The following is a 57671-nucleotide window of genomic DNA, read 5'->3' as shown; positions in this document are numbered from 1 at the left end:
TGCAGAAGATGACTGTAAAGCAGGATTTTTATTAGACGGCTTTCCTCGTACTATCCCACAAGCGGATGCCATGAAAGAAAATGGTGTTGCTGTCGATAGTGTTATTGAATTTGACGTACCGGATGAAGTTATTGTTGAGCGTATGGCTGGTCGTCGAGTTCATGCAGGCTCTGGTCGTGTATATCATGTGGTTTATAATCCGCCGAAAGAAGAAGGTAAGGATGATGAAACGGGTGAAGAATTATCTATCCGTCCAGATGATGAAGAAGCAACCGTTCGTAAACGTTTAGGTATTTATCACGAACAAACAAAACCTTTAGTAGATTATTATCAAGCTGAATCTTCATCAGGTGCTTGCTCATATTTGACTATTGATGGCACTCAGCCTGTTGATGAAGTAAGTGCTTTATTAGCGAAAAAATTAGGCTAACAACAATATATCCCACGCGATAGTTGCGGTAAAACTACGCCTATCAATTTGAAAAAAGCTTGCTTTGGCAAGCTTTTTTTATCGATGAAATTTAACGATTGTCAAAATTTTGAACTGCAGGATGAGAATGTTTCTCTATCTTAACCCAATAAAATAAAGTATGAATAACTAGGGTTAACGGGGGAGTTTACTCATAATTTCTCCTGATTTGGTCATTTAAAATTCCCTCATAAATATGTTACCAGTATGTTAATTTGCTTAATAGCATTGTAGTGACTATTCTTTTTTTAATAAAAATCATTTATTAGATACGCAAGTAACTTAAGCAAATGAATAAACTTTATTATAAAAATAACAGATCTTGGCTGGTTCTATTTTTATTGTTATCGCTTGATAGCAACTTTGTGATGGCAAATGCGACCTCGCCTGAAAAAATACTTTCGTTATTAAAATCTCAACAATCAGCTCAAGCATTTCAGCTAGCCACCGAGGCTGCGAGTGAACATGAAGGTGATCCTCAATTTGATTTAGCCTTCGCATTGGCGGCTCGAGCGGTGGGGGAGTTTAATCAAGCCGTTTACGCGTTTGAGCGGGTGTTGTTTGTAAAACCCAACTCAATAGATGCTAGATTAGGCTTGGCAATTAGCTATTACGATCTGAAAAACTTTCAAGGTGCAAAAACAGAGTTTTCTCTACTCTCTAAGCAGCAACTCTCTACTAAATTATTAACCATTGTGAATCAATATCTTGCGGCAATAGAAAAACGCACAGGTGAAACAAATGGCCATTGGCGTCATTGGTTAAGAGCAGGGTTTGGTACAGACAGTAATGCAAATAATGGTAGTTCAGATGAATTTATTACATTGCCATTGCTCGGCCAAATACGTTTATTTGAGAATAGTAGAGAAATAAGCAGTTCATTTTATAATATTCAAGGACAAACATTGTATGTAAAACCGATAGATCAACTAGCTAAATGGTATGCATCTGCCTCAATATTACATGTTGATTTTACCGAGCAATCAGCCCTTTCTAAAAGCTTTGCAAGTTTGTTTGCTGGCTATCAAACTCGAATAAAAAATTATGAGATAAATGCGAGTCTTTTTTATCGACCACTATGGTTAGATAGCGAAGACTTTCTGAATTACTATGGCGGAAAAATTGGTGTTAACCAGATAATATGGCAAGACAGTCGATTAGGCGTCGATTACTCACACGCTTTTGAAGATTATAATCAAGAAACCCTACTTAACAAACAGCAATCGTTAATTGAAGCTTGGCTAGAACAACCATTTTATAATGGCACTCATCGTTTTACCGCTCGATTTGCAAAAGAAAATGCCAAGCAATCAGTCAATGACTTTTCAAGTAGAGATTTTTGGGGAGTAGGGTACAGTCTGAAGCAAACGCTAACACCATTATGGCATTATAAAGCTTCTTTTGATTATTTAACGGGAGAATATAATGCACCAGACAAAGTGTTTAATATTGTCCGCGATGATAGCTTTATTCGCGCCGAATTAGAGTTGGGGTATCAATATAATACCCAATGGCGTTTGTTCTCTAAACTTAGTTATTTAAACAATAATAGTAATCTTTCGTTATATGAATTTAGCCGCTATAAATTTTGGATAGGTGGGCAATATGACTTTTAGTGTTGGAGTTAACTATGAATAAACTACTCGTTGTATTTACTACTTATGTATTCTTTTTACCTGTTTTACAGGCAAGTGAAAATGCGGGTAAAACCATTATGGCCAAAGGAACGGTGAATGCTGAAATGAAGCAAAACATCCGTGAATTAACCAGAAGATCGCCGATTTTTACTGAAGATTTAGTTAAAACAGCGATAAATAGTGCGACGCAACTTAGAATGATTGACGGTGGTTTATTATCTATTCAGCAACAAAGTCAATTAGCGATTAACCAATATGAATTTAATCAAGAAACTCATCATGGCAATGTTTCTATGTCATTGCTTAAAGGAGGTTTACGAACTATCACAGGGTCTTTAAACAAGGCTTCTGGTAATTACACCATGCAGACACCTGTGGCGAGTATTGGGGTTCGAGGAACACATTATGAAGCTGAGTTGCTTGACGGTGATTTATATTTAGCTACCTGGGAAGGCATCATTGATATCGATGTGCTTGCGGGCACCGAAAATCAACAATTTTCCTTGGGTCCAGAATTACCTCATAAATTTGCTATTGTCCGAGTTGACGGCAGTGTTGAGTTTTTATTAACCGTCCCTGCTGTATTTTCAGAAGGTCATAGTCATGATTTAGCCGAGAATACAGTAATGACCGTAAGGACAGATGATATTTTACCCACATCGGATAGTTTGTTCATTGGGGATGAAATTTATTATGCACCCGCATTAGAAAATAAAGGCGCACAAACTTTTTTTGGCAATGAACTTCAAGTTTCAACTTTAGGATTAGAGCCTGAAATAAGTCGCAGTGGTGAAATACTCTTCTCTGAGTTAGAACAATCCTCTGTTGTTAGCAGTAGTGGCGAAATTAGTGATCTTGCGATTTCAATGAATATTAATTTTGATACGGCTCGAGTGTCAAATGGTCAAATTTCATTCAATGATAATGGTGGTGAATGGTTTGCAGCGATGGACGGTATTATAGAACAAGGTGAATTAGATTTAAGTATCAACTTTGCATCTCATAATAATGCATTAGCGAGTGGTGAAATTAATGGTTATTTAATTAATCAAGGGCACGGGGTCTTAGGGAGCTTTACTTTGGCGGAGTTACTTAACCCTGAGGTTAATGCCGGTGGCAGTTTTCTTTTAAATAGTCATGAGTAAGCTGGTGAAAGAGGATTTTATTATGTTTCGTATAGCAACTATTTTACTGCTCTCTTTGATGTTAAATGCGTGTGGCGGTGCTAGTGACAACGACTCAAACAACCAGCAAGTGGGAACATTACGAGAAAAGGCGAGTAATATCGTCAATAAAGGGAGTTTTACAAACCCATTACCTGGTGAAGTTGTTCAAGGCAATTTATTAATCACTTATTCGGTAACTTCCACAGAAACTATTACAGAGGTTCAATTACGCTTTGGCAACAATACATCGGGTTTTGCACTGTGCCAAGGCGAGAGTGATTGTCAAACGAAACTAAGCGATACTGTTAGTGGTATTAACCCTCGAAACTATGGCGCAAATACAGGTTTACAGGAAGTCAGTTTATGGATATTTAATGCCAATGGGCAAAGTACGAAAGTCGCGACTATCGAGATCAATTGGCAACCTAAAATTATTTCAGGGCTTGATATTTATCGCAGCTCTGACGGTAGTACTATTCGGGTCGATTGGACAAAAAATGAAAACTTAAATCGATATAATGTTTATCTTGCTGCAACCAGCGGCGTTAATCTAAGTAACTTTAATGATTTAGCCGAAGGGCAAGCACGGTTAGCTGTTGTTCAAGGCCCGATTGAGTTTAGTAACTTATCAGAAGATGTTACTTATTATGTTTTAGTGACAGGCATTGACGGCTCAGGGGAAAGTGCTTTTAGTGAAGAACAACAGGTGGTTCCAAATGATACGCCGGTTGAGCCTCCTGTAGATCCTCCTGTCGAACCTCCAGTCGCAGTTGTTGATAGATATGATGCAATAGAAAATACCACACTTTTGATTGAAGCGAATCAAGGGGTATTATTAAATGATTATGATCCTCTGGATCAAACAATTCCTGTCGATGTTAATCTTGTGCAAGCACCTCAAAACGGCCAAGTTACCCTACAAACTTCAGGCGCATTTGAATATTCACCGAATGCTAACTTTTTAGGACGTGATAATTTTACTTATCAAATAGCGAACCATACGGGAGGTAGTGCACAAGCAAACGTTTCAATAGACGTTGCGGCATTGAAAGCTCCTATTTCTGGTCACTCAATAACAATTAATAGTCAATTAAGATATTCGGGATTAGGGGAAGAATTACCACAAGGCAGTAGTATTGGAACAGGACGTTATTCTTTGGGAAATTGTGTACAGCATATCGATACTATATGTACTGTTATCGGTGACTATGTAGAGAATAATACTGGTGGAACACAAGGCCAGTATGCATTTACCATGACATATGGTGGGGTCGGAGTATCACCTGTTTTAGCGCACTCTATTTCCGCTGGTAGTAATATTTTATCATTTACTGATGTTGGTGACGCTATTTTCCAATTAAGTCTATTTCCTGAAAGTGGAGGAGTCATTGTTGGTCAATTTCCTGAGCCTGTTTTTAGCGAATCCATCAATTTTGGCGCAACCATTAATAATGATGAAACTTGTCAAAATTTACCACCTGGACAAGCATGCACGATTGGCCAAACAGGATTAAATGCAGGAAGCGAATTAGTGGCGTCACTTAACCAACTGACATTTGATATTCCTAATTCATCGTTAGGCACAGGTGCGAATCAATTACCTTTAGCGTTTGATGATCAATACCAATTAACGACCAATACACCTTTAACTATTGCTCAACCGGGTGTGCTACTGAATGACCTAGATGATGATGTAGCTGTCGTGGGAGATCAGCTTAAGGTTTATAGTCAATTTAATCCAACAATGGGCGCATTAGTCGGCTTGGGATATGACGAATTTCGTCAGTTAACGTATTTATATCCGTCACAAGGGGCAGGTATTTATGTTTATGATCGCAGTGGCACGCAATTACGCGCATTAACTATTCCCGGAGAGCCTGCAGATGATTTTGATCTTGAGGTGGCTGCTGAAAGTTTAATGATAGCCAATACTCTTATCCCTCAAGGGGCTATTTTAGTTATCAATGGTGAAACTGATGTTGCTGAAATATACGCCTTAGATCCGGTCAGTGGTGTTGAGTTAGCTCAACTAACAACAGCCTTTGGCAACAGTCATGTGGTTGGTGGTACCTACAATACTAAAACGAACAGTTTATTTTTGTTACAAGATAGGGTACCAGCGTCTGGTAGTAATACCATTGCCGAAATTAATGCTCAAACAGGTGTTGTGATAAATACTTTTGAATTAAGTAATACGGAGCATTCGTTCAGTGTTCATTTTGGTGATATTTCATCTGATCCCCTTACCGGAAATTTATATGTGATCAGCAGCATCGAAAATGTTATTGCTGAATATAGTACGACAGGCGATTTTCTCCGTAATATTAATTTGCCACAAGGAGTGGCACAAGTGAGCGGCATTGAATTAAGTCATAACGGTAGCCAAGTTTGGCTTAGTGCAAATACGGGTGAAGTTTTTGAATTAACATTCGATAATAATGGCGAATTACCTAAATTTATTGCAGAGATAAAACAACAGCCCAGTCATGGCTCTGTCGTACTAAAAAGTGATGGCAGTTTTACTTACACACCTGAAAATAATTTTACCGGCCAAGATAGCTTTGTATATTTATGTCATGATCAAAATGGCGGGGTAAGCTCTGCAACTGTGGTATTAAATGTCAATTGAAACAAGCTAGAAGGTGCCGCAGATAAAACTTTATTCAACGTTAACTAAACATCATTTCTTAGCTGTAGCAACGCTTATTTTTTGCTTAACGGTTAGTTTGCAGTTTTTTAGCCCTGCTATTATTGCTCAGGTTGTTAATCGACTTGATGGTCTGGTTTATGATTTAAAAATTAAATTACTGGCCCCACAAACTACAAATTTAACCAATATTCAAATTGTTGATATTGACGAAGAAAGTATTGCACACTTTGGTCGTATGCCTTGGTCACGCGAAAAATTTGCTAAATTAACCCAAACCCTCACTGAACAAGGCGCCATTGTTATTGTTTACGATATTCTATTTTCTGAATCACAAGATAGCCCTGTAAAAGATATTACTCGTGTTTTACCGCAACTAAGTCAGAATGAGCAAATGCTTCTCAATGATTATTTTGATTATGATGGCGCTTTTGCTTTATCAATGGCAAACAATGACATAGTACTTGCCAATTTATTTCATTATCACAACAAAATTAAAGTAGGTGGCTTTGTAAAAAAAAGCCGGGTAATGAATGATGCTTCACAAAACAGGTTTGCTGATCAGAGTATTTCGCAAAAGAGTATTGATGCCGATAATATGGCTAAAAGAAGTCATTTAGTTAAAAGCACTAGTTCATCAGAGAATAGCAACACGCTACAAGAAAACTTTGTGACATTCACTGGTTATACAAATCCTATCACCCGTTTTTCAAAAGTAGCTGCAGGTCAGGGCTTTATGAATGCCATAACTGATTTTGATGGTGTTGTAAGGCGTACTCCCTTAGTTATTGAATATGAGCAACATTTATTTCCTTCTTTAGCGTTAGAAGCCTTTCGCGTTTATAGTTTAGTTGATCAGATAAACATCGAATGGGAGCAATCAAACAATGCCTACTTTGAAGGGGTAACCATAGGAAATGTCACTATACCTACTGATGACTCTGCACAGATATTGATCCCTTATCGTGGTCAAAAAAATCACTATACCTACACTTCTGCTGCCGATTTAATTCAAGGAAAAGTAACGGATAACCGTTTTGAACAAGCGGTAGTTTTTGTTGGTACTTCAGCCATTGGCTTAGCTGATTTACAAACTACGCCCGTGAGTGTGAATTATCCAGGAGTGGAAATTCATGCAACAGTATTCGATGCACTAATGTCCCCAAACAACATACCGTATCGGCCTGATTGGTGGAAAGGGGCAATATTTATTCAATTAATGATCATTAGTTTACTGTGTTTGCTGGTATTTCCTCATAAAGATGCCTTGTTCAGCGTTGTTTTCACCGTGCTGATTATAATTAGTGTTATTACGGTAAATTTATCCCTTTGGCGAATTTACAGGATAGATTTACCAATCGTAGTTTTACTATTACAAACCTTGATATTTGCAACTTATTTCATTGGTTATGGCTTTTTTAGCGAATCTAATCGACGAAAAGTGATTAAATCTATGTTTGCTCAATATGTTCCTGGTGCGCATATTGATAAATTGTTGTCCGACTCAACGGCCATTAATCTTGAAGGAGAAAGGAAAACATTATCGGTGATGTTTTGCGATATTAGAAACTTTACTTCGATCTCTGAATCTATGCCAGCGAATGAACTTAAGGATTGGCTAAATAGTGTTTTCTCTCCGCTAACCAATGAAATATTGCGAAAAGACGGCACTATTGATAAATATGTTGGCGATATGATCATGGCATTTTGGGGAGCCCCTATCACTGATGAACTCCATAGCCAGAAAAGCATTCATGCTGGACTTGAAATGTTATCGAACTTAACCAAGTTAAATGAGGAGTTTATTCAACAAGGCAAACCAAGTGTGAGTATTGGAATTGGTATCAATACCGGAGAGATGAATGTCGGTGATATGGGCTCTGACTTTAGAAGAAGTTACACGGTTATAGGAGATGCGGTTAATTTAGCTTCTCGTTTAGAGGGGTTAACAAAATTCTATGGAGTTGAGTTATTGGTTAGTGAATTTACTCAGCAACAAGCCCCAGACTTTAATTATTTACTGGTTGATAAAGTAAAGGTCGTTGGTAAAAGTACACCGATATTCATTTATACGGTGCTCAAGGATGAACAACAGGTAACATCAGACGATTTTAAATGTTTTTCTTTAGCGCAAAAATATTATTTTAATCAACAGTTTGAACTATCTGAACAGGCATTTAATCAGATTAACCCTGACTTTAATTTTTCCCCACTTGTCAGTATTTATTTAAAAAGAATCGAAGCGTATAAATGTGAACCACCGAATGAACATTGGGATGGAAGTTATCAACATATAAAGAAATAACTTCACATCTGCTCAAGTTAATAGTTAATACCTCATTCTAAACTAGCGCATTTTTCTGTCATTCTCGGCAATTATTTATTTTTCTTCACGTTAAATTCGTTATTATCTATAAAGGATCTATTGCTTTTCAATGGACATCATTTGTAGGACTTAGTTTAAAATGACTTTATCTATAACAGGGTTATACCTTTCATTATTGGGCTTACTTTATATCGTGCTAGCGGTTCGGATTATAAAACTTCGCTTTCGATTTCAAACCGGCATTGGTGACGGTGGCCATGAGCCTTTGGCACAAGCGATTAGAGTGCACGGCAATTTTGCCGAATATACGCCGATCGTTTGTTTATTACTGGCATGTGCTGAAATTAATGGTAGTGGGCAAATGTTACTACATGTTATCGGCGGTGCATTTTTCATTGGAAGAGTGTTACATAGCATTGGCATAACGCATTCAATTGGGCCAAGTAAATTTCGTACTCTAGGGATGTTGTCGAGTTTTATTTCAATTATTGTTTTAGCTATTGAAAATATTCGACTGTTTATGTTTGTGTAGCTACATTAATGGAAAATAAAAGACAGCTTACTTTTCAGCTAAGCTGTCTTTGTCATGGATATATGTGCAATACCGTCTTCTAAATACATTTCTGAGCACTTATTAAATCCGTGGCGATTATAAAATTGCTCTAGATGTTCTTGGGCAGATATTTTGACGCCTTGTTTCGGAAAAAACTCAGCGCATACATCTAATGACTTTTCGATCAATTGATGTGCAATGCCATTTCCTCTAGCTTGTTCGGCAATAATGACACGTCCTATTGCAGGATGCGTTTGATAACTAACACCTTTAGCTAAAACTCTGGAATAGGCGATCATTTCACCTTGATCGCTATATAAAAATATATGACGAGTTTCTGGATGTCGATCGAGATTGTCTAAATCAGGGTAAAAACAAGTTTGTTCTACAACAAAAACGTCAATACGTAATTTTAATACATCGTATAATTCATCTAAAGTGAGCTGTTTAAAGGTTTTGACTTGCCAATGGTGAGAGGTAGACATAATGAAACATGATCAAATAATAAAAAATTATTTCATCATGTTTTCTTCATTTTGTATAGATAAAAGCAAATGATTTATTACTAAGAAGCGGGTTGTAATACTTTAAGAGCACCTTGAAAGTGCTTTTTATTTATATAACCCAAAATTTCTTGTTTGTATTCAGTAATATTTAACTGTGGAAATTCATTATGAAAAGTAGTTTCAATTGCTTTAGGATCGAGAAATAAAATATAACCGAGTGGTAAATATTTAGGGTTAAAGTCTTGTTGATATACGATAGTTCTGATTTCAGAAGCACTATAAAAGTCGCGCTTGCCAAACCTTTTTTCTAAATAAGGAAGTAATTTTGTACCGTATTTTTTTAGGGACCAATATTTAAACATTGCTATTCCTTAGCGGTTAGTTAGTTCCATAAATTCTAGGGCGCATATATTACAATTATGTTAATAAAAGTTCAATAATTTTTGATGAAAATGTGACAAATTTAGGCAAGGCATGAAGCCGAGAATAAAAGGTTGAAAAGGAGCATGAATTATTATGTCGGGTTTATCAATGCACTATTTATTGAGAATATGGATTGTATTTTTATCAACAAAAAATCCCGCTTGTTGGTATGCGCGGCTAATGTGCTTTTCTTTTCTAAGTGCTTGTAAACCAATATTAATAGCCTTAATTGCCTCAGCGCCCAGCGGGTGCTTTTTGCTGATCACATAATGTCTACTATCCTTTAATTCAATCCCGATATTTTTAACCGGGACTAAATGAATTTTATTCATGGTAAAAGATTGATCTTTTGTGGAATGAAACGCCATTAGCATAAAATCAATCCAGCCTAAATTTACCATTCTTGCTTGGCTAAGCCATTCATCTTCATGGATCAAATCTTTTAATGGGAGTGCTTGTAAGGTTTTCCAGTCTGTAGCCCATCGGGGAGTAGAAACCGCTGTAAATTGAGCTAAATCTTCAAGTGACTTTATCTCGAGCACTGCTTTATTATTGGGGTTGGTATAGATCCCGGCAATATATTCACCTTTGTTTATTAGTGGCAGTGAAATATGGACATCGTTGACCAATTTTTTTGCATCTGATAACCAATATGAGTCAAAGCTTATTAGTAACTTTCCTTCTTCTAGTAACTTGGTATTTCTAAAGTTTAATTTTCCTGGAATGTATTCAAAAGTATGTTTAAAGCCGCCTATTTTCAGGGCTTGTTGCGCAATGATCATATCTACCACATCACGACGGATTGTTTTACCTGAAAAATTTTTAATTGATAAAATATCTCTGCCATCGACAAACTTCTCATAATCATAAAAAACATCATCACGAATAAAAATAGTCACTTTTTCTGCATGACTTTGAAAAGAAAAAACTAAACTTTGCAGCACAAAGCAGGGAATGAAAAAACAGAATTTTGAGGTAAGTTTTATTAACATAAAATAACTTAAAGTCGATTTGAGTAAAAAGAATGTATTAAATGTTTATTAAATCCCAAGCGGTAACTAGCAGTATAGCCTTGCAGAAAAATAAAGGCATCTTCTTTTATCTCGAAGATGCCTTTGTTGGGATATTTTGCCAAGCTCAAATGATAGGTTATTTTTGATGTCTTTTTTGTAAGACTTCCATAACTTCTGACATGTCTATATTTTGATCTTGTAGTAAAACCAGTGTGTGATAGAACAAGTCAGCGCATTCACCTAATAGATCTTCTTTGGTTTCAGCCACAGCTGCGAGCGCAACTTCAACACCTTCTTCACCGACTTTTTGTGCCATTTTTGTTGTTCCGCGAGAAAATAAATGTGCGGTATAGCTGTCTTCTGGCGCATCGTTTTTACGGCTTTTTATGACCTCTTCAAGTTGACTTAAAAAGTTTTGTTGGCTAAGTGACTGTTCTGGAAAACAAGACTCTGTGCCTAAATGACAACTTGGCCCAATTGGCTCACAAGCAATGAGTAAGCTGTCTTTATCGCAATCGGTTAATACTTGCTTTACGTTGAGAAAATGCCCAGACGTTTCACCTTTCACCCATAGCGCTTGTTTTGAGCGACTATAAAATGTGGCTTTTTCTGTGATTAACGTTTGTGATAATGAGGCTTGGTTCATATAACCTTGCATTAAAATTGCGCCGGTTTTGTGATGTTGAATTATGGCTGGGATCAGGTCGGCCATTTTTTCCCATGCTAATGTTTGAAGGTTTTCTTGGGTTACTAACATAGTCTAATTTCTACCTGATTTTGATTTAAAGTTTCTTTTAAAGTATCCATAGGAATAATACCTTTATGGAAGACACTTGCCGCTAGGGCTCCATCGACGTCAGCTTGTTTAAAAACATCAATAAAATGTTGGATTTCACCCGCACCACCTGAAGCGATTAAAGGCACGTTACAAACTTTACGTGCTTTCGTTAATTGCTCAAGGTCGTATCCTTGTCGAACGCCATCTTGATTCATACAATTTAACACAATTTCACCGGCACCACGCTGTTGAACTTCTTTGATCCAATCAAAGGTGGTCCACTTGGTTTGCTGTGTTTTATGTTCATCACCAGTAAATTGATAAACTTGATAAACGTTCGTTGCTTTATCATAAAAGCTATCGATACCGACCACTATACATTGTTGACCAAAAACATCTGCTAATCGAGATATCAAGGAAGGATCGCGAAGAGCAGGTGAGTTGATCGATATTTTATCCGCGCCCATCATCAATATTTCTTTAGCATCTTGCTCGGTTTTAATCCCCCCGGCAACACAAAAAGGAATATCAATCACTTCTGCAATTCTACTGACCCAACTTTTATCAACAACGCGTTCGTCTGAGCTGGCGGTAATATCATAGAAAACCAATTCATCAGCACCAGCTTCAGCATATTTTTGTGCAAGTGGCACTATATCGCCAATAATTTCATGGTTACGAAATTGCACACCTTTCACTACTTTTCCGTCTCTCACATCAAGACAGGGGATTATGCGTTTGGCCAACATGCGATTGCCTCCTCAAGGGTAAATTTACCTTCAAGTAAAGAGCGACCTAAAATTACGCCGCTAACTCCTGTAGGGATCAAAGCTTTAATATCGTCTAAACAGCCTATACCACCAGAAGCTTGCCATTGTATGTCAGGATATTTTTTACAAACTTCATGATATAACTCGACATTTGTGCCTGTTAATGTCCCGTCTTTACTGATATCAGTACAAAGCACATGTTTGATTCCTGCGTCTTGGTATTGCGCTAATAAGTCCTCTAAATTAACACCACTGTCTTCTATCCAGCCATGAGTCGGTAAGGTTTTATTTCCTTGTTCATCAATTTTTATATCAAGTGCTAAAACGATTTTTTCACTGCCATACGTTTTAAGCCATTCACTGACTAAGTCAGGTTGCTTTATGGCTAAGCTACCGATAACGACTCGATCTGCCCCTAAATCTAGTAGTTGTTTGACGTCGTCTTCACAACGAACACCACCGCCTACTTGAATGGTCATACTTGGATGTTTTACCACGGTTTTCAGGGTTTCAAGTTGACGTTTAGTACTATCTTTCGCACCATCTAAATCAACAAAGTGCATAACAGTAGCGCCAGATTTTGCATAAGCTTGTTGACGTTCTTGTACGGTATATTGGTAATTGGTTTTCTGTGCGTAATCACCTTGAAATAAACGAACAACTTCGCCGTTTATTAGATCAATTGCAGGGATCATCATAATGTTATATCTCTAAAAAATTTTTAATTATTTTACTGCCTAATTCACTTGATCGTTCAGGATGAAATTGGCAGCCAATAAAATTGTCTTTGGCAATAGCCGCGGAAAACTCTGAGCCATACTGACAACTTGCTACGGTATATTCACTTACTGGTGCGGCAAAACTATGAACAAAGTAAAAATAATCACCGACATTAATACCAGCAAAGACAGGGTGATCACTGACTGACGTTAACGTATTCCAACCCATATGAGGTAAACGTAATGATTGGGCATTAAGTGGCGTTACCTCTGTGGGAATTAACTTTAAGCACTCTACGGTTTCGCCATTACTATTTTCTGCCGATGAATTGGTCATCAATTGCATGCCTAAGCAAAAGCCTAAAACAGGTTGCGTTAATTGCTGTAACGTTTCAACTAAGCGTTTTTTAATGATATTGTCCATGGCGTGTTTTGCACTACCTACGCCGGGAAATATCACTTTATCTGCTTGTTTTATCAGTGTTGTATCGTCAGTGATCGTCGCTTGATAACCTAAACGTGCTACGGCAAATTTCACCGAGGATAGGTTGGCACAACCGGTATCAACAATAACGATCTTATGTTGTGTTATTGCAGTCTTCGCCATTAAAGCGTTCCTTTTGAGCTAGGTAAAACGTCGCCACTTACCGTGATTGCTTGACGCAAAGCGCGACCAAATACTTTAAACAAACTTTCAACTTGGTGATGACAATTACCTTCAGAGGTTGATAAATGTAGCGTTATTGCCATAGAGTCAGCCAATGAACGGAAAAAATGCGACACCATTTGCGTTGACATTTGACCGACGTTTTTATCGGTAAAATTTGCATCAAACTCAAGCCATGGACGACCTGACAAATCAATTGAGCATTCTGCTCGGCATTCATCCATAGGTAAAACAAAACCAAAACGACCAATACCACGTTTATCGCCTAATGCCTCTTTTAACGCTTGGCCAAGCGCTAGAGCGGTGTCTTCTACACTGTGGTGTTCGTCGATATGATAATCACCATCAACACTGATCTCCATTGAAAAACCACCGTGTGTCGCAATTTGTTCAAGCATATGGTCAAAAAATCCCAAACCAGTTTTGATATTCACTTGACCCACTTTATCTAAATTTACCGCAACATTGATGTCGGTTTCTTTTGTGGTTCTGACAATATTAGCGGTACGTGATTGAGTTAATAATTGTTCGGCAATGTCAGTCCAATTAAGCGAGTCGCGATTATATTTGATGCCTTGAATGCCCATATTGGCAGCCAATTGCATGTCGGTTTCTCGGTCGCCAATAACAAATGAATTGGCAAAATTCACTTTTCCTTGTTGTAAATAATCACTAACCAAACCTAATTTAGGTTTGCGGCAGCTACAGTTATCTTCATCAAAGTGAGGGCAAAGTAGTACTTCGTCAAATTGCACGCCTTGTGAAGTAAATATATCCATCATTTTGTTGTGAGGTAAATCAAAATCGGCTTGTGGATAGCTGTCTGTTCCTAAACCATCTTGGTTAGAAACCATCACTAAATGGAAGCCTTTTTTTTGTAATGATAACAAAACCGGTACTACGTTAGGTTCAAACACAAGTTTTTCTAGGCTATCGACTTGTTTATCTGTGATGGGCTCTTCAATTAAGGTACCGTCACGATCAATAAATAATATATTTTGGTTTTTAGCGTTCAGTGCCATGATTATTTCTCTTCTTTCAATTTGTTATTTATCGCCGTGGCGATAGTTTGCTTTAAAATGGATAACTCACGTTCACTGCCGATACTAATTCGTAAACAGTCGGCCAGTTGTAATTGCTTAGATTGATCGCGAATTAAAATACCTTGTTGCTCAAGGCAGCTAAAAATAAACGCTTTTGTTTCAGTATTGACTGTTTTAAATAACACAAAATTTGAATCGCTGGGATATACTTTATGACACCAAGCTTGCTCTTTTAACCACGTTGATAATTGCTCACGTAAAAGGTTGGTTTCTTGCACTCGATTACTGACTTGTTTTAGCCCTTGTGAAGTTAGCGCCGAACTGGCAATTTCAGCAACAGGTGCAGCAATAGGGTAAGGAGCAATGACTTTACTTAACATCTCAATAATATCGGCATTTGCTAAAGTAAAACCACAACGTAAGCCTGCTAATGCAAAAGCTTTTGAAAGGGTTCTTAACACCACTAATTGTGGGTACTGTTCAAGCCATTTGATAGCTGTGTTTTCAGGACTAAATTCAATATAAGCCTCATCAACAACTACGATGGCGCTGTCACCAAACATATCAAGCGCAGATTTAATTGAGCTTTCGGTTAGCAAATTTCCGGTTGGATTACCTGGTGAGCACAAAAAAACGACTTTGACTTTGCCTACTTGGGCTTTTAATGCGGTTAAATCAAGTTGCGATGTTTCAGCAATAAGAGGCACTTTAATAATATCAGCGCCATGATTTTCAGCACTAATAGCATACATTCCATAGGTGGGAGGGCAGATTAATATACTGTCCTGATAAGCTTTACAAAACGTTCTAATTAATAACTCAATACCTTCATCTGCGCCGCGAGTCGCTAAAATATTTTTGTTGTTTAGCCCTGTGTAGTCGCTGTAAGCGTTTATTAAATTGTCTGGTTGAAAATCAGGATAACGGTTAATACAGTCACTATTTACTTGATAACTTCCAGCTCCCGACGCTTCATTTGCATTCAGCCAGATTTTAGACGAGAACTCACTGCCACCGGCATACAAGCGACGTGCTGATTGATACGGCACCATATCAACAAGTTCTTCCCTGGCAAGTTTTTTCGCAATAGTCATCTTAAACTCCTTGCTCTTCAAGTCGAATAGTCACGGCACGTTTGTGACCATCTAAACCTTCTGCATCGGTAAGTTCAGTGATGCACTCGGCTAAATTAGATAAACCGGTTTTTGTGATTTCTTGCACAGTATATCGTCGAGAGAAATCGGCTAATGATAAACTTGAGATAACTTTTGAATAACCATAGGTAGGTAATACGTGGTTTGTGCCACTAGCATAATCGCCGGCAGACTCAGGGGTATAAGCGCCGACAAAAATGGAACCTGCATTTCTCAGTTTCCTGAGTAAAGCTTGAGCATTTTCAGTTTGAATAATTAAATGCTCTGGGCCATAAAGATTAGATACTTCAACCGCTTCAACTAAATCGGCAGTTAAAATTAAGCGACTTTGTGTTAATGCCTGTTCGGCTATCGAGCGACGAGATAAAATAGCCACTTGCGCGAGTAATTGACTTTGTACGGCTTCGATAAGCGTTGGACTGTCAGATAATAATATTACTTGGCTATCAGGGCCGTGCTCCGCTTGTGACAATAAATCTGCAGCAACAAAGGCAGGATTTGCCTTTTCATCAGCAATCACTAACACTTCAGAAGGGCCTGCTGGCATATCGATAGCAAAACCGTTTACTTGTTGAGAAAGTTGTTTTTTTGCTTCGGTAACGTATTTATTTCCTGGGCCAAAAATTTTATTAACCGCCTGAATAGTCTCAGTGCCAAACGCTAACGCAGCACAACCTTGCGCGCCACCAACGCTATATATTTCATCGATTTCACATAACTCAGCAGCTACAAGCACTTCGTTAGCTAAGTTTCCTTGCTGATCGGGTGGGCAAACTAAAACCGTACGAGGGCATTGGGCAAGTTGTGCTGGAACACCTAACATCAATACCGTTGACGGTAATGGTGCGCTGCCTGCTGGAATATATAAACCAACACTTTCAATGGCTTCTGTTTTTAAGGTACAACATACACCGGGCGTAGTTTCAACTGTAATATCTTTAGCGATTTGCGCTTGGTGAAATCGTCTAATTTGTTGATAAGCCGTTTTTATTGCTTGGTATCTTTTTGTCGATAACGCTTTTTTGGCGGCATCAATTTGTGCTTGGCTAACCGATAATTTAGTGAGCTTTACCCCATCAAATTTTTCAGTTAATTCAAAAAGTGCTTTATCACCATTGTTTCGTACATTCGATAATATATTTTCAACTTGTTGCGACAGTAATCGACTTTCGCTTATGGCAGGGCGAGCAAGGGCGGTTTGCTGTTCTTGCTTTGATAAGGCCTGCCAGTTGATCATTTCGTTTTTCATTATTTCCAGTTCCTAACTACTATCAATAGTGTGACTATTAGCCCATCATTTTTTCTATTGGCATAACTAAAATTGAGTTACAGCCAAGGGAGTTAAGTTTTTCCATGGTTTCCCAGAAAAATGTTTCCGTTGCCACAACGTGCACTGCAACTAAATCATCACGACCAGCAAGCGGTAAAATAGTTGGCGTTTCTTTGCCTGGCATTAAAGCACTCACTTCGACAATTTTATCTTTTGGCGCGTGTAGCATAATGTATTTACTTTCTTTTGCTTTCATAACTCCTTGAATACGAGGCAATAAAGTATCGAGAATATTTTGTTTCTCAGGTGAAAGCGATGTAGCTGTTTGGATCAATGACGCTTTTGATTTAAAGATTTCTTCTACTTCAACTAAACCGTTCGCTTCAAGAGTTGCGCCGGTAGAAACTAAGTCACAAATGCCGTCAGCTAGGCCAACCCGAGGCGCGACTTCTACCGAGCCTTTTAATAAACAAAAATCAATATTAATGCCATTGGCTTTGGCAAAACGGTTTAATAATTGTGGGTAGGTGGTGGCAAAGCGCAAACCATCTAAACTTTGTATACCTTGATAATTAAAACCTTCTGGCATCGCAATTGATAAGCGACATCCGCCAAAATTTAAACCAGAAGTGCGAATATATTGGTGTTTTTGCCCCATTAATTCTCGTTCTAACGCGGTTTCTTCTAACGTATTATCACCGACAATACCTAAGTCACAGACTCCGTCCATCACTAAACCTGGGATATCTGAACTACGTACTCGCATGATATCTATCGGTAAATTGGTGACATGAGCAAGTAAACGACGATCTGATACGTTAAGTTTTAAACCACATTTTTTCAATAAGGCTTGGGTATCATCGCTTAAGCGCCCTGACTTTTGCATCGCGATACGTAATCTTGGTTCAGTTGTCATGTTACTACTTCCTTTATTAATGCTAATTTGGTGAAAACCTGTTTTTAATCTTTCAAATCTATATGTGTATATACAATTTTCAAAGCCATAAAATGCGAAAACCCCCGAGAGAGTTTGACTCTTTCGGGGGTTTAGAAACTGATATTTTTACTAACTAATCCACTGAAAGGTCAATAGCCCCTCAGCGAATAAACCTGAGCAGCTAATCCGTATGATGGTGGTGATGATGGATGCTGTTTAGGTTCATAATATTTAACGCTCGTTTGTTGTCTTTGTATTGTATCGTTGACTGACGAATTAAGCTTGCTTCGTCTTGTCATTACTTTTAATTGCTTTTTACATTACTGGTAATTTTAATTTAGGGCAAGTGTTAAATGTGATTGTTTTATGAATTTATCGTCTAAGTGTAAGTTATTTATTATACTTGCCGATACAGAGTCAAAGTACAAAGGTTATTTGAGACAATCACTGACTAATTGGTAAGGTGAATTTAGTGGATATTTTTACAACCGTGCTGGCAAAAGTAAGGCCAAACCCGATAAAGCCGGAAAAGCTTAGGGTAAAAGCGTTAGACAAAGATGCGGAAACTCAGAAGTTAAAAGAAGATCATGATCATTTAGAAAATCATGACTTGTATTTTATTCAAGGAAAAAAACAACACGACTCGCAACAAAAAAATCGGCAAGCAAAGCAAGGTACCAAAGAACCTACTACTCATGTGCATTCTGACAATGCTGACATTAATGATGAAAATATTATTCCATCTGAATCAGTCATCACAGATAAGCGGGAAATTTTACATCCAAACAAACCTCATGACGACGATGAAGAAGATATCAAACACTTAGATATTTTTATCTGATCTGAACACTCCAACATCTATAAGTATTTTACTTTATCTCACCACTTAACTTTTACGTTAACAACTTTTATTTTAACAACTTTTATTTTAACAACTCAACCTTATACGAAAGGCTTAGTATTTTATGTTGATGTTACGTTTAATTACTGATATTAATAGCTTAATAATTAAACGATAATGGTGATGAGTTACTGTGGTTAACTATCAAACAAATGAAACAATGGATAATTTTTTCAACCAACTGAAAAAATATATTTTGAATATCTATGTTTCAACAAACTTTTTTTCGTCCAATACCTTTATCGCTAACCTGCTTAAATTCGTTGTTCTTATACTGGTAGTATCTTTAATTGCTTTCAAGTATCAACAACATCACCATGAACAATCGCTTACTGAACAGCTCGTTTTATCACCTAGAATTGATGATATTTATTTTCTAGATTTTCGTTTATTTAATGAAAGTTTAAGACCAAAAGAAAAATATAGAATTGCCAAGGTCTTTGATATCACCGGTGATATTATTACATTACGTTACGGTGATTTATTGTTTCCAAGTAAGCATAAAGCTGCAGATAGTATTCGTTTTGGGCAATTAAGATACAATGAATATTTTCAGCCCGAACGCATTAACTTTTCACATCAAGAAATACAAGCATTAAGAAGTGCTGGCGCTATTTATCTAGTTAAACGACCTTGGCAAAATAAAGTATTTGGTAACTTCATCAGTCCCGCAACGCCTCCTGAAAACTCAAGTACCTTTATATTGGGTAAAAAAGAATATTTGTCTGGTGTCGCTTATTTTGAAGATCCGTATGACGAACAAGGTTTACATAAAGCATTCCAATATTTTACCCAGTCGGCAACATTAGGACTCCCAAAAGGGCAAATTCGTTTAGCACAAATGTATCTTGAAGGGCTTGCAACAGATAAAAATTTAGACCTTGCTTTATATTGGTTGCAACAAGCGGCATTGCAAAGTAACAAAAGAGCAATTATTAAATATGGCATTGTTTGTCAACAAGTTGAAAGTTGTAACTTGGTTGATTTTTATCAATTTTTAATCGAAAGCGGGGTGAATTTAAAAGTTAGAGAAATGCCCGTTAAACTTTCCTCTTCATGAGATTTAAATGTATGGAGTCAGAGGTTATTCGATGCAACTTTTGTTGGAATCAGTATAATGACGACAAATATTTTATCGAATGAGTTAACCTCACGATATGTCTCTTGTAGCACACGCTTTTTCTCAATCTGGCTTATTGGCTAAAATTCTTAAGGGCTATTCACCTCGTCAAGCTCAAATAGATATGGCGGTGGAAGTTGATTTAGCGATTGAAAATAAAGCAAGTTTAATTGTGGAAGCAGGCACGGGCACAGGGAAAACATTCGCTTATTTGATCCCGTCATTACTGTCTGAAAAAAAAATAATTGTCTCTACGGGTACCAAGAACCTTCAAGAACAACTTTTTCATAAAGATATTCCCCTCATACGAAAAGCCATGGCAACTAACGCGCAAATTGCTTTATTAAAGGGGCGGGCTAACTATTTATGTATTTATCGACTGGAACTTTATGTCAAAGAACGCGGTCAACTTGATGCTGCAATGCTGGCTGATTTTGTTAATGTTCGAAAGTGGGCCAATTCAACCACCAGCGGCGATATTGGCGAATTGGTGAATGTGGCTGAAGATTCTGGGATTTTTCCTTATGTGACAAGTACTGTCGATAATTGTTTAGCGAAAGATTGTCCGCATTTTGATGATTGTTATTTAATTAATGCTCGAAAGAAAGCAATAGATGCCGATGTGGTTGTGGTAAATCACCATTTGTTTTTTGCTGATATGGCCTTAAAAGATACTGGGTTTGGTGAATTAATTCCTAAAGCTGACGTTGTTATTTTTGATGAAGCACACCAAATTCCTGATATTGCAAGTGAGTATTTTGGCGAAGCGTTTTCTACCCGTCAGATCTTAGATTTATGCTCTGATGTTATTCAGCAGTTTCATACGGAATTAACCGATGTGAAACAATTAGGAAAAGCGGCGGAAAAATGCCAAAAAACAGCCCAAGAATTTAGGTTGTTATTTAATCATGATCCCGAGCGTGGTAATTGGCGTGAAAAAATTAATCTGCCTCGATTTAATCAGGCTTTTAAGAATTTAAAAACCGATCTAGATTTTTTATATCAGGTCATTAAATTGTGTTTATCTCGAAATGAAGCGATTGATAATTGCTTCGAACGTGCAGTGAATATACTGTCAAAATATGAGATAATGGCTAATGTTGAGCAAAATGGTATGAGTTTTTGGTATGAAACTACTCGTCGTCATGTTGTGTTACATTTAACGCCATTAAGTGTCGCGGAAAAATTCAGTGATTATATTAAAGATTCAAATGCTGGTTGGGTATTTACCTCGGCAACACTTGCTGTTAATGGCGGATTTGAACATTTCTCAGACCAATTAGGGTTAACACAAGCGACTACATTACTCGTAGATAGCCCTTTTGATTATATCAATCAATCCCAGCTGATCGTGCCACGTTATTTACCTGCTGCCAATCACCCTCAACGCGCTCAAGCACTTGCTAATATTGCTATGCCGTTAATTGAAGCAAGTCAGGGAGCTTGTTTCTTTTTGTTCACAAGTTATCGAATGTTAAACCAAGTCGCGGAAATATTATCAGAGCACATTCAAAACCCTTTACTTGTGCAAGGGCAAATGAGCAAACGCAAAATTCTTGATGAGTTTATCGCCAGGGATTCTGCGGTATTATTAGCAACAGCCAGTTTTTGGGAAGGTGTTGATGTCAGAGGGGACAAGCTCACCTGTGTTATTATTGATAAGTTACCTTTTGCGTCTCCAGACGATCCTATGTTACAAGCTCGAAGTGAAGATGTTCGTCGTCAAGGCGGTGATCCCTTTAGTGAAATTCAGTTGCCTCAAGCGGTCATTGCATTAAAACAAGGAGTTGGAAGGTTAATTCGTGATGTTACCGACCAAGGTGTCATGGTAATATGTGACGATAGATTAGTAACTCGTCCATACGGGCAAGTCTTTTTAAAAAGCTTACCAGATATGAGACGAAGCAGAAATATTGAAAAAGCGAGTCATTTTTTAGCGACCCTTACCTCAAATAATTTAACCATTGAAAAAGAATAGTATGTCAAAATATATTGCGATAGATGCTTCTACAGAAGCTTGTTCAGTTGCCATAAACCTTGAAAATCATTTGCACAGCGAATTTGAATTATGCCCGCAATCACATAGTGTAGTTTTGTTACCTATGGTTGATCGTTTATTAAAGCAAGCAAAAATAGGATTAGCTGAACTTGATGGTTTAGTTTTTGGTCGGGGCCCTGGAAGTTTTACTGGTGTTCGTATTGGTGTAGGTGTTGCGCAAGGTTTGGCATTTTCTGCAGAATTACCAGTTGTCGGTGTGTCAACGCTACAAACAATGGCACAACAAGCGTATGAAAAGTATCAACAAACTGAAGTCATTGCGGTAATTGACGCGAGAATGTCTGAAGTTTACGCCGGTTTTTATCAATTAAATGAGCACGGTGTTATGACTCCTGTTGTTGACGAAAAAGTCTTACCTCCTGCAGATCTAGCTGAATATCTAAACGCACATACACAAAAATCTTATGGCGTGGGTTCAGGTTGGGATGCTTATCCAGCTGAGTTATCATCGTTAAAAACGAATCCAGACTCTCCAGAAATATTATTTCCCGATGCCAGCGCTATGCTAACTATTGCTAAACATGAGTTTCAAGCAGGGAATGGTGTTAGTGCGGAGTATGCACAACCTGTTTATGTTCGCGATACCGTGTCTTGGAAGAAATTACCGGGCAGAGAATAAAACCATTATTTTATGATTATATTTTGTTTTCTTTCGAAAATTTGATAAATTTAAGTTATGCAAATTAATAGTGCTAGTTCATTTACCCCACAATCCGCATTGAATATAGGCGGAGAACAACAATCTCGCGTCAATGAACAGCGTGATCGTTTAGTGGTGCAACAAGAGCAAGAAAAAGCACGTCAACAGAACACACAAAATACTCAGCAAAATAATGACAATGAACGTTTGGATATTGATCCAGCGGCTATTGAACTCGTTGAACAAAATCAACAGCTAAATGCCAATGTTGACAATAATGCTCAAAGTCGAAGTCAAGCGCCTGAGTCACAAAAAGCGGGCTATGATCAACCATCCCAACAAAATTTAACGGCAGTATCTGCATATCAGTCGATTGGTGGAATTGCACAGAGAGACAGCATTCAAGAAACGTTTGGTGTTGACTTATATGCGTAATGCACTGCGTTAATTCTACATTACTTCATGTCTGAAAAGTTACCATCAACTTCTTTTTTTAATCAATATCGCTTTTGGATTATTTTCCTTTCAGCGGCACTCTTGCTTGAAGTTCCTATTGTTTCTTTACCGTTAAAGTGGTTTGAAAGTTATTTTCATGAAGTAAGTCATGGTATTGCAGCATTAGTGACGGGTGGTAGTATTATCAACATACAATTGTTTCCAAATGGTGCTGGATTATGTACTACGCAAGGTGGAAATCGGTTGTTAATTAGCTTTTTTGGCTATGCAGGAGCCGTATTTTGGGGTGTTGCTATTTATTATTTTGCCGCCATGCATCAACGTATTGCGCAAATATTTAGTGCGGTAATACTGATATTATTGCTATCAACCATTATTTTTTGGATTAGAGATTTACTTAGTTTTGCTATTATGGCGGTTTTATTGGTGGTAATAGTGTTAAAGTTTAAGCTCGAAAATTTACAATATTTTCAAATACTATTGCAATTGATTGGCACAAGCGTTTTATTAAATAGTCTGAAAAGTCCGTGGTATTTGATTGATGGCCGTTCAATAGGTGATGGCGCTTCATTAGCTCAATTAACGGGAATACCCGAATTTGTTTGGGTTTGTATCTGGTTTACTCTCGGTGGTATTGGGGTGCTAAAATTAACGCAATTAAAACCTCGTTAAAAATAGTGTTCAGTAAAGTATGCAATCGTTTTGTTATTTAGTTCTTTTATTATTTATATTTTTTATTAATTAATACTAGACGCATTAAAATCAAAGGAATTTATTATGTTAAAGAAGCTGTTAGTTTTATTGTCGCTTACTATTTTTGTTTCTGGGTGTGTCCATATTCCTGAGTCATTGCGTGTGGAAGACAATGTTGCTTTAACGTCTTTTACCGATGTCAGGGATAATAATTCTGCTCATTTAGGCAATGATGCTCGTTGGGGTGGGGTTATCGCCAAAATTGAAAATAATGCTGAAAACACTATGCTTGAAGTGGTTCATTTTCAATTAAGTTCTTCAACTCGACCTTTACAAAAAGATCAAACACAAGGCCGCTTTAAAGTCTATTATCAAGGGTTTCTCGATCCGATTATTTATAAAGAAGGACGTAGCATTACCGCGATAGGTAAAGTTGCTAAAACTGAAGCCGGAAAAATTGGCGAACATGAATATGATTACCCTGTATTAAAGGCCAGCAAGATACATTTATGGAAAGAAATTAAGAAAATTGATGTGAAAATTACCCATCAACCTATGTGGTATACACCATCGCTTTGGTATAATCCTCGCCCACGCCATTATTCTCCTATCTTTTATCCAGTTAATAAAAATGTAAAAAAGGCAAGTTCAACGAAAAAAAGTAATTAATGACTAATCAATCGAAGCACAATCGATCCCCGTTCAATACAATCGAACATAATCAAGCTATCGAAGATATTCGATATTCAATGCCTGAAATTGAATTGCGCGGTTTAAAGAAAGGGCATAAGTGTCAACCTATTCTTTTATGTCTGCATGGCTGGTTAGATAACGCGGCTAGCTTTGTTCCGTTAATGACTGAGCTCAATGATTATCAAATCATTGCGATTGATTGGCCAGGGCATGGACACTCTGCCCATCGTAGTCAAGATGCCCATTATCATTTTATCGATTATGTTTATGACTTAGTGTTACTTTTTGAATTTAATCAATGGCAGTCGGTTGATATCGTTGCGCATTCTATGGGGGGCATGATAGCTTCCGCTTTTGCCGCGGCTTTTCCAGAAAAAGTAAAAAGCTTAACTTTAATTGATTCCATCGGTTTTATAAGTGCCAAGTCAGCAGAAACTACCCAACAATTACGTAAAGGTATGTTAAGTCGGTTAAAGCTGAAATCAAAAAGAAAACCACTTCATGGTGATCTTGAGTCAGCCATTACAGCACGTAGAAGTGTTTCTGATCTTAGTTATCAAGATGCAAAATTAATTGTTGAGCGAGGTTGTATCACGCTCGATAAAGGTATTACTTGGCGATCCGATAGTCGGCTAAGAAATACCTCGCCTTATCGATTAACTTTTTCTCAAGCAAAACAATTTATCCAAGATATTACCACGCCAGTACAACTTATATATGGTGATAAAGGAATTGAGCTAGTTGAACTAGGGTTGGAACATTTTGCCCCTTTATTTAAATGTTTTACAGCTCATAAATTAACCGGAGGTCACCATATTCATATGGAACAAGCTAAAAAAACAGCAGTCTTTATTGAGTCATTTATTGAAAATCAGGACGATCATTAGTTTTTTCTGACGAATGTTGAGAAAGCGTGGAAAAATTATAGACATTAGACCAGTATTCAAGTAAAACTTCATGATTCAAACAAGCGTTTAAAAATAATAAAGCCTAGACTCATTAAACATTACTATAATAAATTGTTAAGTGATTAAACTATACTGACAAAAATTCACTAATAAAAGTCTAGTGTTGAAGTTGCTAATACGAAGAGGAGATAGCAAGTGCAAAGTGCCGCTCATAAAATTTGGTTGGAAAAAAGTTACCCACCAGGAGTTCCACATGAAATAGATCCTGATAAGTATGCTTCTTTAGTTGAGTTGTTTAATAAGTATGTAGGTATTTACGCAAACCGTCCTGCTTTTATTAATATGGGTGCTGAAATAACTTTCGCAGAATTAGAGCAACAAGCCAAAGCCTTTGCCGCGTATTTACAACAAGAAATGGGGTTAAAAAAAGGCGATAAATTTGCCATTATGGTGCCTAATTGCTTGCAATATCCGATCGCGTTATTTGGCGCTTTATTAGCTGGGCTCACGGTAGTAAACGTGAACCCGCTTTATACAGCAAGAGAGTTAGAGCACCAATTAAAAGATTCAGGCACGAAAGCCATATTAATTATTGAAAACTTTGCTAATACCTTAGAGCAAGTGATTGATAAAACCCCTGTTGAGCATGTTATTTTAACCTCACTGGGTGATCGTTTAGGTATGGTAAAAGGTGCTATCGTCAATTTTGCTGTTAAATACGTGAAAAAAATGGTGCCTAGTTTTAAGCTTGCTGACACCGTTCGTTTTAATCACGTTTTAAGTAAAGGCTTGGCATTACCCTATACACCTGTATTGCTTACTGGAGATGATTTAGCATTTCTACAATACACGGGCGGTACGACAGGCGTTTCAAAAGGTGCTATGTTAACGCATCGTAATATGGTATCAAACCTTCAACAAGCGAAAGCCGCTATTAAGCCTCAATTAGAAGAGGGAAAAGAGCTTGTCGTAACGGCGCTTCCGCTTTATCACATCTTTGCATTAACCGCGAATTGCTTAACGTTTATTACCTTAGGTGGGACAAATTTACTTATTACCAATCCGCGAGATATGCCTGGTTTTGTCAAAGAACTCTCAAAATATCAATTTACGGCACTAACCGGTGTTAACACTTTGTTTAATGGTTTATTAAATACGCCAGGTTTTGCTGATTTAGACTTTAGTTATTTAAAAGTATCATTAGGCGGCGGCATGGCCGTTCAACGTCCTGTGGCTGAAAAATGGGAAGAAGTTACCAACACTCGATTATTGGAGGGTTACGGGTTAACAGAATGTGCGCCTTTAGTTACCTTATGTCCTTATAATCAAAAACACTATACGGGCACGATAGGTTTACCGGCTTCTTCGACAGATATTCGCATTGTTAAAGATGATGGTAGTGAGGCTGCTATTGATGAACCGGGAGAAATGTGGGTTAAAGGTCCGCAAGTGATGACTGGTTATTATAATCGCCCTGAAGCGACTGATGAAATATTAAAAGATGGCTGGCTGGCAACAGGTGATATTGCCACTATGGATGAAAATGGCTTTTTTAAAATCGTCGATCGTAAAAAAGATATGATCATTGTTTCTGGGTTTAATGTCTTTCCAAATGAAATTGAAGAAATTATTGTTTCTCACACAGGCGTATTAGAAGCCGCGGCCATCGGTGTTCCTCATGAAGTTTGCGGTGAAGAAATAAAAGTATTTGTTGTTTTAAAAGATAAGTCATTAACAAAAGAAGATATTATCGCGCATTGTCGTATTAATTTAACGAATTACAAAGTGCCAAAACAAGTAGAATTTAGAGATGAATTACCGAAAAGTAATGTTGGTAAAATTTTAAGAAGAGAACTTCGTTAGCGAGCCAATTACTTTTTCTCTGTGATAATGGAATAATAAAAAACCGACTTAATGTCGGTTTTTTCTTTTAAGTGTAAAAAACAATGTCATTACTGAGCATTCAGTACTTTGCCCGTCACGGATTTACTATCGTCTGACATCAAATATACATACAGTGGCATTATTTGCTCAGCTGTTGATAGCTTTTCTTGATTTTCTGCAGGGTAAGCTCTGGCTCGCATAGGCGTTGCAGTTGCGCCTGGGTTAATCGCATTTACTCTCAGTGTCGATTCATCATATTCATCAGCGATCACTTGCATTAAACCTTCGGTCGCAAATTTTGACACGCTATATGGTCCCCAAAATGCTCGTCCTTTGCTGCCAACGCCTGATGATGTAAACACTAAAGACGCGTTGTCAGCAAGCAATAAGGTAGGAATCAAAGCTTGTGCCATTAAATGTTGAGCCGTGACATTTACTCGTATTACGTCATGCCATATTTGTTCATGTATCTGACTATAAGGCGTAAGTTCACCTAACATTGAAGCATTAAATAAAGCGCCATCAAGTTTACCAAATTGATTCGCGATGGTTGATGCCATATCAATGTAGTTTTGTTTGGTCGCACCTTTTAAATCTAAAGGGATAATGGCTGGCTCAGCATAACCATTCTCAACGATTTCATCATAAATGCTTTCAAGCTTTTCAACAGTCTTTCCTAATAAAATTACAGTCGCGCCTAAGGTTGCGTAAGTTAGTGCGGCTTGTCGGCCAATGCCGCTACCGGCACCAGTTACTAAGATCGTTTTATTTTGTAAGCAATTTTCGGAAGGTGTGTAATTAAACATATGAAAAATAAATAGTAAAAATAGTGGGGGTATTCTACTCTTTGAGATAAACACTGACGAGTAAAATGTTGATGATATTCCTTAAAAAAGCGAACAATTTAGCAATTATTTAAAAAACCGCTAGCACTAAGTGAATTCTTGGGTTAAGTTTAACTGGTCTAACTAGTTGATGCTTGCTCAATATCATCACCTATAATAAATAAAAATAAAGACTAGTATCTGGGGAGAAATAATGAATAAACTAGTTCTAAGTCTCGCAATTGCCTCAACCCTTGGGTTATCGGCTTGTGATGATGAATCGGTTCAAGATGTAAAAAATGAAATTGCAGAAAATGGTTCTTCTGTTGTAATTCCAGGTCGTGTTATTTTTGACCCATCGCTAGGAATTGATGGCTTATCTGTACCCAATGATTTGATTTTTCAAGGCACGAAAGATGGAACATTAGAAATTCCTGTGGAAGATCCTACCGATGGCTCAGATCCTTTCGTTGCTGCTAGTGCACTAGATGGTTGGGCAACAGCACAACCGTTTGTTTTAGGTATTGATTTCCCTGAAGGTTCATCATTAGATCCAAGTTCTGCATTGAATTCCTCTTCGATAAGAGTGTTTGAAGCCATTATGGGCGGAGACAGCAATGATGCTGATTGTGCTGCGGTTCCTCGTGGTTTAGCGTGTAAAATAGTCAAAGAACTCATCTTCTCAGAAGATTTCATTACTCAAGCATCAGGTAATGATGTTGCTTTTGTCCCTTTAAAACCTTTAAAAGGTTCTACTACATACTTGATTGCAATGACAAACAGTTTGCAAGATTTAGAAGGTAATCCAGTTGCCGGTTCTACTTACTATGAATTAATGCGTCAAGATGCAGCCACGCAACCTTTGGGTGATGATGCTCAACGTGGCTTACAAGCAGTGATTAATAGTTATGAAGATGCCGTTATCAGTGCAGGTGTTGAAGATGATTCAATTATTTACACTATGGCAATGACGACACAATCAACTACTGACGTCTTATTTAGCTTAAAAAGTTTGATGGCGAATAACTTACAACAAGGTATTTTTCCATCAATAGGCATGGCGGATACTGGATTATCGGTTGCTGATGTTTTAGCGGGACAAATTCCGGCGGAAGCAGTACCTTTATATTCAGCAGCTAATTATATGAAAGGTAGTATTACCTTACCTTACTATTTAGGTGTTCCAACTGCTGAAAACCCGTTAGCACCAACCAATACGTGGTGGACAGGTCTTTGTGATTCAGGTGCGATGCTAGCAGGATTAGCAGCTCAAAACCCTGCTGCAATACCTGCAAGTCCAATCAGTGAAACTGACGCTATGTGTATGGCTATTTCTGCAGCAAGCGGTTTAGCAGCTCCAGGCTTACGTGATTTAGGAATTGATACTGAACGTAACTTAACCAAATATAATCCAGTACCAAAACAAACAGCTTCAATGGCCATTGATGTCCAAATGACAACGCCTGATTTAGCTTGGGTAAATCCAGTACGAGCAAGTTTCGGTATGGACCCTATCGCTGAACCTGCTGATGGTTGGCCTGTTGTTATTATGCAACACGGTATCACTTCAACCAAAGAAGCGATGTTATTAGCTACGGGTATGTTATCAATTAATGGTTTTGCTACGGCGGCTATTGATTATCCTCTTCATGGTACTAGAGGGTTTGATTTAACAGGTAATGGTCAAGATGATATTAGTGCTTCGTCTGTTAGTGCATTACACTATGTGAATTTAGCAAGTTTACTGACCATGAGAGATAATACACGTCAAAGTGCTTTTGATATTTTGGGTTTACGCTTAGGTCTTAACTTCTTTGGTGGTGCTGATGCTTCAGGAAATCCAATTAACATTAATAGCTCGAAAGTGCATTTCTTAGGGCATTCGTTAGGGGCTATTTACGGTATTAATGCGTTAGCGTTAGCGAATACGCCATTGACACCTCAAGTAGATGCGTTAACGAAAATCACCAGTAATGTGTTAGCGATGCCTGGTTTAATGTTGGCAAACTTCGGTGTGTCGTCTCCAGCGTTTTCATCGTTAGTTAAATCTAATTTAACCTATGCATCATCTGCTGATTTTAAAGCGTTTGTAGATGCACAATTTCCTGCAGGTTATACACAAGATCAACTTTCAGCAGTATATGAAGGCTTTTATGCTAGTTTAGATGATAGCCAAAAAGCAGCTTTAGAAGCTGGCTTTGCACAATTTACGTTAATTGCACAAACAGTGACTGGTTCGGGTGATCCTATTAACTATGTAGGCGCTTTAGCGGCGACTCAAACGCCAACGTTATTGTTTGAAGTTGTCGGTAATGGTATGGATAATTTGCCGGATCAAGTCGTGACTAACACGGCTCCTTATACACCACTTGGTGGAACTGAGCCGGCAATTGCTTTACTTGGCTTACCGAGTGTTTCTGAAACTGCTATGGGATCAGGTGCCGTAAGATTTATCAATGGTCATCATGGTTCTATTTTAGACCCAAGACCTAATGATGCGTCACCTGATGCAGAATTAAGTGGTCGTGCTACTCAAGAGATGCAATCTCAAATGGCAGGCTTCTATGCGACAGACGGTCAAATGATCATGGTAACGGATACCGAAGTCGTTCATTAAGGTTATCTTATTTTTGATTATTTGATCATGTTTATAAAGCCCTCTAGCAAGAGGGCTTTTTTTATGATATTTCATCCCCATTTAATAGTTATAAAAGAAACAGGTAGTCCCTTTACCTGTTAAATAATTACCCGTACTTTGGAGAGTCACTTTGGAATTTTTATATGAATATGGTTTGTTTTTTGCTAAAACCATTACGTTTGTGTTGGCCTTCGCCGCCATTATTGCCTTGATCGCTTCATCTGCCATGAAACAAGGTTCCAAGAAAGGAGAGCTGGAAATCACCGATATTTCTGAGCAATTACACGATATTGAACATGAAATGAATCATCATTTGTTAAACAAAGAGCAATTAAAAGAAAAAGAAAAACAAGAGAAAAAACAAGCCAAGGAAAAAGAAAAGGCAGATAAAGCAGCCGCTAAAAAGCAGGCTGATGGTGACGATTTAGCCCATGAACCTAAACTTTTTGTCATTGATTTTAAAGGCAGTATTGATGCGAAGGAAGTCTCATCACTTCGCGAAGAAATCACGGCTATTTTATTAGTTGCGACCGATAAAGATGAGGTTTTAGTTCGTTTAGAAAGTGGCGGGGGAATGGCACATTGTTACGGGTTAGCCGCGTCTCAATTAGAACGAATACGCCAAGCAAAAATACCTTTAACCGTTTCTGTGGATAAAGTTGCCGCCAGTGGTGGTTATATGATGGCATGTGTGGCAGATAAAATTTTATCTGCACCTTTTGCTATTTTAGGATCGATTGGCGTAATAGCTCAAATACCTAATTTTAATAAAATTTTAAAGAAAAATGATGTTGAATTTGAACAATTAACTGCGGGTAAATATAAACGAACATTAACCATGTTTGGCGAAAATACCGATGAAGGCCGCGAGAAATTTGTTGAAGAAATTGAAGAAATGCATGATTTATTTAAAGCGCATGTCAGCGAAAACCGTCCTCAATTAGATATTGAAAAAGTGGCGACAGGCGAAACATGGTCGGGTAAAAAAGCCATTGATGTTGGCTTAGTTGATGTAGTGACCACCAGTGACGATTACTTATGCCAAGCAAGCAAAACCAGTAAAGTGATTGCTATTAAATATGCAACGAAGAAAGGCCTTGCTGAAAAGTTTTCTAAAGCAGCTTCTTTATCTGCTGAATCTTTCTTAGGAAAGTTATGGCAAAACAATCGAATTTTTCCTAGTTAAAAAGTTCGTTAATGAAAGCTTCTTTTTGGCATGCTTGCTGGGAAAAAAATAGTTTAGGGTTTCACCAAACGACGGTACACCCTTTTCTTTATCAGCACTTATTACCCTTGATATCCGCTAAAAATGTTGAGAGCAACACTGATAAAAATCAAGCGGTTTTAGTGCCTTTATGTGGTAAGTCAGATGATATGGTCTGGCTTGCTGAACATTTTGATGTCGTTGGGGCAGAGCTAAGTGATATTGCTTGTCGCGACTTTTTTCGAGAAAAAAATCTAGCAGTTACGCCTACTTATATTCAAGATAAACATTCGCAAGAAACCTTTAAACAATATTGCTTTGAAAATATTACTTTATGGCAAGGGGACTTTTTTAAGCTTTCCACAGAGTTATTACCAGACTTTGATTGGATATATGATCGCGCAGCGATTATTGCTTTACCGCAAACAATGCAACAGAGCTACTCAAGTCATTTAGCTGAGTTTATCAGTGAACATACGCAATTGTTTTTGATCTCACTAGAATTTCCACAGCAGGAGTTATCAGGCCCTCCTTTTGCTATTTTTGAGCATGACCTTAACCGTTTATTTCCTAATTTTAATGTGAAATGTATAGCGGAGCATGAATTGGCGGATAAAACCTTTGCTCAACGAACATTTAAGGTGAGTTATTTAAAAGAAAAATTATATTTAATTACCCGATAACTAATCTTGTTTAGCAGAAAATTAAAAAGGTGCATTAAGCACCTTTTTTAATTCGTTGAAATTGACTATTGCTTGCTAACTAATTGCATTAACTCTCTTTGTTAATGTGATGAAAGTCGATCTCTTCAATCTTTTGACCAGCATTTTTATTTAAAAATACTGACTCATTAAATTGACCTTCTGATTTTGCAACCACAGTGGTTACCATACAATCACCGGTAACATTGACAGCGGTTCTTGTCATATCTAATAGACGATCAACACCAATGATAATCGCGATACCTTCAACCGGTAAACCCACTTGCTCAAGTACCATAGCCAACATGATTAATCCAACGCCAGGCACACCTGCCGTTCCTATTGAAGCTAATGTTGCCGTTAAAATCACCATCAAAAAGTCTGATAACGATAAATCAACATTAAATACTTGCGCTATAAAGACCGTGGCAACACCTTGCATAATTGCGGTACCGTCCATATTTATGGTGGCGCCTAAAGGCACGGTGAAAGATGCTATAGAGTTATCGACACCAATTTTTTTAGTGGCGGTTTCCATGGTTACCGGAATAGTCGCGTTACTGCTTGAAGTTGAGAAAGCAAATAAAATAGCATCGCGCATTTTTTTGATAAAGATGAGAGGGTTAAGTCCCGTGAATAATTTTAATATTACTGAATATGTCACAGTGCCATGAATGACTAAAGCAAAAAATACCACGCCAAAGTACATACCAAGGTTTTTGATCGTACTAATATCAAGGTCCGTAAATAATTTCGCTAATAGACAGAAAACACCATAAGGGGCTAAATTCATTAAAATGGTTACTAAACGCATGATAACGACATTTAAGTCTTCGAATAATTTTGACACTCGCTCTCCAGCTTCTCCTGAAAGTGCGATAGCTATACCAAAAAGCAAAGCAAAGATAATAACCTGTAACATATTACCTTGGGCAAAAGCAGCAAAAGGGTTGCTTGGAAACATTTGAATAAATACTTGAGCGAGCGACGGGGCTTCTTTCGCAGCAAACGTGGTGTTAGCGGTCATATTCACCCCTTCACCAGGGCTTAATAACAATGCCAAGCTCATTGCAAAACTAATTGCAATGGCAGTAGTAATCAAATATAAAGCAATTGCTTTACCGCCAATCCTACCTAATTTTGACGTATCTTTTAAAGAGCAAGTTCCACAAATTAGTGATACAAACACTAATGGCACCACTAGCATTTTTAAACTGGCGACAAATATTTGTCCACCTACGTTAAAAATACCTTCGACAAATAATGCTCGAATCGATATATCAAAAATATATAGTGGGATCACAAAATCAGAACTATTGGGCATGAGTTTTTGTAATAAAAACCCAAGTAAAATACCTGACACCATGCCTATTACAATGCGTGTCGTTAAACTTGAAGTATGTTTATTTGTCATATTTTTATAATTTTTTATTAAGTTAAAAAGTGTTTCAGCCTTAAGGTTATCAGCTATTTAGTGGATTAAAAACCTCATAAGAAAAGCTTTTTTTAATTAGTTAGTGACCTTTTTGTTTTTTTTCGGTTAATATTAAGGTGCTTACAACAAAAACATCATCAGGGAGATGCTTTTATGGCGCTATTTAGACGCTTAAGTTTCATTATGTTTTTCATTGGTCTTATCGGCTGTGGTGGCGGAGATGGTAGCCTTAGTTCAGGTGGTACCGTTGACAATGATACGGATACTACTGATGAAATAACACTTACGTTAGCGATTTCAAACACGACAGTCACAGGAGCTGAGCCAGTTAATGTCACGGCAACTGTTATGCAAGGCACAGAGCCTGTCGTAGGAAGAGCTGTAACTTTTGAAACTGATTTAGGGGCTTTTTCACCGGCCTCAGGTTCGGCATTAACAGATGAAAGTGGTGTTGCAACAATTATATTAACTGCTGGAACAGTACGTGGCGCAGGAGAAATTACCGCTTCGTTAAGTTCAGGTGAATCATCTAGTGTTCCACTGGGGTTTAATACCCAAGGTGATGATATTAATGTCGGTGGCGATATTAAAATAACAGTTTCACTGATTGATGAAGATGGAAATGAAACGAATACTATTACTGCATCAAAACCTGGTCGAGTTGTGGCAACACTTGAAGGTATTAATTCACCGTTAATTGTTAATTTTTCATCAACTGTAGGTGATATTCCTATCGCTTCAGCGATAACTGATGATAATAATGTAGCAGTTGTTGATATTTTTGCCGGTGATAATCTTGGTGCAGGTGAAGTCACAGCCACCATAACGAGTGGTGAAACAGGTAAATCAATTTTTGTTGTTGGTTCTTCAACTGTTTCAATGGGCAGTGGTGAGCCTTTTGTTAAAGGTGTAGCAGAGATTAGCCTCGATCAAATATCAGCAGGTGGTACCAGCGTTATTACCGTGTCTATTATTGATGATCAAGGGAATTTGTTTACTGAGCCTGTCGATGTTAATTTTTCTTCTAGTTGTTCCACACAATCTGTTGCTAAATTAAGTAGTCCAATTACTACCTCTAACGGCATTGCAACAAGTACTTATCTTGCACAAGGCTGTGTTGGAGATGACCCAATAAATGTCACCGCAAATGCTGGTGGTATAAATCTATCGGCTTCGGGTTCTATCAATGTTTTACCAGCTGACATTGGCAGTATTGAATTTGTTTCAGCTACGCCACAAAATATTGGAATATTAGGTGCCGGCATCGTTTCAGGTTCAGAAAGTTCAACCGTGGTATTTAAAGTTAAAGATACTGATGGTAATCCGTATAATAATCGAGTAGTTAATTTTGCATTAAATACCGATGTTGGCGGAATTAAATTGAGTCAAAATGAAGCAACCAGTAATGCCGAAGGGATAGTACAAACGGTTGTTAATTCTGGCACAGTACCTACAACTATTCGTGTTATTGCTTCAACAGCGACCTTAGATGGGACAGTGGTGTTTACTCAATCGAGCCAATTAGTGGTTTCAACAGGTTTGCCTGATCAAGATAGTTTTAGTATTGCTCGTGGGAACGCTAACCCAGAAGCTTGGACCGCAGATGGTGTTGAAGTGCCTGTTACTGTTCGAATGGCTGATGCTTTCAATAATCCAGTTCCTGATGGAACAGCGGTGAACTTTACCACAGAAGGCGGTTCTATTGGTTCTTCTTGTACTACGCAAAATGGTGTTTGTTCGGTAATGTGGACAAGTCAAAACCCTAGACCAGCAGGACAAACGCTAACCAATTCTTTTTGTACGGTTGCCGATAATAATAATCCCGCAATATTCTGTGCTCGAGAACCATTGGCCAATGGTAAAAACTACCTAGGTCAGGAGTATGGTGGTCGTGTATCAATATTAGCAACGGCAATTGGTGAAGAATCATTTCCCGATAAAAATGGCAATGGTCGTTTTGATGAAAGTGAGTTTACGTTATTCCAAGGTTTAAATGTAAGTGATATGCCTTATGACTTAAAAGAAGCTTATGTTGATCACAATGAAGACTTTGTATATAACCCGGTTGAAACCAGCGCTGAAATTGGTGGTGAATTAGAAGAATTTGTTGATTTTAATAATAACGGGGTTTTTGATCTTCAAGATAACGTTTATAACGGTGTTTTGTGTGGTTTTAATGATGTGACTAATCCTGGCTCCACGATTAGTAATCAATATTGTGCTAACCCAGATGATGAGCCTGATCCTACGAAAAAATCAGAAAAAGTTTCCACCAATGTTAGAGGATCAACCATTATTATTATGTCGGGTACATCACCTTATATTACGTTAACAGCGACAAATGATTCGGTGAGTCAAACGGTTTATCAAGATGATGATAATGATCCTAATACTCCGGAAGTTGAAGTAGCAAATCCTAACTATAATAGTGAAGATACATCTTTATATATTGCAGGTGAGAGCACGGGCACTGTAAGTATTATTATTGCTGATTTACATAATCAACCTATGCCATCTGGTACTTTGGTATCCTTTGTTGCAAGTGTTGGTTCTGTTGTTGGCACAGGAACTTATACTTGGCCTGGTGATGCCAGTAACGGAGGCAGCAGTTTTGGTGTTGCTATTAAAGGTGAGGCTGAGCCAACTAGCGGTCCATTAGAAATTGTTGTAGAAACACCAAGTGGAGTAACAACCGTATTTAATGGCATTAATATTGTGATTCAATAAGAAACTTATATTACTGCGAATAAAAAAACCGCTTTTTAGCGGTTTTTTTTATCTTTAAAAGTAACTTATATAGTAATAAGCAACTTACACATACTTTTAATTTTTTGCCATTTCATTGAGTAAAAATGCTGAAATCTCTCCACCTACTTTTAAAGTCGTTTCACTGCTACTAGCACCACGACCTGAACTGTCAGTAAATGGGGCTATTTCCATCATATCAGCACCTGTTATAGGGTATTGCTCAGCTAATGCTTTTAAAATATCCATCGCTTCAACAGGCGTTAAACCGTCAGGCTCTGGTGTGCCAGTTGCAGAAGCATAAGCTTCATCGATCGCATCAATATCAAAGCTGACATATAACTCGTCAATCGCTTGCTCTTTTAGTTGGCTTAAAATATTCGCTATAATCGGTGCTACGCCGTTTTCTCTGATTTCGTGAGCCCAATGTTGTTTTACGCCGAATGTGCTTTCCCAGTGCTCTTTAGGTTTACCGCTTGAGCGAATACCAATTTGGATTAAATGATTTTTTTCATGCAGGTCATCTAAAATATGCGTACACCATGAGCCAAAACATAAGTCGATGCCTAAACGTTCTATTAATAAATCGGTATGTGCATCAAAATGGATAATAGCTGCTCGCTTTCCTTGTTTCTTCTTCGCTTGTAAATAGGTTTTGGTTAATGGATAGCTAATTGAATGATCGCCACCTATGCCAAAAATGCCTTTGTTTGGAAACTCTGCATAAAAATCATGCAGGACATCTTCTGTGATCGTTAATGGACTTACTGCTAAATCGCTATCTTTATCTTGATATAAGGCTTTACGACAGTTGGCGATAGTAGGTTCATTTAAGTATTTATCGTGTAAAAGGTGAGGGATAACTCTGACATCCCCCATATCAAATACATTTAAACCTGAGTGTTGATTTAATAACGTCGAACGAACAAATAGAGGCCCCCAATTGGCACCTCTTAATATGCCGCCGCCACAATCTGATGCAATGCCTAATATAACTGCAGCAGAAGAATCGGGAAGGTTATTTAAGCTATCAGACCAAATAGATTCGATGTTATCTGTTTGGCCGTACAATGCTTGATGTAATTGTTCTTTACGCTCTTTTGCAGTATTCACTGTAAACACGCCATTTCCAGGCGGGCATAAACTTTGTTTGATTTTGTCTAAAAATAAAGACTGGCTTGTCATAATTATTCTCTTTTAGTTTTGCTGTTGTAGTTATCTACAATCTTAGGGTTGTGCGTTAGAAAATATTCAAAATACGTTGAAATTTTAAGGCAAGGCGAAAATATTAGTGCATTAGCTCTTAATTTCTCGTGAAAACTCGACTATGATTACGCCGAAAAATTATCAAAGCTATTATAACGAAATTATACGAATAGGTTAATTTATAAAAAATAATTGCTTGTCAGCTTGCTAATTAACAGATATATCTAATAGTAATTTCAGAAATTAATTAAATTTTAACATTATCGAGTTGTACTAACGTTTGAATATTGCTCGCTTGTAAACTTATTTATCATGCTTATACAACAGGTAAGATAATGAAACACTGATGTGTTAATCAGTAAATGTAGGGTTAAAAAAATATATGTCAAAATCTCTTGTAATTGTCGAGTCTCCTGCAAAAGCTAAGACAATTAACAAATATCTTGGGAAAGATTTTATCGTTAAGTCGAGTGTTGGTCATGTGCGTGATCTTCCACATAGTAGTACCGGTAAAAAAGTAGCGGCAAAATCTCCTGCAGAAGTGAGAAAAATGTCTCCCGAGGCAAAAGCTAAATATAAAGCTAAACGCGACAAACAAGCGTTAGTAAACCGTATGGGGATTGATCCCGAAAAGGATTGGCAAGCTACTTATCAGGTGTTACCCGGTAAAGAAAAGGTTGTTTCCGAATTACAAAAGCTTGCCGAAAAAGCCGATACTGTATATCTCGCAACCGATTTGGATCGCGAGGGAGAGGCGATTGCATGGCATTTGAAAGAAATCATCGGTGGTGAAGACGACAAGTTTAAGCGTGTCGTTTTTAATGAGATAACCGAAAACGCAATTCAACAAGCGTTTGCTTCACCTGGTGAGTTAAGTATGCCGGGCGTAAATGCTCAACAAGCACGCCGCTTTTTAGATCGTGTTGTTGGTTTCATGGTTAGCCCATTACTGTGGAAAAAAGTCGCCCGAGGTTTATCGGCTGGCCGCGTTCAATCTGTTGCCGTTAAATTAGTGGTTGAAAAAGAACGTGAAATAAAAGCTTTTGATCCGAAAGAGTTTTGGGAGATCAGTGCAGATACTAGTACCCAAGATAACCAAACCTTAGCGCTTGATGTAACCCATCAAAATGGTAAGGCATTCAAACCTACCAATGAAAAAGACACCAAAGCCGCGTTAGCTATTTTAGAGCCTGCTAGTTACGAAGTGAGTAAACGTGAAGACAAACCGTCGAAAAGTTCTCCTTCAGCACCCTTTATTACTTCTACGTTGCAACAAGCGGCAAGTACACGTTTAGGTTACGGCGTTAAACGTACCATGGGTTTAGCTCAGCGCCTTTATGAAGCAGGGCATATCACCTATATGCGTACAGATTCTACTAATTTAAGTAAAGATGCCGTGGAAATGTGTCGTGGGTATATTAGTAAGAATTTTGGTGATAATTACTTACCTGAGCAGCCAAAAACTTATGGTAGTAAAGCTAACGCACAAGAGGCGCATGAGGCTATTCGTCCTTCAGATGTAAAACTTGAAGCCGCCTTTATTGAAAAATTAGATGATGATTGTAAAAAATTATATGACTTGATTTGGCGTCAATTTGTTGCCTGTCAAATGACCGCAGCTCGTTATACTGTTAGTACGCTAACTGTTAGCGCAGCGGGTTTTGACTTGAAAGCTAAAGGTCGAGTCATGCAGTTCGATGGTTGGACGAAAGTACATCCACAATTGTCTAAGGGTGATAAAGACACTCATCTTCCTGATCTATCGGTTGGCGAGAAACTCGAGTTGGTTAAACTTGAACCTTCACAACATTTTACTAAGCCACCAGCACGCTTTGGTGAAGCATCTTTGGTAAAAGAATTAGAAAAACGCTCTATTGGGCGTCCTTCTACCTATGCTTCGATTATTTCCACCATTCAAGATCGTGGTTATGTTCGCTTAGATAAAAAACGTTTCTATGCTGAAAAAATGGGTGAAATTGTTACCGACAGTTTAGATGCCAGCTTTAAAAACTTGATGAGCTATAATTTCACTGCTGAAATGGAGCAAGAGCTCGATGAAATTGCTGAAGGCAAAATAGTTTGGAAAGAAGTATTAAATGAGTTTTATAAAAACTTTACCGAACAGTTAGCGTTAGCCGATAAGCCAAGTGATGAAGGCGGTATGCGCAATAACGAGCCTATTTTAACCGATATTGATTGTCCAACGTGTGGACGTAAAATGGGAATTCGTACCGCATCAACGGGAGTTTTCTTAGGTTGTTCTGGCTACGCTTTACCACCAAAAGAGCGTTGTACCACTACCATGAACCTGACTTCAGGTGAAGAAGCGGTCAGTGTTTTAGCTGAAGATCAAGAAACCGAAGCGCTTCGTGCTATGCATCGTTGCCCTAAATGTAGTACGGCAATGGACAGTTATCTTATTGATGAAACACGTAAATTGCATGTGTGTGGTAATAACCCTGTATGTGATGGTGTCGAAATCGAAAAAGGTGAATTCAAAATCAAAGGTTATGATGGTCCTGTTTTAGAATGTGACCGTTGTGAAGCCGATATGGAATTGAAAAATGGTCGTTTCGGAAAATACTTTGACTGTACAAACAGTGAATGTAAAAACACACGAAAACTCTTAGCGAGTGGTGAAGCAGCGCCACCGAAAGAAGATCCTGTGCAATTGCCAGAATTACCATGTGAAAAATCAGATGCTCACTTTGTGCTGCGTGATGGCGCAGCTGGAATATTCTTAGCGGCGAATACTTTTCCACGTTCACGAGAAACTCGTGCACCTAAGGTTGAAGAACTACAACGCTTTAGAGATAGAATTTCATCTAAATTTTATTATTTAGCCGATGCGCCGGTAAAAGATCCTGATGGAAATTTAGCGGTTGTTCGATATAGTCGTAAAAATAAATCGCAGTATGTGATGACTGAAATTGAGGGCAAAGCCACCGGTTGGACAGCAACATACGAAGATGGCAAGTGGGTTGAAAACTTAGCGAAGAAAAAAGCCGCTAAACCTAAGGCTAAGGCAAAAGCAAAGCCGAAAAAGAAATCATAACCCTTTGGTTTAGATAATTTTTAAAGCACTCAATGGAGTGCTTTTTTTTGAGTGATTTTTATTCAAATAAGCGGTAGCTGCACAGTTAAGCTAAATGATTTATTCATCTGACCATTCAATTTCGTCAATCACTTTTCTTGCTTGAATTACCGTACAATCGGTTTTAGCCATCAGTTCATTAACGGTGATACCCGTATTTTTTTTCGCGATATCTACTAATAAACGGTGAGAGAATTGTTGACCATCTTGTTTTAATTTTTTAGCGACCCATAACCAACTGTCTTCACCTTGACTTTCTATTAACGAAATCACTTGATGAATTTCTTCTGGTGTTGCTGTTAATCGCCAGTTTCGAGAACGACCTATTCTCGCTAGTTCGCAGCCTGCCTCACGAATGATGGCTTTAATGGCGTATGCTTTCATCACCCGTCTTAAAAATGAGGGTAGAGTAATCGTGGTCGTTTTCGTTTGATGAGGGTATCGTTTCATTGTCTTTATTTTAAAACAGTTCGCTATCGATTTACATTATTTTCCGCCGGCTAAATCAATATGACTACCGGTGACATAAGAGGCTTTGTCTGATAATAACCAGACAATGGCTTGGGCAACTTCTTCAGGTTGGCCGCCTCTTTTCATAGGAATATTATGGCTCAAACGATCAACGCGATTTGGCTCTCCACCATCACCGTGTATTTCGGTATAAATCAAACCTGGCCGCACTCCGTTCACACGAATCTTTTGTTCTGCGACCTCAAGTGATAAGCCTATTGTTATCGTGTCTATGGCTCCCTTGCTAGCCGCATAATCTATATATTCACCAGGCGCACCTAAACGTGAGGCAGCAGAAGAGACATTGACAATAGCACCGCCATTGCCGCCATATTTTATTGCCATACGCTTCACCGCTTCTTTGCAGCATAATAGTGTGCCAGTGACATTAGTGTTTAACACTTTACTGATTCGCTCAGCGTTTAAAGCTTCTATGGTCGATTGTTGGAATAATATACCTGCATTATTTACCAACATGGTTAACTTACCGTTAATTTTGTCTATTTGATTAAATAACTCAATAATATCAGATTCTTGAGAGATATCGGCTTGAATAGCTTGTGCTGAGCCATCATGTTCAATAATATGCTCAACAACTGTTAACGCAGCTTCTTGATTTTTATGGTAGTGAACAATTATATGTAAATTTTGCTGAGCAAGAAGTTTTGCTGTTGCAGCGCCAATCCCGCGACTCGCTCCAGTGATTAACGCAATATTTTCTTTCATTATTTACCTATCGTGAATGTTTGATAAATGAATAATATTAAAAATTCAATGAAATCAATAGCATTAATTTTTCACCAGTTAAACTATTAATGGACAAGCGCATTGCATGATCAGCTAACTCATCAATATTCACGCTTAAGGTACTATGTCAGAGACAAATAAACAGCAATCCACCTTTTCTAACATAATTGGTTTTAATGCAGTCTTTCGTATTGTCATCAAAGGCTTTATGGATATGATGCCGCTAAATTTAGCCGTGATACCGTGGGGGATTTTGTGTGGCTCTTTGGCGATTCAGCGGGATTTTTCAGTGCTTGAAGCCTTATTAATGCCATTGATTGTTTTTGCGGGCTCTGCTCAGTTGGTGGCAACTGAATTAATTGGAGGCAATGCGCCTTTAGCCACTATTTTATTTACCACGTTTATTATTAGTTCTCGACATTTTCTTTATGGTTTGTCGTTACGAGATAAAATGAAAGTTTTGCCAAGCCGATGGCGGTATCCTTTAGGTTTTTTGTTAACCGATGAACTTTTTGCTTTATCAACACATAGCCGATCGTTTAAGGGAAAAGTCAGGCTGATATATGCTTTAGCTTCAGGAGGGAGTTTTTATATTTGTTGGTTACTTTGGAATATTATCGGTATTTTTGCGGGTAGTTATTTACCGGATTTAACGTCAATGGGTTTAGACTTTGCCATTGCGGTTACTTTTATTGCTTTAGTGATCCCTTCGATTAAAAACAGTTCTATTCTGGTTGCTGTCATTGTTTCTGGGAGCTGCTCTGTGATTTTTAAACTATTAAGTTGGGAATTAGATCTCGTCTTATCCGCGCTAATGGGAATGCTCGCAGGTTATTATGTTTTGCGTTATCAACAAAAAGTTAAATCTAAATCGCAGGAGCAAAATAGATGACATTAGTGACTATATTATTAATGGCAATGATCACATTTTTAACGCGCTATTTATTTATACACCCGAAAATTCCGTTACGCTTAAATGCCAAAGTAGTGAGTTTTTTGAGTTTTAGTGCTCCTGCTGTTTTAACGGCTATTTGGGTACCAATAATTTTTATTCGAGAAGGAGAGTTGGCGCTTTCATTGACGAATCCTTATATTATAGCGGCAACAGTTGCTGTATTTCTGGCCTCGAAAAAAGTCAATATTTACCTCATTCTTTTAACTAGCGGCGCATTATTTATTACTTTAAAAATGATCTACTAACATTTTATTCTGTGTTTTTTAAAGAAAATTACCAGACCTTTTTAAATCGTATTTTTAATTGTTTAAAGGAGATAAAGCGTTATTTTATTGTTGTATTGTCAATTTAACATCTATTTTATACCGTTTAACGATTAATTCAGGTTTAGCTCTTGTTTTCTCTAATTAATCGCTTTTATTATACAAGTGAGATTTATTTTGAGAACAATAATTTAATGAACATTAAAACTACATTATCGAGTATTGCTATTATTACCGCAGTTGCTTTCTCTTCAGGAAGTCACGCTTTTGAAAAAGTAAAATCAGCTGAGAAAAAGAAACAAGTGTCTAGTTGGTTAAGCCTTTCTAAAAAAGAGTTATCAGCAGTTGAAGCTTACGGTGAAGAATACAAAGACTATATTTACAAAACACCAACAGAGTTAACTTTTGTCACAGAGACCATTAAACGCGCCGAAAAAGCAGGGTTTAAACGTTTAACCGAAAAAAGTAAGTTAAAAGCTGGGGCTCGTTTTTATGACGTAAATCGTGACCGTACAATCTCGTTGATTGTTATAGGGAAAAAGGGGTTAGAACAAGGGACAAGAATTGTTGGTGCTCATATTGATTCACCGCGCTTAGAATTAAAAGGTCGTCCTGTCTATGAAAAACAAAAGTTTGCCATGTTTCAAACTTATGTTCATGGCGGTATTAAAACCTATCAATGGGTGAATATTCCATTAGCGCTAGTTGGACGTGTTGATAAAAAAGACGGCTCAGTAGTGAATATCTCGGTTGGATTTGATGAGAATGATCCTATTTTTATGGTGCCAGATCTAGCGCCACATGTTGATCACCCCAACAGAAGTCGCACAAGCCGAAATGTTATCAGTAAAGAAGAGCTAGATGTCATTGTTGCGGCAAAACCAGACTTTGATAAAAAAGTGAAAGATATTGTTGTTAGCTATTTAGAAAAAGAATACGGGATCACTGAAGCAGATTTAGTCTCTTCTGAGCTTGCCTTAGTGCCGGCAACTAAACCGCGTGATGTTGGCTTAGATCGCAGTTTAATTGCTGCATATGGTCATGATGATAAAGCTTCATCTATTGCCGCGGTTAAAGCTATTTTTGAGCAAAAAACACCAGAATATACTTCAATTGCTTATCTAGTTGATAACGAAGAAGTGGGAAATATAAATAACACCGGTGCAAGTTCGACCTATTTAGTCGATTTGCTAAGTGGAATGTTATACAACGAAAAAGCAGACAATTATAATGATTATCTACTCCGTAAAGTCTTACGTAATACTAAAGTAATTTCGGCTGATGTGAACCCAGGGGTCAATCCAACCTGGTCGAATGTTTGGGAATTAGGGAATGCCCCTCGTTTAGGTAATGGCATCAATTTAAAACTTTACGGTGGTGGCTTTAACGCTAACTCTGAGTATATGGCGTGGACACGCAATTATTTAGATAACAATAAGATTAAGTGGCAAACATCAACCTATAAAGGTAAAGCGTCTGGCGGTACGATTGGCAGTGATTTGTCGAATGATAATATGGAAGTTATAGATTTTGGCGTGCCAATTCTTTCAATACATTCGCCGTATGCCGTTGGCTCAAAAGTTGACTTATATTCTTTGTATAAAGCGATGTCAGCATTTTATCGTCAAAAATAACTTCAATCTTGAATAAAATGTACTGAAATAAAAACCGCCATTTGGCGGTTTTTTTTGAGTGTTATTAAGATCATAAACTTAAATAGCTTACCTGAATAACTAGTTGTTATAGCACTTGTTCTAGTGATTTTTTGGAAAAAACAGGGTTAGCATACATCGTTAGTAACCAATGTTTCTGCTCTTGTGTTAATTGTTGAACTCTTTCGCTGAGTGCATCATTTAAATTGGTCGTATTATTTGAATTATTTGAATTATTTGAATTATTTAGTTGTTCGTATGCACTTAAATTACTTTTGTAGAGTTTATAATGTTGAATTATTTGATTGTCTATGGCGAGTGCAATCGCCTTACTGTCTTCGAATTCGCCTTGTATTGGCTGACAAAAACTAACGTGTACTTTTCCTTTTTGCCCTAAAATTCCTTGAGTAATGCTTTTTAAATCTTCGTTTTCATGTTTTTGATAACTACCTGTTGCTTGCCTTTGAGCAAGTTCTTTAGCCTTGTCGTGATCACAGGGATCAAATTCATAAGAAATTGACACAGGAATAATGTTTAACTCACAAAGGTAGTCAGCAATACTTGTTTCTTTATTTTTATTTAACAGTAACATTGAGATTAACGCCGCATTAGTTTTGTCTATGCCATCTTTGGCACGACCTTCTTTTTGTGCGATCCAAATGTTTTGTTTTTTCTCGGTTAAGCTGTGATGAATATAACTCGATAATTGTTTCGAAGCTGTGAGCATTGCTCGTTTAGTTTTTTCGCTGCGTTTAACAATAAAACTTTTGTTAATTCGCATTAAGTCGGCGACCCATTCTTTGTGTAATAAATTATCACCTACAGCCGCTTCTACGGTATCAATATTATTTTTATGAAGTGCATAATTGACTAGGGCGGCATCTAAAACAATATCTCGGTGATTACTGATAAACAGACAAGGTTTAGTATGGTCGAAGTTTTCTAATCCGCTGTAAGTAAATCCACTGGTGCTAGTTTTAATGATTTTATCGAGATATTTAGCCACTTCGGCTTGAATATCGTTAATGCAATGAATGTTTTTTACACGACTTGTTAAGCTTAACTTCACTATAAAATTAGCAACCGCAGGAAGATACTTTTTCAAAAAAGGTAGTGAAAATTGTGCAATAGATTCTTGCAGTTCTTTTTCATTTATTAATTTATGAAGTACGTGGTTTACCTCATCATCTCGATAAGGTCGAATATCATCAAACATCAACGTTCTCTATATAAATGCCTAATAGCATAAGGATTAAATATTACGTAAAGATTATATCGTAAAAGGGTTTTTAAGGGGAATAGCAAAGCTAAGTTTTACCAATAATAAATGCCGATTAAATAAGGGGTGGGAGAAAACTTATTTAATCGGCATTGTCATGACAGATTATTATAAAAGTGGATAAATTATAAAGCGGCGATATCGTTAATACTGACATGCCCTTTAATGCGTCCGCGGTTAAGTAAGGCATTCATTTTTTCAGGTGACTTGCCATATTTGCTAACAAAGTCAGTAATATTTTGTTCGTTACATTTGATGTTATAAACAACGTATGCGTTGCTTAATCTCGACTCTTTAATTGCTTTGTGCAGAGCAACTCGACTGCCCGATGCCGCTTTCATACATAATTCAGTTGAAATATTACTGTCTGCTGCAACAAGGGTTGATGCGTTTGCAAGACCAGCCAAAGATAAAGAAATGGTTAAAGTGGTTAAAATTTTAGTAACTGTTTTCATAGTGCTTCTCCTGTGAATGCTTAAGTGGTGCATTGCAGTCATAGTGCCAATATTTCAAATCATATAAATATCAAATGGTTACGTGTTTATCGTGTGTTTTGCTGTTATTCTTGAATAAGTTGGATAAATAATGAAGTGGTCAAAATAGCTAAAATTTGGTTTTTTGTTTTGTGCTGAAATCTCAAATGACGCGATTGGCTGTTAACTTTTGTTGAGTAGAATTCACTTGGGATATTTATAACTTTTGGGTAAGCTTTTCACTACTTTTAAACGTTCAAATTTCAACACTACCGCGCGAAGTCAAATGATAATACTTGAAACAGAAAGATTAATATTGAGGTTACTTACCAAAAATGATCAACAGATGATTTTGACGTTATTAAACGAACCTTCATTTATTAAAAATATTGGTGATAAAAATGTTCGCAGTTTAACTGATGCTTGGGAATATATTTCAAACGGCCCTTTAGCTATGCAGAATTCGCTTGGCTTTAGTCTATATTGCTGTGAGCTTAAAAATAGCGGCGAGGTTATTGGACTTTCGGGTTTGATAAAAAGGCAAGGTATTGCACACCCTGAAATTGGCTTTGCATTTTTAAATAAATATTGTCAAAAAGGCTATGGTTTTGAATCTGCCAAAGCGGTATTGAACTATGCCAGCAAAGCGCTTAAATTAAATACACTTCAGGCTATTTGTAATCCAGATAATCATGCGTCTTCCGTATTATTAACAAAACTTGGCTTTACATTTAAAAAACAAATTTCACTTGAGCAAATTTCGCATAAAGTAAATTTATTTGAAAGAGCAATTTAAAATTTTCATTAATAACTTATAAGCTTTTCCCTAGAAATATTTTTAATGAGTATGTTTAGCCAGTTTCTTGGATTTCTATTTCATGTAGATATTTTTTATGACGCTCATTTTAACGGGCGACTTGTCATGTTCTGGGGAAGTAAACGAAAGCGTTGTGGAAAATTTAATATATTTTTGTTGTAAAAATAACCGCTTGATGACATTTATCAACTTTTTCACGGTTTATACTTGCGTTTTTCAGCTTTTCACCCGAATCTTAGTATGAGCAACAACAAAAAGGAAAAGCTATGAAAATAAATCTTTCTGGTCACCATGTAGAAGTTTCAGACTCTATCAGAGAACATATTGAAGAAAAGTTTTCAAAAATCGCCACACATTTCCCAACACTTATTGCATTAGAAGTTATTGTTTCTTTAGAACATGGTAAACACCATGTTGAGCTAAGCACGAACTATGAAGGAGCAACGGTATCCGTTTCAAGTGATGATACAGTTATGTATCCTGCTATTGCGAGTGCAGCTAAAAAATTAGATGCCGCTTTAAAACATAGAAAAGGACAATTAAAAGCAAACTTACATGCTAAACCTATTGCCACAAGCCCAGATATTGCCCATGAGAAAGTACAAGCATTAAACCTTGGTTAAGGTCATTTTTCCATTCAAAGAAAACAGGGACTTAGGTTCCTGTTTTTGATCAAACTGAGAATTTTTAGCAATGTCTGAATTATCTATATCAAATAATGTTGAGCTAGCCATTGACGAGGTAGAATTAACCGCTATTCGTGCACAAGGAGCCGGAGGGCAAAATGTTAACAAAGTGTCTTCGGCAATTCATCTTCGTTTTAATATTCAACAATCATCGCTGCCTGACTTTTATAAAGAGCGACTCTTAGCGATGAAAGATCAACGTATAAATAATCAAGGAGAAATTGTTCTTAAAGCACAGCAATTTCGTACTCAAGAAAAAAATAAAGCAGATGCAATTGCTCGTTTAGTTTTGTTAATTAAAAGCGTCGCGGTTGTACAAAAAACGAGAAAAGCGACTAAGCCAACGAAGTCTTCTACACGAAAGCGGCTTGATAATAAAACGAGACGAAGTCAAACGAAGTCGCTTCGTACTAAGGTTAATTTCTGATTTAACCTTTCTACATTATATCGTTCGGGTAGATGATAAAGGCTTTTAGGGAAGAGGTGAGTAAGCACTCGTAAAGCACTTACTCATTTAATGATTATTTTTTCAAGCGAAAACTAGTTATTAAGCCAAGAAACACGATGGCGTACCATATCAATGAGCCGCCGCCACTACTGGTATTTTCATTAGGCGAGTCTGTATCACTATCAATACTTGTATTCTTAATCGAGCTTAATCCGCTATCGGTACTTACCGTAGCATCAAAAATTACGACTTGATAAATTGTCACAAAGTTCTCTGTACTCGGTACTGCACTTGTGTCTGAACATTGCTCAGCATAATCAGGCATAGGTAATTCCTGAAAACCAGAATAACCGGTATTACATCTTTCAACAGCTGCAATTAAATTAACCACATCCATACCGTCTTCAATCACTTCACCAAAAACACTGAAACCACCATTTTGAGTATCTAATTGTGCGCCAGTTGTACTATTATTTTCTAAGTTGATAAACCATTGACTCGTTGCACTATTAACAACGCCACCTTGTTTCGCCATCGAAATGGTGGCTTTGACATTTGAATAAATCGGCTCATTAATAATCGCGTCTTCAACGTCAATCCAAACAGGAGGTAATGTTCCTTCAAATTTTGCCCCACCACCTTGAATTATAAAATCATCAACCGTTCTATGAATGATAGTGTCGTTATAACTACCATCATTGACATAGTTTAGAAAGTTTTCGACAGTTTTTGGTGTCGTTTCATCATGTAGATTCACTTTAAAATTACCGTGTGAAGTTTGAAATTCTACGATAGTTGCATGAGCAGAAACGCTCAAAAATTCTAGTGTAGATAACACTGGAATAAGTAATTTTTTAAAAATGTTGTTAATCATAAAATTGGATGTTTGTATAAAATCGAGGCGAAGATAATAGTAAGTTAGGAGCTAAACGACAAGTAATTTTTGTTTGCTACTTGTCGAAGACTTATTCATTAAACGCTAGTGACCTTTTTTATATATCAAGCAAGAACCTTGCTTTTCTTGGTAGGAAATAATTGTTGTAATCTAGCGATAACACAACTTTTGATGAACGGCCGATGATTTCACTACGTGGAACAAAACCAATCACTCGTGAGTCAGCACTGTTATTTCGGTTGTCACCTAATACTAAATAGTGGTCTTTTGGTACTTTTACAGAGTTAAAACTTCTTAAAGGCGAAGGATTGTTGGTAATTTGAATGCGGTGAGGGTTTTGGTTGATCTCTTCATCAAGAATGACTTTATCGCTATTGATTTGCTTGCCTGTATAGGCGATTTTTTGATGATTAATGGTTAGTTTATTGTTTGACATGGCAACAATGTCGCCAGGAACACCAATAACTCTTTTAACCAATCGTTTATTTGCTGCTTTAGACTCAAAGATAATAATGTCATTTACTTGTGGATCAGCTAATTTTATTAATGATTGTTGGGTAAAAGGTATATTAATATCATAAGCAAGTTTATTAATTAGAATCCTGTCACCTTCAACAATTGTTGGTTTCATTGAGCCAGTAGGTACATCATTCCAATCGGCTACGGCACTTCTAAAAATTAACATTAAAGTAATAAAAACGATTAACGATTTGTTTTCAATCCATATTTTACTAACCATATTTTTCATAAATTTTGCTCAACTCTATTAGAAACGTTTTAAAATAGGATGATTCAGCTTAGGTTTAGTTCCTACGCATTTTTATTATACTTCAGGGTTTATGTAACAAATTATGACTACCTATTAGATGCTGAAGAAGTAAAAGCGTTTAGGTCATCAACCAAGTTTCCTAGAAATCATAAGTTACAACGTCAAGGAAACTTAAGTTAAGGTCATTATTTAGCGACTGGTTTTCGAAACACTAAAGTAAATCGATCCGTATTACCTGTTACTGTTTTTCTACCTACTTCATAACGTAGTTCATCGTCAGGTCGATAAAACATGTCTGAAGACTTTTCTAAAATAAAGCCAGCAGATTGCACTTCTAAAATCACTTTTACAGGATCTTCTCTTCTAGCAAGCTCTCTGGTTTCAACTGCCATGTGACGTCGGGTATGATCAACAATGACATATAGTCCGCCTGGTTTTAATACATTGAACGCTTCATTATTTAATTTAGTTTTATCAGCTAAATTAAAGTTATGATATTCACGAATGTTTAAAATCATGTCTGCGTCATTCATGCCAAATGATAATTTGCCTAAATCATATCTAAATTCTTGGTTGTTCCAAGAAAGTTCTATAGGTAATTTTATCGTAGATTCAAAGCCTTTCTGAGAGAGTATCGGATCTAAGTCACTCAACCATTGTGCATTATATGCAAGATGAAGTTCTCCTTTTTCAGCCAATAAAGGGGCTAATATTTTGGTATACCAGCCATTACCAGGTGCAAATTCAATCACTTTCATATTCTGTTTAAAACCAAAAAATGATAATGCTTGAACGGGTGAACGATTATTATCTCTTAGCTTATCAGCGTCGGTTCTATGAGACATTTTCATGACGTCAGTGATGTTTTGTTGCAGAGAGGTCACCTTTGCAGAAGCATTTGCTCCAAACAATATCGTTATAGTGAGTAGCGGGATCAGCCTAGTTTTCATAATAGTCCTTTTTATAGTGATGTTATTTTTAATATCTAGATCTATCACTTGGCACTTATCTTTAAAAGCAATAAAATCATTTCTTTTAAGCTAAATGATTACTACTACCGATGAATAATGATGAAAAATGACGTGCAAAATTCTACAGTAATGGTCGGTTTAACAAACCCCAAAAGTCCGAGTAATGTAGGTGCTGTAATGAGAGCAGCTGGTTGCTATGGGGTTAATGAGGTGATTTATACTGGCCAGCGATATCAACAAGCGGCGAAATTTTCTACCGATACCAAAAATATTTCACAACAAATCCCGTTAACACCAGTAGAGTCGCTCATAGCGAATAAAGATGAAAATGTTGAGGTGGTTTGTGTTGAACTGGTTGAAGGAGCAACACCTTTACCTTTGTTTGAACACCCGAGAAATGCCCTTTATATCTTAGGTCCGGAAGATGGCAGTATCAGCCAAAAGCTTGTTGATGAAGCTGATCATGTTGTCTATATACCAACCAAAGGTTGTATGAATTTAGCTGCTACTGTCAATGTGGTTTTATATGATCGTCTTGCGAAATCTGAACATTTAGATATCAGCAATGAGCTAATTAAACAAAGTAGAGATACGAATAATAAAATCAAAGTTAAAAATAACAATTGACGATAAAAACGAAATAGCTTGACTCTTAGCTGTAAATCATTAGAATTCAAATCAGCTAGAAAGTAAGACCTATTTTTATATACATCGTATCGCGTTATTAGTAGCTCGTCCCGTTTGATAAGTAATAGTTACACTTCCTGCAACACCGCCTTAGGGCAAAACATTACTCAATTAAATAGGAAAGTATTATGTCTGAGACAACTACTGGTACAGTTAAATGGTTCAACGAATCTAAAGGTTTTGGTTTTATCGAGCAAGAATCTGGTCCTGACGTGTTTGCACACTTCAGCGCTATCTCTGGCGACGGTTTCAAAACTTTAGCAGAAGGTCAAAAAGTTCAGTTTACTGTTACTCAAGGCCAAAAAGGTCCTCAAGCTGAAAACATCGTAGCTTTATAATTTAAGTTTTCTTTAAAGAAAATATAAATTAATGAAAGGATAAGATTTTAATCTTATCCTTTTTTAATGCCTCAATTTTAGTAAATATATTGTTGAATTAAGGAAAGCCCCCTTCATTTATTGAATGGTTTAATTCACTACTTTTTAGTTTTTATCATCACTTCTTTATTTCTTATCACAATTAATAAATAGAAATATTTTAATATTTCAAATAAATCAATGGGTTACCTTTTGGCACTAGTTTTGAATATAAACAAACAACATAAAGTGTTATCACATAAAGGGTATTCCAATGAAATCTTTACTTGCTACAGCCGTTTTATTATCAACTACTACCGCGTTTGCTCATGATACGAGTTTCTCTTCAGACTCATGTAATATTGAATTGAATGCAGGGGTAAAAATTAATAAAAACTTTATTGAGTTTACTAAAAATGATCAAGCGCTCTATAAAATCATTAATAATGAAATTTTAATTGTAAATGGCAAAGAAGTTGAGTTGAATGATTATCAGCAATCGTTAGTTTTAGAATACTCAACGAGTATTCGCTCTGTATTACCAGAAGCGAAAGAACTTGCTTTTGATGCCATTGAAATAGCTGTAGAAGGGGTCAATTTAGCCTTTAACGAGTTATTAGGAGAAAATAATGACGTTGGTGAAGATCTTACCGAGCATTTATATGGGATCCGAGATGAAGTAGACCGACGATTTGCTAGTGAAAATGAGTTTTATATCGATGAACATGGTGATTTTGCTGACGACTTTTTTAATGAAGAGTTGGAACAACGTATTGAAGCGGCTGTAGAAGATACCATTCAAAATTCATTAGGAAGCTTATTGATTGCTGTAGGACAAGAGATGTTATTTGCTGGCGGTGATATGGAAGCTTTTGAAGCTCGAATGGAAAATTTTGGCGAGCAAATTGAGAGGGATATAGAGTATCGTGCAGAAAAGTTAGAAAAGCGAGGCGAGGCTTTATGTCATACCGTTTATAAAATTGATGGTATAGAAACGCAATTAAGCCAAAGTATCGATGAATTATCTGATTTTAATGTGATTGATGCAGATTTAGATAAAAGAAATAAAGCATAGATTCATTTGAAAAGGCGCTTAAATGAAGTGACCTCATAAAGTAGACTCATTGCTAAACGTCAACCATGGCCTGAATTCGATTTTGTATCGGACTCAGGCTTTTTAGTTTCAGCTTAATGCATTTATTGTTGTAGTGAAAAAACATGAAAAGTACCTAATTAGCATTGTTACTGTTCATTTAGAGGGGGATCTTTTAAAATATGGTCAAATTAGTTTTAACTCCTACAACTTCATGCACGCTGTTAATCGTTTATTTCAATATCGTAAAAGTATTTCGACTACTGTCTACAAATCAAGAGGGCAACGATTAATTCGCTGTGAATTTTGCCACTTAGCAAAAGAAAACTGTGTTTGCCAATTAAAAGTAACGCTTAATAGTAAAGTTGGCTTTTTATTGCTGATGTATGATACCGAGGTCTTAAAACCAAGCAATACAGGGAAGCTAATCGCCGACTTAATTCCTGAAACTTTTGCTTTTTTATGGTCACGGACCTCAGTCGAGCAAGATCTTATCGATTTAATTCAGGATGATAATTGGCAGCCCTATATTGTATTTCCTGAAGAATACGCGAAAGATAATCAACAAATATTTAATCAAGAGATCGATGATAAAAGCAATAAAAAACCATTGTTTATTATGTTAGATGGTAGCTGGCGAGAAGCTAAAAAAATATTTAGAAAAAGTCCATATTTAAATGGGTTACCTATACTCTCTATTGATCCGCAATCTTTCATTCATAAAGATTACTTACCCAAATATCAATTAAGAAGTTCAGAAAAAATCAATCAATTATGTACTGCTGAAGTCGCTGCGCAAGTTCTAGCTGTAGCTGGAGAAGCTGACAATGCTAAAATTTTAGACAGTTGGTTTGATGTCTATAGTTATCAATATCAAAAAAGTGTTTGTCAAACAAATAAAGGCGATCCTCAAGCACAACAAAGATATGAGTCGTTAATTCAAGCTTATCAATATTAGCAGTTCAATTGGGGATTGTCTTCTTGTTCTAGAGACAGGCAAGGGGGTATTGTTTTAGTTTACTATTGGTAAAATGACTTTAATTATAAATTTAAGAGATAAAAAAACGACCTATAAGGTCGTTTTTTTGTCGAATATATTGTTTACTTAGCGTTGATTTTACGACGGTAAGCGATACCAGCCATACCTAACAACATTAATAATAATGTTTGTGGCTCTGGCACTGTAGTTTGATTGTCTGGGTCTCTTACTGAAACTAAACCTTCAATAATGTCATTGGCACAAGACATAGCCCAACGAAATGCAATTTGATTTGCTGTTGCTAAAGCCGTATTGGCGACATCAAATGTAAATGAGATTTTTCCATTACCAGCAGACCAGTTACTCCAAGCAGAATTCCAGTAAGTAGAATCTGCATCATAAGTGTTACCGTTGTAATGGATATTGTCATAAGCATTATTTGAACTATTTGGATTGTAATAATTAGTATTCTTTAATGAAACTGCTTGATTATGACGGTTTGTACCACTATTTGAATATTTTAAATCACCAGAATTAAAACCAGAAACTAAGCGACCTTGACCACTTGAGGTGTTATCACGGTCATCCCAACGACCACCATCACCGTTTTCCCAGTCTTGAATAGTATATGCATAATTCCAGTCGGTATTATTCCACGTGTCATTGGCACTATTAGGCTTCCAAGGAGAATCAAAGTCAGTAACGTTTGTTGACATAAATAAATCACCAAATACGATACCGTAGTCGTCATTTTTGCCAACAAAGTTTGTGAAAATATCAACGGTCATTTGAGTACCTGTTCTCGATACTTCCATTTTTGATATATCATAAATGCTTTCGCTACCTTTAACATCACCTGAGTAACCGGCACCAATATAATTATCATTTATCACTGTAGCAGGAATATTACCAGCAGTAGCTGTAATACAAGATAGTGACAATGCTGAAACTGCAATCCATTTTAAACATTTCATACTAATTCAAACCTTAAACTTTTAAATGCTAACTAAGTATTTTCATCATTGATAACGATTAAGCAAATTATACGCCAATATTGAAAAACGATTAAAAATCAATGTGTTGCTTGTTTTTTGTGGTGATGAGTAGTTTTAGATACTCTCAAGGTGTAAAAAACTTAGACACTTTTATTATAGTTGCTGTAACGAATGTATTTATCATATCATAGGCCTCATCAAATATTAAAGAGTCATTGTTTTGGATAGTAAAAATAGAATGGGAATTAAAGGGATGACAATCAAGAAAGTAGTCGCTTTTAGTGTTTTACTCAGCGGTTCAGTTATTGCAGCACAATCAAGTAGTAATGAGCCTTTTGAAAATGCGCTAAAAAGTTTTTACATGGAAGATTTGAACTCAGCTGTTATACACCTTAAAAATGCCTTAAAAAATAACCCTAAACATTTGCCTTCTCGAATCTTAATGGCTGAAATTCTTATTGCTCAAGGTGATGGTGCTGGTGCCGAAATTGAATTGAAATTTGCAGAGCAAGGTAATGCCGATGATAAAAAAACGTTATTGTTATTGCTGGAAGCTTATTTATTACAAAATAAATACGATCTAGTGATCAATAAAGCTACGCCTATTCCTGGGAGCGAGAAACTTTCAAGTGATATTTTGGTGCTTAAAGGTAGAGCATTATTTAACAAAAACAATACAGTATTAGCACAAGCTGAATATCAAGATGCGCTCGAATTAAATCCTCGAAATTATGAAGCTTTTCTCGGTTTAGCTCAAGTTGCATATAAAAGAAATCAATATGAAGAGGCGCTTAAATATATTGAGCAAACACTTAAGCTTTCGCCGTTAAATACCAATGCAATGCAAATGAAAGCAAGTATTTATCAAATTAAAGGTGATATTGATCAAGCCATCAAGGCCATAAGTGAAGCGATAGCCATTAATGTTAAACATTTTCCTGCTTTGTTAACCAGAGCCAGCATTTTAATTGAGCAACAAAAATTTAATCAAGCGTTGGACGATGTTAATGTTATTTTAGCTGATGTGCCAAACGAACCAAGAGCTAACTATTTAAAGGCAATTATTACCAATGCCTTAGGCTTGTCGGATGAATTTTCTAAAACGACCAGTCATTTAGATGTCGTTTTAACCGGTATGCCTGATGATATAATGAAAGAAAATCCTATCTATTATTATTTGGCGGGTTTGGTTAACTTTAATCAAGGAGAGTTTTTAAAAGCGCAAGATGATCTTCGTGATTATATTGATATCGTCAATGATGATATCAGAGCAATGAAATTAATTGCACAGGTTGAATTTGCTTTAAATGAAGCTTATTCAGCAAAAAACTACCTGATCAAAGCTCGCTTGTTAAATCCTGATGATATTCAAATTTGGACATTATTAGGGAAAGCATACGATATGACCGGAGAAGTTGAAAAAGCAGAGTTATATTTTACTGATGTTGTTAAAGCACTTCCTAAATCAGCGTCTGCTCATTTTGACTTAGGTAATCTTCAGTTAAGAATGGGGCAATCTCAAAAAGCGCTTGAAAACCTTATTAAGGCAGAGGAATTATCTCAGCATCATCCAAAATTCACTTTTCAATTAGTCAAAGCTTTCCAGCAATCTAAACAATATCAAAAAGCATTAACTATCCTGGTTTCATTAATTGAAAAAGATAAAAATAGTAGTTTTCTTTATCTACAACAGGGGATTTTGCAAGGGTTACTCAGCCAACATTCAGCTGCAAGGAGCAGTTTTGAACAAGCTGTTTCTTTAGATGAAAACAATATTGACGCCATTGTTCATTTAGCACGAATGGACATGGTGGAAG

53 protein-coding genes (2 of these 53 cut by a window edge) are annotated in these 57671 nt (G+C 37.0%); 31 read left to right on the top strand and 22 right to left on the bottom strand.

Features of this window, described 5'->3' with window-relative positions; translation table 11 throughout:
- The 6 genes from adk to ABXH06_RS10775 form a co-directional block, all read left to right on the top strand.
- On the top strand, positions 1-430 hold the 3' portion of the coding sequence (gene adk / locus ABXH06_RS10800; protein WP_353518219.1) for an adenylate kinase. It extends 215 nt beyond the left edge of the window; 430 of the gene's 645 nt are visible here — the last part of the coding sequence; its start codon lies off the left edge, out of view; it ends in the stop codon at positions 428-430.
- Positions 431-759: 329 nt separating this feature from the next.
- Entirely contained in the window at positions 760-2085 is a 1326-nt protein-coding gene (locus ABXH06_RS10795; RefSeq protein ID WP_353518218.1) for a tetratricopeptide repeat protein, read from the top strand.
- A 14-nt stretch (positions 2086-2099) separates the two neighbouring features.
- Positions 2100-3251, top strand: a complete 1152-nt coding sequence (locus ABXH06_RS10790; RefSeq protein ID WP_353518217.1) for a FecR family protein — start codon at positions 2100-2102, stop codon at positions 3249-3251.
- Between the two features lie 22 nt (positions 3252-3273).
- A complete protein-coding gene (locus ABXH06_RS10785) occupies positions 3274-5901 on the top strand; it encodes a cadherin-like domain-containing protein (RefSeq protein WP_353518216.1) in 2628 nt (875 codons plus the stop codon).
- 13 nt (positions 5902-5914) lie between these two features.
- On the top strand, positions 5915-8224 hold the full coding sequence (locus ABXH06_RS10780; protein WP_353518215.1) for a CHASE2 domain-containing protein: 2310 nt from the start codon (positions 5915-5917) through the stop codon (positions 8222-8224).
- A 160-nt stretch (positions 8225-8384) separates the two neighbouring features.
- Complete coding sequence (locus tag ABXH06_RS10775; RefSeq protein WP_311576749.1) at positions 8385-8777, top strand: MAPEG family protein; 393 nt, start codon at positions 8385-8387, stop codon at positions 8775-8777.
- 38 nt (positions 8778-8815) lie between these two features.
- Here ABXH06_RS10775 and ABXH06_RS10770 read toward each other — a convergent pair whose 3' ends face one another.
- The 11 genes from ABXH06_RS10770 to hisG form a co-directional block, all read right to left on the bottom strand.
- A complete protein-coding gene (locus tag ABXH06_RS10770; protein ID WP_353518214.1) occupies positions 8816-9283 on the bottom strand; it encodes a GNAT family N-acetyltransferase in 468 nt (155 codons plus the stop codon).
- 80 nt (positions 9284-9363) lie between these two features.
- Positions 9364-9666 (bottom strand): DUF6559 family protein, encoded by a 303-nt coding sequence (locus ABXH06_RS10765; RefSeq protein WP_353518213.1) that lies wholly within the window; start codon positions 9664-9666, stop codon positions 9364-9366.
- A 174-nt stretch (positions 9667-9840) separates the two neighbouring features.
- The gene (locus tag ABXH06_RS10760; RefSeq protein ID WP_353518212.1) at positions 9841-10719 is read right to left on the bottom strand and encodes a hypothetical protein; all 879 of its coding nucleotides are present in this window, start codon (positions 10717-10719) and stop codon (positions 9841-9843) included.
- A 157-nt stretch (positions 10720-10876) separates the two neighbouring features.
- Positions 10877-11497, bottom strand: a complete 621-nt coding sequence (gene hisIE / locus ABXH06_RS10755) for a bifunctional phosphoribosyl-AMP cyclohydrolase/phosphoribosyl-ATP diphosphatase HisIE (RefSeq protein WP_311576740.1) — start codon at positions 11495-11497, stop codon at positions 10877-10879.
- Positions 11491-12267: an imidazole glycerol phosphate synthase subunit HisF gene (gene hisF, locus ABXH06_RS10750; RefSeq protein WP_311576737.1), complete on the bottom strand. Its 777-nt coding sequence runs from the start codon at positions 12265-12267 to the stop codon at positions 11491-11493. Before hisF ends, hisIE begins: the two co-directional genes overlap by 7 nt.
- The gene (gene hisA, locus ABXH06_RS10745; RefSeq protein WP_353518211.1) at positions 12249-12986 is read right to left on the bottom strand and encodes a 1-(5-phosphoribosyl)-5-[(5-phosphoribosylamino)methylideneamino]imidazole-4-carboxamide isomerase; all 738 of its coding nucleotides are present in this window, start codon (positions 12984-12986) and stop codon (positions 12249-12251) included. Before hisA ends, hisF begins: the two co-directional genes overlap by 19 nt.
- Positions 12987-12990: 4 nt before the next feature.
- Positions 12991-13614 (bottom strand): imidazole glycerol phosphate synthase subunit HisH, encoded by a 624-nt coding sequence (hisH, locus tag ABXH06_RS10740; protein ID WP_311576732.1) that lies wholly within the window; start codon positions 13612-13614, stop codon positions 12991-12993.
- Positions 13614-14696: a bifunctional histidinol-phosphatase/imidazoleglycerol-phosphate dehydratase HisB gene (gene hisB / locus ABXH06_RS10735; protein WP_353518210.1), complete on the bottom strand. Its 1083-nt coding sequence runs from the start codon at positions 14694-14696 to the stop codon at positions 13614-13616. The genes hisH and hisB overlap by 1 nt, the downstream gene beginning before the upstream one ends.
- Before the next feature lie 2 nt (positions 14697-14698).
- Complete coding sequence (gene hisC, locus ABXH06_RS10730; protein WP_353518209.1) at positions 14699-15811, bottom strand: histidinol-phosphate transaminase; 1113 nt, start codon at positions 15809-15811, stop codon at positions 14699-14701.
- Between the two features lies 1 nt (position 15812).
- Complete coding sequence (gene hisD / locus ABXH06_RS10725) at positions 15813-17120, bottom strand: histidinol dehydrogenase (RefSeq protein ID WP_353518208.1); 1308 nt, start codon at positions 17118-17120, stop codon at positions 15813-15815.
- A gap of 37 nt (positions 17121-17157) precedes the next feature.
- Positions 17158-18057: an ATP phosphoribosyltransferase gene (gene hisG / locus ABXH06_RS10720; RefSeq protein WP_353518207.1), complete on the bottom strand. Its 900-nt coding sequence runs from the start codon at positions 18055-18057 to the stop codon at positions 17158-17160.
- A gap of 493 nt (positions 18058-18550) precedes the next feature.
- Between hisG and ABXH06_RS10715 the strand changes: the two genes are divergently transcribed.
- The 9 genes from ABXH06_RS10715 to fadD all read left to right on the top strand — a co-directional run bounded on the left by ABXH06_RS10715 (position 18551) and on the right by fadD (position 27411).
- On the top strand, positions 18551-18919 hold the full coding sequence (locus ABXH06_RS10715; RefSeq protein WP_353518206.1) for a hypothetical protein: 369 nt from the start codon (positions 18551-18553) through the stop codon (positions 18917-18919).
- A gap of 193 nt (positions 18920-19112) precedes the next feature.
- Entirely contained in the window at positions 19113-20039 is a 927-nt protein-coding gene (locus ABXH06_RS10710; protein ID WP_353518205.1) for a tetratricopeptide repeat protein, read from the top strand.
- 97 nt (positions 20040-20136) lie between these two features.
- Complete coding sequence (yoaA, locus tag ABXH06_RS10705; protein WP_311576710.1) at positions 20137-22077, top strand: DNA repair helicase YoaA; 1941 nt, start codon at positions 20137-20139, stop codon at positions 22075-22077.
- Between the two features lies 1 nt (position 22078).
- Entirely contained in the window at positions 22079-22777 is a 699-nt protein-coding gene (tsaB, locus tag ABXH06_RS10700; protein ID WP_353518204.1) for a tRNA (adenosine(37)-N6)-threonylcarbamoyltransferase complex dimerization subunit type 1 TsaB, read from the top strand.
- 57 nt (positions 22778-22834) lie between these two features.
- Entirely contained in the window at positions 22835-23233 is a 399-nt protein-coding gene (locus tag ABXH06_RS10695; protein ID WP_353518203.1) for a hypothetical protein, read from the top strand.
- 27 nt (positions 23234-23260) lie between these two features.
- Positions 23261-23926 (top strand): M50 family metallopeptidase, encoded by a 666-nt coding sequence (locus tag ABXH06_RS10690; RefSeq protein ID WP_311576697.1) that lies wholly within the window; start codon positions 23261-23263, stop codon positions 23924-23926.
- 105 nt (positions 23927-24031) lie between these two features.
- Positions 24032-24616, top strand: coding sequence for a Slp family lipoprotein (locus tag ABXH06_RS10685; RefSeq protein WP_353518202.1), 585 nt, complete (start codon positions 24032-24034; stop codon positions 24614-24616).
- On the top strand, positions 24616-25527 hold the full coding sequence (locus tag ABXH06_RS10680; protein WP_311576691.1) for an alpha/beta fold hydrolase: 912 nt from the start codon (positions 24616-24618) through the stop codon (positions 25525-25527). Before ABXH06_RS10685 ends, ABXH06_RS10680 begins: the two co-directional genes overlap by 1 nt.
- A gap of 216 nt (positions 25528-25743) precedes the next feature.
- On the top strand, positions 25744-27411 hold the full coding sequence (gene fadD, locus ABXH06_RS10675; protein WP_311576688.1) for a long-chain-fatty-acid--CoA ligase FadD: 1668 nt from the start codon (positions 25744-25746) through the stop codon (positions 27409-27411).
- An 89-nt stretch (positions 27412-27500) separates the two neighbouring features.
- Here the strand turns inward: fadD and ABXH06_RS10670 are convergent, their stop codons facing one another.
- Entirely contained in the window at positions 27501-28238 is a 738-nt protein-coding gene (locus ABXH06_RS10670; protein WP_311576685.1) for a YciK family oxidoreductase, read from the bottom strand.
- A 232-nt stretch (positions 28239-28470) separates the two neighbouring features.
- Here ABXH06_RS10670 and ABXH06_RS10665 point away from each other — a divergent pair, with 232 nt between their 5' ends.
- From ABXH06_RS10665 to ABXH06_RS10655, 3 genes are all read left to right on the top strand, one after another.
- Positions 28471-30873 carry a VolA/Pla-1 family phospholipase gene (locus ABXH06_RS10665; protein ID WP_353518201.1) on the top strand — a complete coding sequence of 801 codons (2403 nt, stop codon included), beginning with the start codon at positions 28471-28473 and terminating at the stop codon, positions 30871-30873.
- Between the two features lie 151 nt (positions 30874-31024).
- Positions 31025-32080: a protease SohB gene (gene sohB, locus ABXH06_RS10660; RefSeq protein ID WP_311576680.1), complete on the top strand. Its 1056-nt coding sequence runs from the start codon at positions 31025-31027 to the stop codon at positions 32078-32080.
- A gap of 11 nt (positions 32081-32091) precedes the next feature.
- Positions 32092-32781: a class I SAM-dependent methyltransferase gene (locus ABXH06_RS10655; protein ID WP_311576677.1), complete on the top strand. Its 690-nt coding sequence runs from the start codon at positions 32092-32094 to the stop codon at positions 32779-32781.
- An 88-nt stretch (positions 32782-32869) separates the two neighbouring features.
- Here ABXH06_RS10655 and ABXH06_RS10650 read toward each other — a convergent pair whose 3' ends face one another.
- On the bottom strand, positions 32870-34213 hold the full coding sequence (locus ABXH06_RS10650; RefSeq protein WP_353518200.1) for a dicarboxylate/amino acid:cation symporter: 1344 nt from the start codon (positions 34211-34213) through the stop codon (positions 32870-32872).
- A 174-nt stretch (positions 34214-34387) separates the two neighbouring features.
- Between ABXH06_RS10650 and ABXH06_RS10645 the strand changes: the two genes are divergently transcribed.
- Positions 34388-36961, top strand: a complete 2574-nt coding sequence (locus ABXH06_RS10645) for a hypothetical protein (protein WP_353518199.1) — start codon at positions 34388-34390, stop codon at positions 36959-36961.
- A gap of 96 nt (positions 36962-37057) precedes the next feature.
- Here ABXH06_RS10645 and ABXH06_RS10640 read toward each other — a convergent pair whose 3' ends face one another.
- Positions 37058-38164, bottom strand: a complete 1107-nt coding sequence (locus ABXH06_RS10640) for an arginase family protein (protein ID WP_311576667.1) — start codon at positions 38162-38164, stop codon at positions 37058-37060.
- A 403-nt stretch (positions 38165-38567) separates the two neighbouring features.
- Between ABXH06_RS10640 and topA the strand changes: the two genes are divergently transcribed.
- The gene (topA, locus tag ABXH06_RS10635; protein ID WP_311576664.1) at positions 38568-41240 is read left to right on the top strand and encodes a type I DNA topoisomerase; all 2673 of its coding nucleotides are present in this window, start codon (positions 38568-38570) and stop codon (positions 41238-41240) included.
- Positions 41241-41339: 99 nt separating this feature from the next.
- On the opposite strand, the gene ABXH06_RS10630 is transcribed toward topA, so the two are convergent.
- Both ABXH06_RS10630 and ABXH06_RS10625 read right to left on the bottom strand, forming a co-directional pair.
- The gene (locus ABXH06_RS10630; protein WP_311576660.1) at positions 41340-41729 is read right to left on the bottom strand and encodes a ribosome recycling factor family protein; all 390 of its coding nucleotides are present in this window, start codon (positions 41727-41729) and stop codon (positions 41340-41342) included.
- A gap of 36 nt (positions 41730-41765) precedes the next feature.
- Positions 41766-42515 (bottom strand): SDR family oxidoreductase, encoded by a 750-nt coding sequence (locus ABXH06_RS10625; protein WP_353518198.1) that lies wholly within the window; start codon positions 42513-42515, stop codon positions 41766-41768.
- A 229-nt stretch (positions 42516-42744) separates the two neighbouring features.
- On the opposite strand from ABXH06_RS10625, the gene ABXH06_RS10620 reads away from it, so the two are divergent.
- From ABXH06_RS10620 to ABXH06_RS10610, 3 genes are all read left to right on the top strand, one after another.
- Positions 42745-43428, top strand: a complete 684-nt coding sequence (locus tag ABXH06_RS10620) for an AzlC family ABC transporter permease (RefSeq protein WP_503012497.1) — start codon at positions 42745-42747, stop codon at positions 43426-43428.
- On the top strand, positions 43425-43736 hold the full coding sequence (locus ABXH06_RS10615; RefSeq protein WP_353518196.1) for an AzlD domain-containing protein: 312 nt from the start codon (positions 43425-43427) through the stop codon (positions 43734-43736). The genes ABXH06_RS10620 and ABXH06_RS10615 overlap by 4 nt, the downstream gene beginning before the upstream one ends.
- A 212-nt stretch (positions 43737-43948) precedes the next feature.
- Positions 43949-45388: a zinc-binding metallopeptidase family protein gene (locus ABXH06_RS10610; protein ID WP_311576645.1), complete on the top strand. Its 1440-nt coding sequence runs from the start codon at positions 43949-43951 to the stop codon at positions 45386-45388.
- Between the two features lie 106 nt (positions 45389-45494).
- Here the strand turns inward: ABXH06_RS10610 and ABXH06_RS10605 are convergent, their stop codons facing one another.
- Together ABXH06_RS10605 and ABXH06_RS10600 are read right to left on the bottom strand one after the other, a co-directional pair.
- Entirely contained in the window at positions 45495-46622 is a 1128-nt protein-coding gene (locus ABXH06_RS10605; protein WP_353518195.1) for a 1-acyl-sn-glycerol-3-phosphate acyltransferase, read from the bottom strand.
- 188 nt (positions 46623-46810) lie between these two features.
- Positions 46811-47140 (bottom strand): DUF3718 domain-containing protein, encoded by a 330-nt coding sequence (locus tag ABXH06_RS10600; RefSeq protein ID WP_353518194.1) that lies wholly within the window; start codon positions 47138-47140, stop codon positions 46811-46813.
- 304 nt (positions 47141-47444) lie between these two features.
- Here ABXH06_RS10600 and ABXH06_RS10595 point away from each other — a divergent pair, with 304 nt between their 5' ends.
- The 3 genes from ABXH06_RS10595 (at position 47445) to arfB (ending at position 49088) form a co-directional block, all read left to right on the top strand.
- Complete coding sequence (locus ABXH06_RS10595) at positions 47445-47954, top strand: GNAT family N-acetyltransferase (RefSeq protein ID WP_353518193.1); 510 nt, start codon at positions 47445-47447, stop codon at positions 47952-47954.
- Positions 47955-48241: 287 nt separating this feature from the next.
- Positions 48242-48598 carry a ribosome hibernation-promoting factor, HPF/YfiA family gene (gene hpf / locus ABXH06_RS10590; RefSeq protein WP_311576632.1) on the top strand — a complete coding sequence of 119 codons (357 nt, stop codon included), beginning with the start codon at positions 48242-48244 and terminating at the stop codon, positions 48596-48598.
- Positions 48599-48668: 70 nt separating this feature from the next.
- Positions 48669-49088 (top strand): alternative ribosome rescue aminoacyl-tRNA hydrolase ArfB, encoded by a 420-nt coding sequence (gene arfB / locus ABXH06_RS10585; protein ID WP_353518192.1) that lies wholly within the window; start codon positions 48669-48671, stop codon positions 49086-49088.
- 94 nt (positions 49089-49182) lie between these two features.
- On the opposite strand, the gene ABXH06_RS10580 is transcribed toward arfB, so the two are convergent.
- The 3 genes from ABXH06_RS10580 to ABXH06_RS10570 form a co-directional block, all read right to left on the bottom strand.
- Entirely contained in the window at positions 49183-49983 is an 801-nt protein-coding gene (locus ABXH06_RS10580; protein WP_353518191.1) for a peptidylprolyl isomerase, read from the bottom strand.
- Between the two features lie 118 nt (positions 49984-50101).
- Positions 50102-50752, bottom strand: a complete 651-nt coding sequence (lepB, locus tag ABXH06_RS10575; protein ID WP_311576622.1) for a signal peptidase I — start codon at positions 50750-50752, stop codon at positions 50102-50104.
- A gap of 206 nt (positions 50753-50958) precedes the next feature.
- Positions 50959-51723: a class I SAM-dependent methyltransferase gene (locus ABXH06_RS10570; RefSeq protein WP_353518190.1), complete on the bottom strand. Its 765-nt coding sequence runs from the start codon at positions 51721-51723 to the stop codon at positions 50959-50961.
- 132 nt (positions 51724-51855) lie between these two features.
- Here ABXH06_RS10570 and ABXH06_RS10565 point away from each other — a divergent pair, with 132 nt between their 5' ends.
- The 4 genes from ABXH06_RS10565 to ABXH06_RS10550 all read left to right on the top strand — a co-directional run bounded on the left by ABXH06_RS10565 (position 51856) and on the right by ABXH06_RS10550 (position 54838).
- Positions 51856-52371, top strand: coding sequence for an RNA methyltransferase (locus ABXH06_RS10565; protein WP_503012496.1), 516 nt, complete (start codon positions 51856-51858; stop codon positions 52369-52371).
- Positions 52372-52559: 188 nt separating this feature from the next.
- Positions 52560-52769 carry a cold-shock protein gene (locus tag ABXH06_RS10560; protein ID WP_303451569.1) on the top strand — a complete coding sequence of 70 codons (210 nt, stop codon included), beginning with the start codon at positions 52560-52562 and terminating at the stop codon, positions 52767-52769.
- A 292-nt stretch (positions 52770-53061) separates the two neighbouring features.
- A complete protein-coding gene (locus ABXH06_RS10555) occupies positions 53062-53862 on the top strand; it encodes a DUF2884 family protein (protein WP_311576609.1) in 801 nt (266 codons plus the stop codon).
- A 232-nt stretch (positions 53863-54094) separates the two neighbouring features.
- The gene (locus ABXH06_RS10550; protein WP_353518188.1) at positions 54095-54838 is read left to right on the top strand and encodes a tRNA-uridine aminocarboxypropyltransferase; all 744 of its coding nucleotides are present in this window, start codon (positions 54095-54097) and stop codon (positions 54836-54838) included.
- A gap of 143 nt (positions 54839-54981) precedes the next feature.
- Here the strand turns inward: ABXH06_RS10550 and ABXH06_RS10545 are convergent, their stop codons facing one another.
- Positions 54982-55833 (bottom strand): PEP-CTERM sorting domain-containing protein, encoded by an 852-nt coding sequence (locus ABXH06_RS10545; protein WP_311576603.1) that lies wholly within the window; start codon positions 55831-55833, stop codon positions 54982-54984.
- A 241-nt stretch (positions 55834-56074) separates the two neighbouring features.
- On the opposite strand from ABXH06_RS10545, the gene prsT reads away from it, so the two are divergent.
- On the top strand, positions 56075-57671 hold the 5' portion of the coding sequence (gene prsT / locus ABXH06_RS10540; protein ID WP_353518187.1) for an XrtA/PEP-CTERM system TPR-repeat protein PrsT. 1226 nt of this gene lie beyond the right edge of the window; the window shows 1597 of its 2823 coding nt (coding positions 1-1597); its start codon is at positions 56075-56077; its stop codon lies off the right edge, out of view.

The sequence above is a fragment of the Thalassotalea sp. SU-HH00458 genome (assembly GCF_040362795.1).
Taxonomy (GTDB): domain Bacteria; phylum Pseudomonadota; class Gammaproteobacteria; order Enterobacterales; family Alteromonadaceae; genus Thalassotalea_H; species Thalassotalea_H castellviae.
This window is presented reverse-complemented; position numbering and strand designations above follow the sequence as displayed.

Bases quoted from the DNA above. Each gene is read 5' to 3' on its own strand.
- hisB (WP_353518210.1), bottom strand. From the start codon at position 14,696: ATGGCACTGAACGCTAAAAACCAAAATATATTATTTATTGATCGTGAC.
- ABXH06_RS10665 (WP_353518201.1), top strand. From the start codon at position 28,471: ATGAATAAACTAGTTCTAAGTCTCGCAATTGCCTCAACCCTTGGGTTA.
- ABXH06_RS10600 (WP_353518194.1), bottom strand. From the start codon at position 47,140: ATGAAAACAGTTACTAAAATTTTAACCACTTTAACCATTTCTTTATCT.
- ABXH06_RS10625 (WP_353518198.1), bottom strand. From the start codon at position 42,515: ATGAAAGAAAATATTGCGTTAATCACTGGAGCGAGTCGCGGGATTGGC.
- hisH (WP_311576732.1), bottom strand. From the start codon at position 13,614: ATGGCGAAGACTGCAATAACACAACATAAGATCGTTATTGTTGATACC.
- ABXH06_RS10765 (WP_353518213.1), bottom strand. From the start codon at position 9,666: ATGTTTAAATATTGGTCCCTAAAAAAATACGGTACAAAATTACTTCCT.
- ABXH06_RS10620 (WP_503012497.1), top strand. From the start codon at position 42,745: ATGGATATGATGCCGCTAAATTTAGCCGTGATACCGTGGGGGATTTTG.
- ABXH06_RS10580 (WP_353518191.1), bottom strand. From the start codon at position 49,983: ATGATTAACAACATTTTTAAAAAATTACTTATTCCAGTGTTATCTACA.
- yoaA (WP_311576710.1), top strand. From the start codon at position 20,137: ATGTCTCTTGTAGCACACGCTTTTTCTCAATCTGGCTTATTGGCTAAA.
- lepB (WP_311576622.1), bottom strand. From the start codon at position 50,752: ATGAAAAATATGGTTAGTAAAATATGGATTGAAAACAAATCGTTAATC.
- ABXH06_RS10685 (WP_353518202.1), top strand. From the start codon at position 24,032: ATGTTAAAGAAGCTGTTAGTTTTATTGTCGCTTACTATTTTTGTTTCT.
- hisC (WP_353518209.1), bottom strand. From the start codon at position 15,811: ATGACTATTGCGAAAAAACTTGCCAGGGAAGAACTTGTTGATATGGTG.
- ABXH06_RS10770 (WP_353518214.1), bottom strand. From the start codon at position 9,283: ATGTCTACCTCTCACCATTGGCAAGTCAAAACCTTTAAACAGCTCACT.
- ABXH06_RS10605 (WP_353518195.1), bottom strand. From the start codon at position 46,622: ATGTTTGATGATATTCGACCTTATCGAGATGATGAGGTAAACCACGTA.
- ABXH06_RS10690 (WP_311576697.1), top strand. From the start codon at position 23,261: ATGTCTGAAAAGTTACCATCAACTTCTTTTTTTAATCAATATCGCTTT.
- ABXH06_RS10695 (WP_353518203.1), top strand. From the start codon at position 22,835: ATGCAAATTAATAGTGCTAGTTCATTTACCCCACAATCCGCATTGAAT.
- ABXH06_RS10595 (WP_353518193.1), top strand. From the start codon at position 47,445: ATGATAATACTTGAAACAGAAAGATTAATATTGAGGTTACTTACCAAA.
- ABXH06_RS10570 (WP_353518190.1), bottom strand. From the start codon at position 51,723: ATGAAAACTAGGCTGATCCCGCTACTCACTATAACGATATTGTTTGGA.
- ABXH06_RS10680 (WP_311576691.1), top strand. From the start codon at position 24,616: ATGACTAATCAATCGAAGCACAATCGATCCCCGTTCAATACAATCGAA.
- ABXH06_RS10785 (WP_353518216.1), top strand. From the start codon at position 3,274: ATGTTTCGTATAGCAACTATTTTACTGCTCTCTTTGATGTTAAATGCG.
- ABXH06_RS10550 (WP_353518188.1), top strand. From the start codon at position 54,095: ATGCACGCTGTTAATCGTTTATTTCAATATCGTAAAAGTATTTCGACT.
- hisIE (WP_311576740.1), bottom strand. From the start codon at position 11,497: ATGTTAGTAACCCAAGAAAACCTTCAAACATTAGCATGGGAAAAAATG.
- ABXH06_RS10645 (WP_353518199.1), top strand. From the start codon at position 34,388: ATGGCGCTATTTAGACGCTTAAGTTTCATTATGTTTTTCATTGGTCTT.
- topA (WP_311576664.1), top strand. From the start codon at position 38,568: ATGTCAAAATCTCTTGTAATTGTCGAGTCTCCTGCAAAAGCTAAGACA.
- ABXH06_RS10630 (WP_311576660.1), bottom strand. From the start codon at position 41,729: ATGAAACGATACCCTCATCAAACGAAAACGACCACGATTACTCTACCC.
- hisF (WP_311576737.1), bottom strand. From the start codon at position 12,267: ATGTTGGCCAAACGCATAATCCCCTGTCTTGATGTGAGAGACGGAAAA.
- ABXH06_RS10760 (WP_353518212.1), bottom strand. From the start codon at position 10,719: ATGTTAATAAAACTTACCTCAAAATTCTGTTTTTTCATTCCCTGCTTT.
- ABXH06_RS10795 (WP_353518218.1), top strand. From the start codon at position 760: ATGAATAAACTTTATTATAAAAATAACAGATCTTGGCTGGTTCTATTT.
- hisA (WP_353518211.1), bottom strand. From the start codon at position 12,986: ATGATGATCCCTGCAATTGATCTAATAAACGGCGAAGTTGTTCGTTTA.
- ABXH06_RS10640 (WP_311576667.1), bottom strand. From the start codon at position 38,164: ATGACAAGCCAGTCTTTATTTTTAGACAAAATCAAACAAAGTTTATGC.
- ABXH06_RS10790 (WP_353518217.1), top strand. From the start codon at position 2,100: ATGAATAAACTACTCGTTGTATTTACTACTTATGTATTCTTTTTACCT.
- ABXH06_RS10775 (WP_311576749.1), top strand. From the start codon at position 8,385: ATGACTTTATCTATAACAGGGTTATACCTTTCATTATTGGGCTTACTT.
- arfB (WP_353518192.1), top strand. From the start codon at position 48,669: ATGTCTGAATTATCTATATCAAATAATGTTGAGCTAGCCATTGACGAG.
- hisG (WP_353518207.1), bottom strand. From the start codon at position 18,057: ATGACAACTGAACCAAGATTACGTATCGCGATGCAAAAGTCAGGGCGC.
- ABXH06_RS10615 (WP_353518196.1), top strand. From the start codon at position 43,425: ATGACATTAGTGACTATATTATTAATGGCAATGATCACATTTTTAACG.
- tsaB (WP_353518204.1), top strand. From the start codon at position 22,079: ATGTCAAAATATATTGCGATAGATGCTTCTACAGAAGCTTGTTCAGTT.
- ABXH06_RS10545 (WP_311576603.1), bottom strand. From the start codon at position 55,833: ATGAAATGTTTAAAATGGATTGCAGTTTCAGCATTGTCACTATCTTGT.
- ABXH06_RS10560 (WP_303451569.1), top strand. From the start codon at position 52,560: ATGTCTGAGACAACTACTGGTACAGTTAAATGGTTCAACGAATCTAAA.
- ABXH06_RS10670 (WP_311576685.1), bottom strand. From the start codon at position 28,238: ATGTTTAATTACACACCTTCCGAAAATTGCTTACAAAATAAAACGATC.
- ABXH06_RS10610 (WP_311576645.1), top strand. From the start codon at position 43,949: ATGAACATTAAAACTACATTATCGAGTATTGCTATTATTACCGCAGTT.
- ABXH06_RS10655 (WP_311576677.1), top strand. From the start codon at position 32,092: ATGAAAGCTTCTTTTTGGCATGCTTGCTGGGAAAAAAATAGTTTAGGG.
- ABXH06_RS10555 (WP_311576609.1), top strand. From the start codon at position 53,062: ATGAAATCTTTACTTGCTACAGCCGTTTTATTATCAACTACTACCGCG.
- ABXH06_RS10650 (WP_353518200.1), bottom strand. From the start codon at position 34,213: ATGACAAATAAACATACTTCAAGTTTAACGACACGCATTGTAATAGGC.
- hpf (WP_311576632.1), top strand. From the start codon at position 48,242: ATGAAAATAAATCTTTCTGGTCACCATGTAGAAGTTTCAGACTCTATC.
- hisD (WP_353518208.1), bottom strand. From the start codon at position 17,120: ATGAAAAACGAAATGATCAACTGGCAGGCCTTATCAAAGCAAGAACAG.